The sequence below is a fragment of the Mesorhizobium sp. M0894 genome, assembly GCF_040319725.1.
In the GTDB taxonomy this organism is placed as follows: Bacteria; Pseudomonadota; Alphaproteobacteria; order Rhizobiales; family Rhizobiaceae; genus Mesorhizobium.
The window spans coordinates 111048-167765 of record NZ_JAMYOG010000002.1; the positions used below are offsets into that span (position 1 = coordinate 111048).

Annotated in this window: 55 protein-coding genes and 1 pseudogene (2 of these 56 running past the window's edge); 11 read left to right on the plus strand and 45 right to left on the minus strand. The window is 62.7% G+C overall.

Annotated features, from left to right (window positions below; all coding sequences use genetic code 11):
- On the minus strand, positions 1-632 hold the 5' portion of the coding sequence (locus tag NKH91_RS03840) for a LysR family transcriptional regulator (protein ID WP_352883431.1). The gene continues 316 nt to the left of window position 1, outside the view; 632 of the gene's 948 nt are visible here — the first part of the coding sequence; it begins with the start codon at positions 630-632; its stop codon lies off the left edge, out of view.
- A 270-nt stretch (positions 633-902) separates the two neighbouring features.
- Here NKH91_RS03840 and NKH91_RS03845 point away from each other — a divergent pair, with 270 nt between their 5' ends.
- The 4 genes from NKH91_RS03845 (at position 903) to NKH91_RS03860 (ending at position 4554) form a co-directional block, all read left to right on the plus strand.
- The gene (locus NKH91_RS03845; RefSeq protein ID WP_352677227.1) at positions 903-1562 is read left to right on the plus strand and encodes an ABC transporter permease; all 660 of its coding nucleotides are present in this window, start codon (positions 903-905) and stop codon (positions 1560-1562) included.
- A gap of 13 nt (positions 1563-1575) precedes the next feature.
- Positions 1576-2325 (plus strand): ABC transporter permease, encoded by a 750-nt coding sequence (locus NKH91_RS03850; protein WP_352950955.1) that lies wholly within the window; start codon positions 1576-1578, stop codon positions 2323-2325.
- Positions 2326-2377: 52 nt separating this feature from the next.
- A complete protein-coding gene (locus tag NKH91_RS03855) occupies positions 2378-3226 on the plus strand; it encodes a transporter substrate-binding domain-containing protein (protein WP_352677225.1) in 849 nt (282 codons plus the stop codon).
- 74 nt (positions 3227-3300) lie between these two features.
- Positions 3301-4554: a CapA family protein gene (locus NKH91_RS03860; RefSeq protein ID WP_352677224.1), complete on the plus strand. Its 1254-nt coding sequence runs from the start codon at positions 3301-3303 to the stop codon at positions 4552-4554.
- A gap of 21 nt (positions 4555-4575) precedes the next feature.
- On the opposite strand, the gene NKH91_RS03865 is transcribed toward NKH91_RS03860, so the two are convergent.
- Complete coding sequence (locus NKH91_RS03865) at positions 4576-5085, minus strand: helix-turn-helix domain-containing protein (protein ID WP_352689267.1); 510 nt, start codon at positions 5083-5085, stop codon at positions 4576-4578.
- Positions 5086-5254: 169 nt separating this feature from the next.
- On the opposite strand from NKH91_RS03865, the gene NKH91_RS03870 reads away from it, so the two are divergent.
- The 4 genes from NKH91_RS03870 (at position 5255) to NKH91_RS03885 (ending at position 7438) form a co-directional block, all read left to right on the plus strand.
- A complete protein-coding gene (locus NKH91_RS03870) occupies positions 5255-5491 on the plus strand; it encodes a helix-turn-helix domain-containing protein (protein WP_352504313.1) in 237 nt (78 codons plus the stop codon).
- Between the two features lie 247 nt (positions 5492-5738).
- Positions 5739-5978 carry a helix-turn-helix transcriptional regulator gene (locus NKH91_RS03875; protein WP_352677222.1) on the plus strand — a complete coding sequence of 80 codons (240 nt, stop codon included), beginning with the start codon at positions 5739-5741 and terminating at the stop codon, positions 5976-5978.
- A gap of 35 nt (positions 5979-6013) precedes the next feature.
- Complete coding sequence (locus NKH91_RS03880; RefSeq protein ID WP_352677221.1) at positions 6014-6331, plus strand: hypothetical protein; 318 nt, start codon at positions 6014-6016, stop codon at positions 6329-6331.
- A 21-nt stretch (positions 6332-6352) separates the two neighbouring features.
- Positions 6353-7438, plus strand: coding sequence for a hypothetical protein (locus NKH91_RS03885; protein WP_352677220.1), 1086 nt, complete (start codon positions 6353-6355; stop codon positions 7436-7438).
- Between the two features lie 227 nt (positions 7439-7665).
- On the opposite strand, the gene NKH91_RS03890 is transcribed toward NKH91_RS03885, so the two are convergent.
- From NKH91_RS03890 to NKH91_RS03925, 8 genes are all read right to left on the minus strand, one after another.
- Positions 7666-13194 carry a DEAD/DEAH box helicase gene (locus NKH91_RS03890; protein WP_352677219.1) on the minus strand — a complete coding sequence of 1843 codons (5529 nt, stop codon included), beginning with the start codon at positions 13192-13194 and terminating at the stop codon, positions 7666-7668.
- The gene (gene druD, locus NKH91_RS03895) at positions 13191-14210 is read right to left on the minus strand and encodes a Druantia-type antiviral defence protein DruD (protein ID WP_352883436.1); all 1020 of its coding nucleotides are present in this window, start codon (positions 14208-14210) and stop codon (positions 13191-13193) included. The genes NKH91_RS03890 and druD overlap by 4 nt, the downstream gene beginning before the upstream one ends.
- A gap of 7 nt (positions 14211-14217) precedes the next feature.
- Positions 14218-16119, minus strand: coding sequence for a hypothetical protein (locus tag NKH91_RS03900; RefSeq protein ID WP_352677217.1), 1902 nt, complete (start codon positions 16117-16119; stop codon positions 14218-14220).
- Complete coding sequence (locus NKH91_RS03905; protein ID WP_352883438.1) at positions 16116-17249, minus strand: hypothetical protein; 1134 nt, start codon at positions 17247-17249, stop codon at positions 16116-16118. Before NKH91_RS03905 ends, NKH91_RS03900 begins: the two co-directional genes overlap by 4 nt.
- 490 nt (positions 17250-17739) lie before the next feature.
- Positions 17740-18963: a Druantia anti-phage system protein DruA gene (locus NKH91_RS03910; protein ID WP_352677215.1), complete on the minus strand. Its 1224-nt coding sequence runs from the start codon at positions 18961-18963 to the stop codon at positions 17740-17742.
- Positions 18964-19433: 470 nt separating this feature from the next.
- Positions 19434-20846, minus strand: a complete 1413-nt coding sequence (locus NKH91_RS03915) for a hypothetical protein (RefSeq protein WP_352883441.1) — start codon at positions 20844-20846, stop codon at positions 19434-19436.
- The gene (locus NKH91_RS03920; protein WP_352883443.1) at positions 20836-22041 is read right to left on the minus strand and encodes an MFS transporter; all 1206 of its coding nucleotides are present in this window, start codon (positions 22039-22041) and stop codon (positions 20836-20838) included. The genes NKH91_RS03915 and NKH91_RS03920 overlap by 11 nt, the downstream gene beginning before the upstream one ends.
- A 108-nt stretch (positions 22042-22149) precedes the next feature.
- Positions 22150-22875: a helix-turn-helix transcriptional regulator gene (locus tag NKH91_RS03925; protein WP_352883445.1), complete on the minus strand. Its 726-nt coding sequence runs from the start codon at positions 22873-22875 to the stop codon at positions 22150-22152.
- 439 nt (positions 22876-23314) lie between these two features.
- On the opposite strand from NKH91_RS03925, the gene NKH91_RS03930 reads away from it, so the two are divergent.
- A complete protein-coding gene (locus tag NKH91_RS03930) occupies positions 23315-24310 on the plus strand; it encodes a class I SAM-dependent methyltransferase (RefSeq protein ID WP_352883447.1) in 996 nt (331 codons plus the stop codon).
- Between the two features lie 11 nt (positions 24311-24321).
- Complete coding sequence (locus tag NKH91_RS03935) at positions 24322-25281, plus strand: LysR family transcriptional regulator (protein WP_352883449.1); 960 nt, start codon at positions 24322-24324, stop codon at positions 25279-25281.
- 44 nt (positions 25282-25325) lie between these two features.
- Here the strand turns inward: NKH91_RS03935 and NKH91_RS03940 are convergent, their stop codons facing one another.
- From NKH91_RS03940 to trbB, 11 genes are read right to left on the minus strand one after another with little or no spacing between them, the layout of a single operon-like run.
- Complete coding sequence (locus tag NKH91_RS03940; protein ID WP_352883451.1) at positions 25326-25550, minus strand: DUF2274 domain-containing protein; 225 nt, start codon at positions 25548-25550, stop codon at positions 25326-25328.
- A gap of 1 nt (position 25551) precedes the next feature.
- Entirely contained in the window at positions 25552-26805 is a 1254-nt protein-coding gene (locus NKH91_RS03945) for a TraB/TrbI/VirB10 family type IV secretion system protein (protein WP_352883454.1), read from the minus strand.
- On the minus strand, positions 26802-27947 hold the full coding sequence (gene trbG / locus NKH91_RS03950; protein ID WP_352883456.1) for a P-type conjugative transfer protein TrbG: 1146 nt from the start codon (positions 27945-27947) through the stop codon (positions 26802-26804). The genes NKH91_RS03945 and trbG overlap by 4 nt, the downstream gene beginning before the upstream one ends.
- The gene (gene trbF, locus NKH91_RS03955; protein WP_352883458.1) at positions 27944-28627 is read right to left on the minus strand and encodes a conjugal transfer protein TrbF; all 684 of its coding nucleotides are present in this window, start codon (positions 28625-28627) and stop codon (positions 27944-27946) included. The genes trbG and trbF overlap by 4 nt, the downstream gene beginning before the upstream one ends.
- A 2-nt stretch (positions 28628-28629) precedes the next feature.
- A complete protein-coding gene (gene trbL, locus NKH91_RS03960) occupies positions 28630-29991 on the minus strand; it encodes a P-type conjugative transfer protein TrbL (protein ID WP_352883460.1) in 1362 nt (453 codons plus the stop codon).
- A 1-nt stretch (position 29992) separates the two neighbouring features.
- Positions 29993-30412 (minus strand): putative entry exclusion protein TrbK-alt, encoded by a 420-nt coding sequence (gene trbK-alt / locus NKH91_RS03965; protein WP_352883462.1) that lies wholly within the window; start codon positions 30410-30412, stop codon positions 29993-29995.
- Complete coding sequence (trbJ, locus tag NKH91_RS03970) at positions 30399-31157, minus strand: P-type conjugative transfer protein TrbJ (protein WP_352883464.1); 759 nt, start codon at positions 31155-31157, stop codon at positions 30399-30401. Before trbJ ends, trbK-alt begins: the two co-directional genes overlap by 14 nt.
- Positions 31154-33607, minus strand: coding sequence for a conjugal transfer protein TrbE (gene trbE / locus NKH91_RS03975; protein WP_352883467.1), 2454 nt, complete (start codon positions 33605-33607; stop codon positions 31154-31156). Before trbE ends, trbJ begins: the two co-directional genes overlap by 4 nt.
- 12 nt (positions 33608-33619) lie before the next feature.
- The gene (locus tag NKH91_RS03980) at positions 33620-33916 is read right to left on the minus strand and encodes a VirB3 family type IV secretion system protein (RefSeq protein WP_352883469.1); all 297 of its coding nucleotides are present in this window, start codon (positions 33914-33916) and stop codon (positions 33620-33622) included.
- Positions 33916-34209: a TrbC/VirB2 family type IV secretion system protein gene (locus NKH91_RS03985; protein WP_352815276.1), complete on the minus strand. Its 294-nt coding sequence runs from the start codon at positions 34207-34209 to the stop codon at positions 33916-33918. Before NKH91_RS03985 ends, NKH91_RS03980 begins: the two co-directional genes overlap by 1 nt.
- Before the next feature lie 35 nt (positions 34210-34244).
- Positions 34245-35261: a P-type conjugative transfer ATPase TrbB gene (trbB, locus tag NKH91_RS03990; RefSeq protein WP_352883471.1), complete on the minus strand. Its 1017-nt coding sequence runs from the start codon at positions 35259-35261 to the stop codon at positions 34245-34247.
- Positions 35262-35528: 267 nt separating this feature from the next.
- On the opposite strand from trbB, the gene NKH91_RS03995 reads away from it, so the two are divergent.
- Complete coding sequence (locus NKH91_RS03995; protein WP_023694925.1) at positions 35529-35657, plus strand: hypothetical protein; 129 nt, start codon at positions 35529-35531, stop codon at positions 35655-35657.
- Between the two features lie 229 nt (positions 35658-35886).
- Here NKH91_RS03995 and NKH91_RS04000 read toward each other — a convergent pair whose 3' ends face one another.
- From NKH91_RS04000 to NKH91_RS04115, 24 genes and pseudogenes are all read right to left on the minus strand, one after another.
- On the minus strand, positions 35887-36204 hold the full coding sequence (locus NKH91_RS04000) for a helix-turn-helix domain-containing protein (RefSeq protein ID WP_023685975.1): 318 nt from the start codon (positions 36202-36204) through the stop codon (positions 35887-35889).
- Entirely contained in the window at positions 36201-36575 is a 375-nt protein-coding gene (locus tag NKH91_RS04005; protein ID WP_502898967.1) for a type II toxin-antitoxin system RelE/ParE family toxin, read from the minus strand. The genes NKH91_RS04000 and NKH91_RS04005 overlap by 4 nt, the downstream gene beginning before the upstream one ends.
- An 85-nt stretch (positions 36576-36660) precedes the next feature.
- Complete coding sequence (locus NKH91_RS04010) at positions 36661-37116, minus strand: CopG family transcriptional regulator (RefSeq protein ID WP_352883474.1); 456 nt, start codon at positions 37114-37116, stop codon at positions 36661-36663.
- A gap of 7 nt (positions 37117-37123) precedes the next feature.
- On the minus strand, positions 37124-39112 hold the full coding sequence (locus tag NKH91_RS04015; protein WP_352883476.1) for a conjugal transfer protein TraG: 1989 nt from the start codon (positions 39110-39112) through the stop codon (positions 37124-37126).
- 27 nt (positions 39113-39139) lie between these two features.
- Positions 39140-40879 carry a relaxase/mobilization nuclease domain-containing protein gene (locus NKH91_RS04020; protein ID WP_352883479.1) on the minus strand — a complete coding sequence of 580 codons (1740 nt, stop codon included), beginning with the start codon at positions 40877-40879 and terminating at the stop codon, positions 39140-39142.
- A 252-nt stretch (positions 40880-41131) separates the two neighbouring features.
- Positions 41132-41905 (minus strand): lytic transglycosylase domain-containing protein, encoded by a 774-nt coding sequence (locus NKH91_RS04025; RefSeq protein ID WP_352883481.1) that lies wholly within the window; start codon positions 41903-41905, stop codon positions 41132-41134.
- A 3-nt stretch (positions 41906-41908) separates the two neighbouring features.
- Positions 41909-42244, minus strand: a complete 336-nt coding sequence (locus tag NKH91_RS04030; RefSeq protein WP_352883483.1) for a DUF736 domain-containing protein — start codon at positions 42242-42244, stop codon at positions 41909-41911.
- 70 nt (positions 42245-42314) lie between these two features.
- Positions 42315-42860, minus strand: coding sequence for a S26 family signal peptidase (locus tag NKH91_RS04035; RefSeq protein WP_352883485.1), 546 nt, complete (start codon positions 42858-42860; stop codon positions 42315-42317).
- Positions 42857-43378: a DUF2840 domain-containing protein gene (locus NKH91_RS04040; RefSeq protein ID WP_352883487.1), complete on the minus strand. Its 522-nt coding sequence runs from the start codon at positions 43376-43378 to the stop codon at positions 42857-42859. Before NKH91_RS04040 ends, NKH91_RS04035 begins: the two co-directional genes overlap by 4 nt.
- Complete coding sequence (locus NKH91_RS04045; protein ID WP_352883490.1) at positions 43375-43617, minus strand: hypothetical protein; 243 nt, start codon at positions 43615-43617, stop codon at positions 43375-43377. Before NKH91_RS04045 ends, NKH91_RS04040 begins: the two co-directional genes overlap by 4 nt.
- The gene (locus tag NKH91_RS04050; RefSeq protein ID WP_352883493.1) at positions 43614-44774 is read right to left on the minus strand and encodes a replication initiator protein A; all 1161 of its coding nucleotides are present in this window, start codon (positions 44772-44774) and stop codon (positions 43614-43616) included. Before NKH91_RS04050 ends, NKH91_RS04045 begins: the two co-directional genes overlap by 4 nt.
- 17 nt (positions 44775-44791) lie before the next feature.
- Positions 44792-45073 carry a helix-turn-helix transcriptional regulator gene (locus NKH91_RS04055; protein WP_352677189.1) on the minus strand — a complete coding sequence of 94 codons (282 nt, stop codon included), beginning with the start codon at positions 45071-45073 and terminating at the stop codon, positions 44792-44794.
- Between the two features lie 140 nt (positions 45074-45213).
- Positions 45214-45759 (minus strand): DUF2285 domain-containing protein, encoded by a 546-nt coding sequence (locus NKH91_RS04060; protein ID WP_352677188.1) that lies wholly within the window; start codon positions 45757-45759, stop codon positions 45214-45216.
- Entirely contained in the window at positions 45731-45979 is a 249-nt protein-coding gene (locus NKH91_RS04065; RefSeq protein ID WP_352883497.1) for a transcriptional regulator domain-containing protein, read from the minus strand. Before NKH91_RS04065 ends, NKH91_RS04060 begins: the two co-directional genes overlap by 29 nt.
- A gap of 134 nt (positions 45980-46113) precedes the next feature.
- A complete protein-coding gene (locus NKH91_RS04070; RefSeq protein WP_023715497.1) occupies positions 46114-46374 on the minus strand; it encodes a DNA -binding domain-containing protein in 261 nt (86 codons plus the stop codon).
- A 175-nt stretch (positions 46375-46549) separates the two neighbouring features.
- Positions 46550-46876, minus strand: a complete 327-nt coding sequence (locus tag NKH91_RS04075) for a DUF736 domain-containing protein (RefSeq protein ID WP_352677186.1) — start codon at positions 46874-46876, stop codon at positions 46550-46552.
- Positions 46877-47495: 619 nt separating this feature from the next.
- Positions 47496-47936, minus strand: coding sequence for a hypothetical protein (locus tag NKH91_RS04080; protein WP_352677185.1), 441 nt, complete (start codon positions 47934-47936; stop codon positions 47496-47498).
- A 135-nt stretch (positions 47937-48071) separates the two neighbouring features.
- Positions 48072-48239 (minus strand): hypothetical protein, encoded by a 168-nt coding sequence (locus NKH91_RS04085; protein ID WP_352677184.1) that lies wholly within the window; start codon positions 48237-48239, stop codon positions 48072-48074.
- A gap of 199 nt (positions 48240-48438) precedes the next feature.
- The gene (locus NKH91_RS04090) at positions 48439-48900 is read right to left on the minus strand and encodes a hypothetical protein (RefSeq protein WP_352883500.1); all 462 of its coding nucleotides are present in this window, start codon (positions 48898-48900) and stop codon (positions 48439-48441) included.
- 57 nt (positions 48901-48957) lie between these two features.
- The gene (locus tag NKH91_RS04095) at positions 48958-49884 is read right to left on the minus strand and encodes a DUF2493 domain-containing protein (RefSeq protein WP_352883502.1); all 927 of its coding nucleotides are present in this window, start codon (positions 49882-49884) and stop codon (positions 48958-48960) included.
- A 342-nt stretch (positions 49885-50226) separates the two neighbouring features.
- On the minus strand, positions 50227-51261 hold the full coding sequence (locus NKH91_RS04100) for a DUF7146 domain-containing protein (protein ID WP_502898974.1): 1035 nt from the start codon (positions 51259-51261) through the stop codon (positions 50227-50229).
- On the minus strand, positions 51261-55589 hold the full coding sequence (locus tag NKH91_RS04105) for a strawberry notch-like NTP hydrolase domain-containing protein (RefSeq protein WP_352883508.1): 4329 nt from the start codon (positions 55587-55589) through the stop codon (positions 51261-51263). Before NKH91_RS04105 ends, NKH91_RS04100 begins: the two co-directional genes overlap by 1 nt.
- Before the next feature lie 197 nt (positions 55590-55786).
- Positions 55787-56022: pseudogene (locus NKH91_RS04110) on the minus strand (DUF6117 family protein); the annotation flags it as partial.
- Positions 56023-56083: 61 nt separating this feature from the next.
- Positions 56084-56718, minus strand: partial view of a ParB/RepB/Spo0J family partition protein gene (locus NKH91_RS04115; RefSeq protein WP_352677180.1) — the 3' portion only. Its footprint extends 1495 nt past the window's final position; the window shows 635 of its 2130 coding nt (coding positions 1496-2130); its start codon lies off the right edge, out of view; it ends in the stop codon at positions 56084-56086.

Consider the following 56718-nt stretch of genomic DNA (forward strand, 5'->3'; position numbering starts at 1 on the left):
AAGTTCATTTGGTGGGCGGCGAACTGGGGATCGATATCGACGATCGTTTCGCCTGCCAGGTCTTGAGCCTCGATACAGGTCTGTTTTGAAAAGCGGTGGTCGGGATGAAATATGCATACGTTTCGTGCCGATCCAAGTGGCGCCCACTCAAACAGGCGTGGATCCAAGGGCAATCTCGAGATTCCGAGATCCGCCCGCCCGGCCAGGATGTGCTCGCCGATCTGCTCGTAGCTTCCCGAAATCGACCTGACATTCGAAGCGGTCTTTGAGCGGATAATCGCCACGACCTTGGGCAAGGTCACGAAACCGAAAACAGAAGGCGCGGCAATCCCAATCCGTTGCTTTTCCTCGTTCTTTATAGCGAAGATCGACGCTTCAAGCCGATCCAGGGACGTCAGGGCAAGTTCCACGTTTCGCAGGAGTTCCCAGGCTTCCTGCAAGGGAACGATGCGGTTGGCTGATCTCTTGAAGAGTGTGATGCCGAGCGTGGTCTCGAGTTGCTTCACATGTTGACTGACGGCCGGCTGGCTTATCCCGAGCGCAACCGCTGCTCGCCGTGTCGAACCGGCCCGCAACACTTCTCGGAAGACCTTCAACTGACGGAGCTTCAGGTCGCTCTGCAGCAACTCCATTCCCTGCGCGCCTTTCCCTGATAACCACCCGGGAAGCAGAAATCGCCATCCTGAGGAGCACCGAACCACCTCAGTATATAACGGCGCGTTATAGATAAAATAATAAAAATTATAGATTGAGTGTGTAATTTCATGCGCTAGAATTAGCGAATATGTCAAATTAACTCCAAATTACAAATATAACAATTCACAACCTTGGGTTATACGGCTTGGTCTGAGTGACAAAGGCCGGCGTATCCTTCGGTAATTGCGAGTCGAGGAAAGCGCCCCATGGGTGGTTTTACTACTCAGTTTGTTGTCGCACTCAGCGTGACCATCAGCCTGGCCCTTGTCAGCGGCTGCCTTGGTACGGCATTTGGGTTGTTTTTGGCGATTTCGAAGGGTACGGCAAAACCGCGCCTCAACGCGGTCGTGACCGCCTACACCACAGTCGTCCGTGGTGTACCAGAACTTCTCGTTATCCTGCTCATCTACTTCGGCGGAACCACGCTCGCCAGCAAGATCGCCGGCCGGTATGTCGAGGTGAACGCATTCACCGCAGGCGTTATCGCGCTCTCGGTCGTCTTCAGCGGTTATGCGACAGAAGTGTTTCGCGGCGCGATTGCGGCGGTGCCAGCGGGTCAAACCGAAGCGGCAAAGTCGCTTGGGCTGAACGCCTGGCAGCGCTGGATGTTCGTCATCGGACCGCAGATGCTGCGGCTTGCGCTGCCTGCCTATGGCAATCTCTGGATTTCGCTTTTCAAGGATACCGCGCTGGTTTCGATCGTCGGCCTGACCGACATCATGCGCGTTGCGTATGTGGGGGCCGGGTCCTTGCGCGCACCCTTAACTTTCTACCTTTCGGCCTCCGTTCTCTATCTCTCGCTGACCACCGTCACGCTGCTGTCGATCCGGCTGGCTGAGCGGCGCTATCCGGCACTCGGCCGGTAGGAGGGAGCGACCCATGAACCTCGGCTTGATGTTTGACGCAATATTGGTCCTGCCTTCGGGCGTTGGTCTCACATTGACCCTGACGGTCTTGTCGCTGACGGCCGGATTTCTTCTGTCCGTGCCGCTGGCCTTCATGCGCGCGTTTGGACGTCCTGGCCTCTCGCTCGCGGTACTCGCATACACCTATGTGATCCGCGGGACGCCGATGCTCGTTCAGCTCTTCCTGCTCTATTACGGCCTCGCTCAGATCGAGGCGGTGCGGGCCAGCATCTTCTGGGTGATCCTGCGCGACCCCTTCTGGTGCGCCCTTCTGACATTTTCGCTGAACAGCGCGGCACACACCACCGAGATCCTGTGCCGCGGTCTCCTGTCCGTGCCTAAGGGTGTCACCGAGGCGGCCACGTCTCTCGGCTTGAAACGCTTCCAGATCGCTCGCCTGGTCACCTTCCCGATCGCTTTCAGGATATCGCTCCCGGCCTACGGCAACGAGATCGTCGGGATGATCAAGGGCTCTTCGCTCGCGAGCACCGTGACGCTGCTCGAGATCACCGGCATGGCGAGACAGATGGTGTCGACCACGTTCGCGCCGTACGAGATCTTCATCGTCGCCGGAGCGATCTACCTATCGCTCACCTCGATCGCGGTGAAAGCGATCCAGTTGCTGGAGCGATGGCTTTCGACCGACGGCCATTCGGCGCGTCGACGAAAGGCGCGATTGCGCCCCGCCCTACCTGACCCAGAGATCACGACGCCCCTGCCCTGACGCCGCAGGTTCTGGGCTCCCCTTTCCATCCAAACCAACGAAGAGGTGCATCATGCGCATACCCCTGGCTATTGCTGTTTCTATCGCCTCCCTGATGTCGGCATTCCCCGCCGGCGCCGAAAGCGGGCGCGTCATATCGATTGCCACTGAAGGTGCCTCGCCGCCCTGGGACAGCACCGACGCGAACGGTCAACTCTACGGCTACGATATCGATGTTGGGCAGGAGCTGTGCCGTCGCATCGAGATCAAATGTACCTTCGTTCCGCAGGATTGGGACGGGATCATCCCGGCGCTGCTTGTCGGCAAGTTCGACGTCATCATGTCCGGGATGGCGATCACGGAAAAACGCAAGCAGTCGATCGCGTTCTCGATCCCTTATGCCACCGGCTTCAACCAGTTCGTCGTGCGCAAGGACCTGGGTCTCGACGCCGGCGACACCAAGGAAAAGGTCAACCTTTCGACCATCGGCGACAAGGAAAAGGCAACCATTGAACGCCTCAGATCGACACTCGCCGGCAAGGCGATCGGGGCCCTGCGCTCGTCGAATTCGGAAGCCGTCGTGATGGAAATCCTGGGCGATGTCGTGACCATTCGCAGTTATGACAGCCTGGACAATCTGAAGCTCGATCTTGCCGCGGGTCGCATCGACGGCGGCCTCGCCGACTATTTCACCTGGCGGGATTTTCTGGAGACGCCTTCCGGCTCGGACGTGGTGTTTTTCGGGCCGGAACTGAAGGGCGGGCTCTGGGGGCCGGGCGTCGGCGCCGGCATGCGCATGGATGATACCGAGTTGCTCGCCAAGTTCAACGCGGCCATCGACGCGGCTACCAAGGATGGGACGATCAAGGCGCTGAGCCTGAAATGGTTCAAGAGCGATATCTCGCCGGCCATCTCGCAATAGGCGGCAACCGACTTCGACATTGACGTGGCACCAGCGTGAACGCCGGCGCCCTCCCCTCCTTCAAGGCGAGCTCCATGAAAGACCAGTTCTGCGCGGTCGTTACCGGCCAATCCCTGATCAAGCACGACATCCGTGACGTCAAAGACGAACGCTTCATCGCGGTTACGGACTTCCTGCGCCAAGGCGACGTCGTCTTCACCAACTTCGAGTCGACGATCCTGGGCAAGCACGGCGGGTGGCCGACCAAGGGCAAATACTTTGGATATTCCAGTGCTGAAGTGCTCGACGCACTGCAGGCCATCGGTTTCAACGCGCTTGCGCTCGCGAACAACCACGCCTTCGATCTCGGAGCTGGCGGCATCCTTTCGACGCTGGAGGAGGTGGAAGCGCGGGGTTTCCTCCATGCCGGCATCGGGGCCGACGAGACGGAAGCGAGGAAACCGGGCCGCCACCGGCTGGGCGCGCGCGAGGTCGCGCTTCTTGCGATGGATGCAGGCCCCGGCCCGACCAACATGTATGCCGAGGACCGCACCGCCTTCCGGCCGGCTCGGCCCGGCGTCAATCATCTGAACACCGTTCGCAAGATGGGGGTGCCGGACGGCCATTTCCGCAGATTGGCAAGGCTGGGCACTCATTTGCAAAGCTCCCCCTTTGAACTGGCGAACTATGCGCAACCGGAGGACCCGGTAGAGGTGATGGCCGGCAAGGAGATCAATTTCTACGGCACCGTATTCGCGCAGGCCGCCGATTTTGGCCGCCTCATCGAAGTCGATCAGCGGAGTGCGAGTGTCCATCTGGCCGCCATCCGGCACGCCGCGGCTCAAGGTGATTTCGTCATTGCCTATCTGCACCACCATCATTGGGAACCAGGTTGGCAGGATGTGCCGCGCTGGGTGCAAGCCTTTGCCAGGATGTGCATCGACGCCGGCGCGAGCCTGTTCGTCAGCCACGGCGCGCCGGTGCTGCAGGCCGTGGAGATCTACAACGGCTCGCCGATCTTCTATGGCCTCGGAAACTTCCTCTTCCACGTCCACCCAGACGAAAACGAATGGGATCCTCCGGAAGTCTGGCAAAGCATCGTCGCCGCGTGCCGCTATGATGCGGGCGGACACCTCGCAAAAATAGACCTCCTGCCCGTCGTGATCGTCGCGGACCCTCCGTCTCTTCGATCAGCAACAGGCGGAGTGGTTCCCGTCGGCGCGACAGGAAGTGCGGCGCGAGACATCCTCGAGGGATTTGCCACCCGATCGCGGGCGTTCGGCGTCGAAATCGAAGTGTCCTCGACTTGCGGCCGCATCGCCCTGCCCGCTGCACGAAAATTCGGCTGACGCTGACGGCCCCACCGGCCGTCAGACGGTCTTGCATTCGGCCGGCGGGGATTCGCCGGCCGTCTCGCTATCCGCCTTTGTGTCTAGGAGGGTCAGTTCTTCTCCTAACGCTGCGATCAGGGACGAGACGCGACCGCGCACACGCGGCGGAAGATTCACTAGCCCCTCGATCAGACGCCGCCCCTCTGCGCTGGCGATGAAATCCAGGCGCTCATCGACCGGCAGGGGCCGCGCCTCGACGCGGGTCTCATCGTTTCCCGGCAGGCCTTCGAAGAAGCGGCCGACAGGAACGTCGAGCGAGTTGGCGATCTCGTAGAGCATCGACGCGCTCACGCGGTTCCTCGCGTTCTCGTATTTCTGAAGTTGCTGGAAACTGATGCCTATGGATCGGGCAAGCTGGGCTTGCGAGACGTCCGATTGGACGCGAACCATTGCAATCTGCCTGCCGACATGCTGATCGGCGGGATGAGGGTCACTGTCGATCTTTGGCTTCGGCCCCGTCCGAAGGAGGACGGTGCGTTGCGGTTTCAACAAGGCCTTTCGAACCTCCACTAGTCAGCCGGATGGAGAGTCTCTCGCGTACGCTCAGGGCCCTTCGCGCCGATGTCATCTGCAGGTCGATTCGCCATTTAATATACCTTATAGGGTGCAAAATGACCCTATAGGTGGCGAAGAAAATCTGCCTGCCGATTGTGGACTCATGGTCAGTCCACGACAGATTCGAGCCGCACGGGCTTTGCTTGGTTGGTCGCAGCAGGAGCTTGCTGACAAGGCAATTGTGTCGCTGAATGCGCTGACCCGGTTGGAAAACGGCAAGGTAGATTCCCGTATCAGCACTTTGCAGGCCATTGAGGCGGCTCTCACAAAAGCAGGTGTCGAATTTCTGTCCGCTGGTCAAAAGGGTGAGGGTGTACGGCTCTTAGATCCTCATGCTTGAATGCCCCGTTGGCTGAAAGCCAGGTTCTCGCAATTGCAATTGCCACAAGTGCCCTCCTGCGGGTGACGAGAGACAAAGTCATGGTATTGTCGAATCACCCATGGATTCGAGCTCGCTTAAACTTGGTCGTGGCTAGGGTGGGCGCATGCTGCACTATCCGCCCATCAACTAGGTCGCAAATTGTCTAACGTTGGACATTTAAGCTGACATTCGACCCGTAGTCAAACAAAAAGACTGATTTTAGCTAATGAGCCAAATTTCGGTGGAGCAATGCAGAGGCGCCAGAGCGATGCTCGGCTGGAGCCAAGCCGAACTGGCGGAAGCTGCAAGTGTTTCGCGCGCTACGGTTGTGGATTTCGAACGAGGCTTGCGCGTCCCACATCGCAACAACCTCGGTGCCATTCGTGATGCACTCGAAGCTGCCGGTATAGAATTTATTCCGGAGAACGGCGGTGGTGCTGGCGTGCGCTTGGTCAAACGGCGTTAGCGGCGCCGAAAGCACAGCTTCAGGCGCGCCTGAGAATGAAGCTGCGCGTGAAGCCAAATCACTGTATGAAATTTGGAATAGAGACAGGGAACCTCATCATGGCCTCTGCGACAGCGTCGGAATTCAAGAACGAAAGCGATCTCGTTTTCAGCGATATCTCCAGCGAAGCGTGGCGGGAATACCATTTTGAATCGGGTGCAAAGGTCCGGATCGATAGTCCGCAGAGGCTCAACGTCAGCGACAGCGGCGGCCATCGCATCTTCGACAGTAACGGCTTATCCCACTACATTCCTAAGGGTTGGATCCACCTTATTTGGGAAACGAAGCCGGGCCAGCCCAATTTCGTGCGTTAGTCAGGCCAAAAGGCGGGCTCTATGATCGTGTTCCTGTCTTCGTCGGCCCGAGCCCGCTATGCTGATGATATTATCCGCATGCTGGCGCTTCCACGTGGCGGCCAGATGCAGTTCCGCTACGACGGTAAGTGGCTTGCTGGCGATGTTCGTAGCAGAGTCCCCCGCGAGCAACTCGCCGACGAGTACGCCTTGGTGTGTTTTGTAGCCGGCAGCAGTGATCCAATCCCCTATGAACTCATACCCATTCGCATTGCTCGCGTTATTCGGGCTGAGAGCGTCGGAACGTCTTACATTTTTACTCTTGCTGCCGATGCTTATGTCAGTGAAGCGACAACTGGTGAATTGCGCGCAGCAATCAGTCCTGCCTGTCGCGAGCGCTTGCCTAGCGCAGCCCAAGGGCCGAGTGAGATCTATTGCTTCTCCCTCGACTTTGAGTTGCGACCGCACCAGCGTTTGACATTCGAAGCCTTTGAGGAGACTGCAAAGCAGTTGAGCCGTCATAAATCGTTCGCGGCCGAGCAAAGCGCGTTCTTCGCTGTACGTCAGATCAGCAAGATCTCGGGCCGAAGCTGGTTTGGAACTTGGCCTCGGTCGAGTGCTGTCGAGCAGGGCGCGTTTCGAGTTTCGACTGGCAAGCGCTACGAATGCGAGGTGTACTGCCTTAGGTTGTTCGAGCACCCCATCGACGCAGATGGTGCCCGGTCGACGCCAAAGGAACTTGCCTTGGTCGCCGAGGCAAATGACGATTCGATCCAGTTTGCATCCGCCAAACGCAGCGTCATCGATTCACGTTATGACTTGAAGCGCTACGTTTTTGCAGCCGAACCGGAGGTGATGAGGCGCGTTAGCGGTATCAGATTATTCCTTTCGGCAGAGGGCGACGGAGAAGATCGTGTACGCCAAGACATCTCTCTCCAGATGATCTTCGGTGGCTCGCTTGTCCTAGCTTCTATTCGTGCTGTTGCGATCGGTATCGCGACTGCCGGCCCAGGAATGATTGCCGCAAATGCCGCCGGGAAGCTTAGCTCCGGAGCCGCGGTCCTGATGATCGCGCTGGGCGCTCTTGCTGGCATATCCGCAATTTTTCCCTCCTTTCGAAAGCCCTGATCGAAAGTCTTGGTGTTGGGGCCTTAGACGAAAATGGCGCTGGCTCCCTCAGGGAACCCAGATCCGTCGAGATGCCGTAGTCAAACGGCGTGCACCATCGGCCCGATGCCCTGCCAGGACGTTCGGCCACGTGCACGTCCCGAGTTCCGCGGGCTCGAAGGGCTGCAGAGACGGCAATCGCCTTCCTCCGACCAACTTCCAGCCGCCCGCGAGCTCAGCGATCACTTCTATTTCTCATAGAGGACTGTGTTGCGCACCATCTGATGTTCATCTGGCAGATTACGGCCCAGGACGAATTCGTTCAGCACGACTGAGGCCGTTGTTGGGGGTAGATTACTGAATGAGTGCCCTTGCCATTCCGGCGTAAGCAAAGCAGGGCGAAGCCCAACAGCGACTTGCTGGTTGGAGCTTGCAACGCCAAGTGGGACAGTGACTCCTTGTATTTCGACAGGCCCCGTACACGCAAAACCCTCCAGTTCGAGCAGCCGTTGGAGATTTCGCAGCAAATTGGCCTGCGCGGCGGGTGACTTCTCCTTGGGCAGCGTGCCATCGAGCGCATAGCGGAGCAGCTCGGCTCCGAGGTTTCGGTCAAGACGTTCCTTGAGGTACTGGTTATGATAGTGCCGCAGGCAACTCTCGCATGACTGCTCGCAGTGGGCGGGGCATTCCTCCAATAGCTTGAGGGTCTGCTGGAGGATTTCCTCGATGTTCCGCGCCGCGAGATCGGCGTAGCCGGCCCCACCGGACAAAGTATCGTATAGGTAGACGTCGAGCAGCAGCGTGTCGTCTTCCGGGTTCGGGACGACACGGAACCCGGCACCGAACTCAGAAGGATCGAGGTCGATTTGTGGATGCCGGCTGGCTGCCAGGCGCAACCCTTCGGCAACCGAGTACAGGGAGTCTTCGAGTATCCTCAATTGCAAGGGGTCGCCCGTCTCGGTGACAAGCGGCTGCCTTAGGTTGATACGCAACAACAGCAAATCGGTGGAGAAGACGTGGCCTAGGAACACGTTTTCATAGGTACCAGGACACTGATGCCCCGGCCTCGGCTTCCGGTACGAGAACTCAATCTTGTAGGGTCGGCTGTGGGACACCTGTGGCTGCTCGTCGACCGAGGCGCGTCCGCACTGGTTGCAGATCCAGAATCCGCTGCGACCGTCCGACGTCTCCTGTCCCTTGTTGACGGTCACCAACTGGCGGTCGGTGGTGACCACGTACATGAGGTTGCGGCCGACGGGTCGCAGGCTGGGCAGATCATCCTTGCCCACTGGGACGGGAAACTGCGCGGCCGTCGCGTAGGTAATGTCCTGATCGCGATCATCGTCCTTGAGCGCCCTGCCTTCCTCCGGCAGGAAGACTTGCGGCGCCACCATGTGCGTGTGTTTCAGGTCGCTTTCGCACACCGGGCAACGCGCGCCGCCCTGTGTCACGTCATTCAAATCCGCGACAAAGCTGCAGTTCTCGCAGTGCACCAACGTGTGGCGTTCCTCAAAGATCGCCTCTGCGCGATTCTCGACGTCGGGCAATGTGTTCGCGACCACCCCGCCGGAGCGATAGGTTTCCTTGTTGATGACAATCAGACGGCCGGGCGCATATTCGCTCAGTGCCTTGCCAATGGACTGCTGCGGCCGTTCGACGACCTCCATCTTCCACTCGTTGTTGCGCTGAACCAGGCGCTCCACAAGGAAACTCGATAGGTCCGTGGGGAAAGCATAGCTGGGCAGCAAACCCTTGGCGAATAGGAACTCCAGCAGCTCTTGATCAGCGATGGCCTCGCGCTCGGAACGCCGATCCTCCTCCTCCTCGCCGCCTGCGGCAACCTCACCTTCGCCTGCGGCGGTTGCTGCTACCAGTTCAGCCCGGAAACGGGCGAGAGTCGCCAGCAAGGCTTCGGCCTCATCGCCGATCCAGGCGTCGATCGTCCGGGGGGCGACGCGGAGGTTGTCCGGCAGCCAGTTGCGAATGAGAGGGCGCAGATGGCCGGTTGGCGTAAGAAGCTCCTTTCGCACCCACATGTCGAAGCTTGCAATATCGAGCCCCGACATGGGCTCACCGAGGAAAAAGTCCGTAGCCTTGCCAAGTGCCCGGAACAGCGCAGACGATCCCGCCCCGACAGACACATCGTGATGGTCCATGTGGTTGTGGAAAAACGTTTGGAAGAGGTAGGCGACGATGTGGCGCCGCGCGATCTTTGGGTTGTCGACCTTAACGTCGGGGTTGCGGGGATCGCCCGCGACGATCTGTTCTGGGTTGTTGTAGTAGTAGCCGTCGTGAGGGCCATTCTGCGCGTAGGTCAGCACAGTTGAAAGCGACGAGCCGCGGCGTCCCGCCCGGCCGGCTCGCTGCTGGTAGTTCTCCCGCTGCGGCGGCACGTTCCGCAGGCCTACCGCAACAAGGGAGCCGATATCGACACCCACTTCCATGGTCGTGGTGCAGCTCAGCACGTCAATAGGCTTGTCGGACTTCGCGATACGGACATCCTTGAAACGCAGTTCAAATTGTTCAGTGGTCGCGTGCACCCGTGCATTGTCGCGGTTTGACAACTGGGCGGTATGTTCCTCGACCGAAATGCTGCGTAGTTGCGCACCGCCGGTCAGCACACGTTCCACCGGGGCACGCCAAAAGCCCTTGCGCGCCCTGATATACTCGCTCTGGGAAGGCGTGACCGACTCCAAGGATCCTGAACCACAAGCCGCGCAATGACCATGAACGGTCATCGGCAATAGCGCGGTACAGTCGTCGCAGTGATGCCAAGTCATGTCCAGGTCGATGTGAACGATGACCTTGGCGGGATCGATGAAGATCGCGCCGGTGGAGTCAGCCAGCCCCAGTTCGTTCGCGAGTTCCTTCTCGACCAAACCGAGGGTAGTCAGGTCGATCTGCAGGGCGGCGGCCAGCGCGGGCCGGATTGCCTTCGGAAAATTGCCATTGCTGCCCCACGCGTTCCTCCAGCGGCCTGCCGCCGACCCACGGACGTTGCCTTCGATGGTATGGTCAAAGGCGTAGCCGTCCGCCACATGCATCAGCCACGCGGCGGCCAGGCCGGCCATGTCTGCGGCGGGAAGCGCCGGCATCAAAGGGGCGGCCACACTAACAAGCTTGGCCAGCGCGCGCCGGGCCGGAAAGAGGCAACCGACAGTCGTGCCGGCCAGCGAGTAATATCGGCCGCACAGTTGCCTGAGGAGAGCCATCCTGTAGCGGCTGGGCGGCGGTCCGGGGTCGAAATCGGCCAGCAATTCCTCGATAGGTTGGTCTGCATGGTCCTTTTGGAGGCGCCTCACCTGGTCCTCGATTGTTTGCGCGTCCTCCCGGTCAAAGATTGGCAAATTGCTGTCGCTCAGAACCTTGAGCACCGCGATGTAAAGACTACGGTCAGGCCGCGGTTCGCGACCCGCCTGGAGCAGCGCCCGTGTGGCCAGCGACAACACTTGCCGGAAAATGTCTTGCTCTACCTCCCGCGGAATATCGCGAGCCAACCGGGCCGCCTTCTGCCGGCCGTCCGAAAAGAGAAGGACCTTGCGACCACCGTTGGGGTACTCTCGGGTTTCGGTCCGCGAAGCCGGTTGGCTGTCCAATTGCGTCTTCACTAAGTTGGCGAACGGCGCTTCGCCCTTGGTGGCGTGGTCCATGATCGTGGATGTCTCACTGCGCAGAGTTGGTTCGCCGCAGACACAGCAATTGCCAAACCTTACGCCGTTCTTGACCCAGTCTTGGTTCTGGGTGGGCAGATAGACGCGGGTAAAGCCTTCTGCCGGCCGCTCGGCGCTGTAATTAAGACGGCCGCTCCGGATGTCGAGCCAGGCGGAAACGCAGTCGAGAAAGCTCGGGTTGGGCGGTTCCATCAGCACTTCCACTTCAACCAGCGGCGGCTGGCGGCCTTCACGGAACGGCCCGGACGGTGTGCTCCAAAGGAAATCAGGTTGCGGTCCATCGGCGTAACCCCGCAAGTAGGCGGTACCGCACTCACGGTGCGTAAGGAGTTCGAAGACCCGCCCGCCGCACTGGCACTGCCGGCGGTGGTGGGTATGGAGCCTGCCGAGAATCCGGCCAGGTCCCTGATGGCGTGCATGGGCACAGTTCGGATCGACGCAGGCGAATAGCCCCGGCAGGCCGCGAAAGAACATGTGCAGGCGGGTAGGCAACAGTACGCGGTCGTCCGCTTTGCGGCGCGCAAAGGGGGCCAGCGCAAGCAAGGCCGCTAGAGCGCGAGTACCATCGGGATGGCGCTCAAACAGTTGCTCCTGCAGGGCGTCCAGCGCCAGAGCCTTGCCGGATACAAGCTCGATGAGCCTTTCGAGCACAGGAAAGCCAGTAAGGTTGGCAAACACGTAGTCGGGCAGGTCTTCGGCTGACGTCGGTTCTGACCAGCCCATCCCAGCAGCCAATGCGGCCACCGCGTCTCGCGCAGTCTCTGGATGGGTGGCGTATTGTTCGAAAGCTGCCAAATCAAAAACCGCGAGCACATCGGTCACGCGGTCGCTAGGCGGGCCGCTGCCGTGGCGCTGTTCACGCGTACCCGTGATAACCGCGAACCCACGCCGGGATTGGCGCGGTAATCCAGTGAGATTGCGCGCGAACTCGTCGATCGCTGCCTCGGCGGCTGTACCCTGCCCCAAGCTGGCGCTGGTCAGAATGAACCGCACGCGTTCACGCGGCACGTCAAGACGTGCGAGCAGGCGTCTGATCAGCAGAGCAACCTCCGCACCACCAGCGCCCCGATACATGTGCGCCTCGTCGAGCACCAGAATCAGCTCATTGGCGCTGTCGGCGTGCAGCCACTCCTTCGTCTGCTGGAAGATGGACCGCTCGATTGGCCGCATCAGCATGTATTCAAGCATAGAGTAGTTGGTGATAAGGATATCCGGGCATGCCCGCTGGGTTTCATCGCGAGTCATCATCTCGCGGTCGCCAGGCTGGGTGATGAGGCGGCGGTCCCAATGACGATAGCGCCGTGGTGCACCGCCTTTTGGATTGGGCTTCAGTTCCTCGTGTTGCTTGCCATAGAACGCGGTCAGGTCCTTTGAAGGCCATTGCCCAATCTTGGTAAGGCCTGACACTGTCTCGGGTGTTGCCATCAAGGGCAGGTAAAAGCTCTCGAACAGCGGCTCGATACGCTCGCCGTCGCGCTTGGCCGAGCGGAGTCCTGGATAGGGCGATCGGCCGGTATAACTGCCAAAGCGCACCGGCCGGGCGCGACCCGCCGAAACAATGGCCGATGCAACCTCGTCGCCGAACAGGCGGCGAATGCGGCCCAGTTGATCATTGACCAGAGCGTTCATCGGATAGAGCAGCAAGGCACGGCAGCCCGGTAGCGCCGCCGTGGCTGGCCGGTCGCGTGCCTCTTGGGTCAGTTGGCCGATGATCGGCATCAGGAAGCTCTCGGTCTTTCCCGAGCCGGTACCCGTGGCAACGATCAGATCGGAGCCCGCAAAATACCTCTCAAGGGCTTGTGCCTGATGGACGTAGGGCCGGGGAAACAAGCCGACTTTTGCCGCTGAAAGCTCCGCCAACACCCTTGCCACCGCTGGGGGCAGATCAAGTTGGTCATAGGGAGCCCCTAGTTCATAGACCGGAGTAGACTCAACAAATGGAGCCTGCGCGACCGCGCCGTCCTCCTGCAGTAGCAGCCGCCGCTCTTGGATGAGTGCCTGGTTGCGCACGTGGTACTGCGCCTCAATGTAGCCGCGCAGGCTTGAGCCCAGCCGCCCAACCGTGGCGTGTACGCCGTGCTCGCTCTGCTCAACCCCGTTGCTCACAGCGCTCCCCCTCTCAGTTTTATCCCAAGCCGCCCAAGCGCGTGTGTCACGAACGGCATGGCGCGAACCGGGAAGGCCATGGAACGGACTGACCGGGGAGTTGTGTCGTCATATTCCCAGCCAATCGCGAGAACGCGGGCCTCCTCCATGGGCAGATCCTTGGCCAGCGTAACCTGCACCAGATCATTGTCCCGCCTCACATTTAATGTGCGTGTAGCGCGAAGCGCGTCGTCGTAGGCAAAGCGGAACCGACGCGCGTGTCCATGGTCGACCGTTGCTGCACGCCGCAGTAGTAGCCCATTGGCTGTAGGCTCGAACTCTCCGAGATAGTACGGTCGGTTGTAGAGTGACGTTGGCTTTGCCTGCGCGCGGCACAGCCGCAAAGAGACACCGGTGAGTTCAACCTCACGGGCATTTATCCAGCGTGATCGCGACTGCTGCACAGCTTGGTCCGGAGCGTATACTTCGAGGTGGTCGGCTGGCATTGTCGCCTGCTGGAGACGTGGGCGATAGATCTTAAGCGCCTTGCCCATCCAGATGCCGATGGGTTCGGTGCGACCGAGCCAATCATCAAAGCTCTGCACGACCATCTGCGTGACGCCGGCATTCGCATAGCGCATGACCCCTGCCGCGACAAAGCCGCCTGGCGGGAGAGCGCCAAGCAAGAAGGACACGCTATCCGATAGTGCAACTGAGCGCGGAGGCGTTGACTTCCAGTAGCCTCCAGGTGACCGCCAAAGATCGCCCGTTTCCTCGAGCGCCTCCAGCACCTTGTTAGCCAGCGGACGCGCCTCGGCAGGCGCGAGCAAGCCTCCAAGATTTTTTTCGATCATGTCGGTTAGGCGCCCTGTGAACACGCCGTGACCATCCCGCGCTCCGTCTGCATCGCACGCAGCGTGCAGATGCGCAGCAATCAACGCGCGCCGAACCGCATCCGGGGGGCCTTGGACCGACAAGCCGATCGTCACGCTCGCCAGCGCCTCGGAGGCGGAAAGGACACGCAGTGACAGGGCCATCTCGGTGCTACTCCCTCCTGATACCAGCTAGGTCGAGCAGGAGTTGGAGCCGTGTGTCTACATGGTCCTCGCTATCGATCCGCCCGCCATCGAGTTCGTCCTCGATGTCCTCCGGTGCCAAGCCCGTCATGCGCCAAAACGGCCACAACCAGCCATAGGAGGTGGATTGGAGCGAGGTAGGCGCATTTGAAGTACGGAAACTCTCAAGCGTGGACATGAAGGCTGTTGCAGTCCGCTCGATGCGCGGGTTGCGCAACGAACGATCCTTCCGCAAAAGCCTCAGCAATTCTTCCGTTTGGGCTTTGCCTTTGGAGAGTTGCATCGATAAGGCCTTGGGATCGAGCGACGCCAGTGCCCCTGCCGAGACAACGGCGTTTGCCTTGGGGAAAATGCTCCAGTCCAGCACATCCGCGTCGAACACCGGTCCCAGTTGGAGATAGAGCGGCTGCTCTGGAAACGTCGAAACTCCGTCTGCCAGTGTTGCCACGACCACGACGCTTGCGTCCCGGACCAGATCCGCGATCGCATCGGCCAGCAGCTCGAACGGCGCATTGTTGACCCGCTCGAGCACCACCGCCCCGATCATGCCATCCCGGTTGCCAAATGCCGCCACCACATCGGTGTCGAGCGTCGCTGCATCGACAAAACCGACCGGCACTCGCGCCCGCACCAGATGCTTTCCGGCGAGCGCCATTGCCGTCGCACGGGCCAGCTCTGTCGAGAATGATCCCTTGAGAAACAGCACCCTGCCAGTGACCACAGCGGCGAGCACTTCCTCGGCAAAGACTGCGGCGCCCGGAGACTTGAGGCCAAGCGCAGCGTAGTTCGATGTCAGCAGGGCCGCAGCCTCTGTACCCGTCGCCAGGGCCTTGATCGGATCCGGTCGTTGCTCCAGGGGCACAACCCGTAGCGATGGGGTGGAGGCCACGGATGGTGCCTCGGTCTGCACCGGAGCCGGGCTGGCGTTCTGCCCCAGTTGCCCAACCCTCTCGGCGATGTCGGCAAGCTGTTCTTGCAGTTCCGCGGTGTGCTTTCCTGCCTGGTCCTCGGTGTCGCTCCAGAGCGCCTCGAGATCGGTCACGCTACGTTCAACGGCCTTCAGGCGCCCGTCTGCCGCGTCGCTGACGCACGCAACGGCCTGACCATGGGTTTCGAACTCCTTCCGCACAGCCGCCAGTTCGGCAATCACGGTTTCTAGTGCGCGCGTAGAGGCGCCCTCTTCGACCACCGGGGCTGGCCGGGCCGCGAGACCGGTCACGGTCTCCGCCAATCGCGCTACCTCGCCTGCCAACCCCTCAACGTCGCCCTGCAGGCTTTTCAACAGTTCCTCATAGCCTTGCATACGCTTCGGAAGAATGGACAACTCCCGGTCTCTCTCTACCGCCATCAGCGGTTTGGCGCTGCTTGCCAGCCGCTCAAGCGTATCGGTGGTTTCGAAGGGGCTAAATTGGAGAAGCCGAGTGATCGTCTCTGCAGCACAATTGTTGAGAAAGGACTGTCCATGCAGACTGCGGAACAGCGTTTCTATCTCCGCTTGCGGCTGGTCCGCGACCACCTGCGGATGGTCTTTTGCTGTTGCATTCTCGATCGCGTCGAGCAACGCGGCGAGACCCTCGACATCCTTCAGGTGCTGTGCCGCCCACGCCCGCCACAGATAGTAGTAGGCGTTGTCTGCACGCTCCTTGGCCTTGGGAGCGCCGCCCTTCTTGAGAAAGTGATGGAGAAGCGCCTGCTTGCGCTTCGGAAGGCTAGCGGCACTATCCTTGCGAAAGCCGTCAACACTAGGCAGCACACTCATCAGTTCCCGGCTGGTCTTGCTGGTTATTTCGTTGATGAAGGCCAGCAGTTCGCGATCACCAAGCGCGCGTAGCCGCTTGACAGCCTGCGGTGTGGGCGACGGCTGGGTCATGTTGCGTCCCTGTTTCCGCGAATACGGGTCAAGGCAAGACGGTGGTGAGCCTCAAGCCAACGCGGCGCAATCATGGCGCGCAATGCGGTCGAAAGTGCCTCGTCGGATTGCGACCTTGAAGCAATGCCCGCCTGCCCAGCGGCGGCGAGAAGCCAACGGGCATGCGCACGCGTGGCTGGTGGCAGGTGCCGGGTCGGCCCAGCCGTGGCCACCCGCATATCGAACCACCACGCGCCGAACGGACCCAAGTCCAATACCACGTCGCGTTTGGTGTCACGCAGGGCGTCTTGGAGTTCAGCGAGGGCTTCCGTCGTCACTGTCTCGGCTGCCGAATGGAGATCTGCGGCGGTGGTCGCGAAGACGTGCTGGGCCCAATCGACAGCCCCCGCCGACCGTGACCGAAGGCTTGGAACAAGTCCGCGGGGAACATTGAGGCCAGAAAGGTCGAGCGAGCCGGCCCGCACCTGCTCAAGTAGGGGCCGTGCATCGGCCGAGCTCGCCGAAACTGAGCGTGAACCAAAGGTCAGAAGAGCTCCCCTTGCAGCTCGCACAACAGGTCTGACCAGTACCTCTGGCAATAGCCACCCCTCTGCCTCCAGAACAGGCGGCTCGGCCGCCGGAAAGCCGCTGATTCGTATGAATTGCCATTGTCCCCGTGCAAGGGGTACGGACGCGCTGTCATCACCGCTGCGTGCGAGGAGGCTTGCCTCACCGTGGCCATCGCCTGGATGGATCGCCAAGGTGAGTTCGCCCCTGGTGTCCAGGACAAGGCGGGCCGATGTGTCGATGAAGTGCATGGGCGGTGACACGACGCCCCACCGACGTTTGGCCTGCTGCACCGCCAAACCGGTAGCCCGCCTGATCCACTCTGCCAGCCCTTCGTCGGCCACCTGCGGAAGCGTGACCAGCAGGCAGCTCCACTGCTTCAGGTCGGCCAGACGGGTGACTGCGAGTTGCGGCGGCACACTCGTAACAAGCTCGGCACGCTGCACGAAATAATAGGTAGCGCCCGAGTCCAGGCCGCTTGCCAACGCCTGTCGGCTGCCTCTGCCGGCCGAAAAGACTGTGCTCCGCACGGAATCCAAACCGGGTATGCGCTCCTGTACGGCGATGCCAAAGGCGTTGTCCACGTCTCCGCTGACCCAAGCCACGCGAAACGTCGAGGAGTCAGGGTTAACCGCGTAGGCCTGGGCTCCAACGTGCAGCCGGGCACAGGCTACCTCGACCCGGAACCCGTCGCCACCACCGTCGAAGGTCAACCTACCTCTCGGGGTAGGCGCACGCGGAATCTGCACCTCAAGGCCCCAACGGGCCGATACCCTGCCCACCGGCGGCTGCACATGCAGAGTAAGGGCAAGGGGCAACTGAGGTGTAGCTGGCTCTGGCCGCGCCTGCACGGCCGGCTCCGCCCCTGGCCCCTGCCATCCCTCGGACGCATGATAAAGGTAGCACTCCGGCCGCGCGGCACCCGAGACGTGGGCAAAGTACGCATCGCGGTAGGTGCCTTGCCGGGGGCTAACCCGCGCATCGCACACAGGACAGGAGTAGCGGCGGTACCGCTGCGCCAGTGGGGCCTCTACCTGCTGTCCGCTCGCAACGTCGATGGCGAAATACATCCCCTCAGCCCGTGCGACTGGCGGGTTGCGCAGACTGTTCCTTCAACTCGGCAAGGCTACCGGCAATGGTGCCGTTCACCAACAGCGGCACGCGGTCTTTGCGCCAATTGCGATAAGCCGGCTCGCGGATGCCGCGCGGGGCCATCCAGCGGCTTACGGCCAGCGCCGATACGTCGGCGACGCTCAAAAGGTTGCTGTAGTCAGGATCGGCCCCGCTTCCGCCGAGGATGTCGACCGCGTTAGCTGCCAGGCTGCACAGGAACACTTGCCGCTGAATGCCGTGTTTTAGCAATGAGTCTTTGAAGCCCAGCCGCGTCAGCGCCGCCTTGATGGTGCGCAGCCGCCAGTTCGGTCCCTTGCCATACTCATGGTGGTCGGCATAGTCGTGGCTGAGCTCCCGGAGATAGGCCCGAAGTTTCTCGAACAGGGCGTCTGTAATATGGAAGTGCCCCCATCCGATGGTATAGCCCACCGGCTGGAAGTACCGCGTGCCGCCAAGGGCCAATCGATTATAGACCGACGAACGGCCCATCGATGAGCTGGTTGTGACCATCAGCAGGCTGGCGTGCTTGGCGGCTCCCGAAATGATGCCGATGGACTCACCGTAGGTGTCCTTGAAGTCCCGCACTACTTCCTGGGTTCGCACCAGTGCAGCCACAGCCTTGCCGCCGAGCAGGAACGAGTACGGCGGCACCGCACCCAGCACATAAGCGTCCAGCAGGTGCACCAGCCGCAACGAACGGTCAGCCGAGTTCCAGCCGACCAACTTGTCGCGTACCGACAGATTGAAAACAGGGTCGCCCAAAGCGACAATCCCCGCCAGTCGGTCGTGACCCTCGTCCCACACCAGGTAGCGCAGGCGGCGGCCAAACCCTGCCGATACAGGTACGGACCAGGTTAGCGTGGCCAGTCGGAATAGGTCGGCATCCTTGGTATCGCTGCGCACTCGCCGAAGCGCCAACCTGACGTTGGCAGGTTCAATCTCGTCGCCGTCCGCAAAATGCGGCAGGAGTTCCTCTGCACATCGGGCAAGGAAGACTGTGTTCGCCTCGAGTTTGTCCCTGCGTTGCTCGCCATGGAGCTGACGCACCGCCTGCTTGTCTTGCCCTGGCGGCAACAGCAAGCCGTTCTTACCCTTTTTGAACCCAAGGCGCTTGAGATGCTGGCGGACCGCGCGTTTCAGTTGCACTTCCGGCGTCGGAAACTTAACTAGTATGCCCCTGCCCATCGGCGCTTTTCCCCCAATCCCTCTGGTTTTTCCAGATTATTGTTTGCATTCTTACAATCAATCAACAGTCAAAGCGTAACGGATGCCTAGAAGGTAAACCACAACTTGGTACCCGCAAAAAGCTGAGATTCGCCAGCTCTGTCGATCCTTCTATCCTAATGGCCCACGACAATAGCCCGGATTCTTCGAGGACGGTCCTGCCCCCCTTGATGCTGAGGACGTGTTGGGCGGCGGTGATGGACGAACCAGCCGCATTGGCGTGGAAATGCTACCCGCTATACCTCACCGCCACTCGTGGCGTCGGGGAGACTGCTTCAGTGCTAAAGTCCCTTCACAATATCGGACATTTCGAATGGACGGTGACGTCTGCTTTTCGGAACCTGCATAGCAGTCCGCAATGACCGATTTGGCGCGAAGGAGCCATTCGCAACCGGCGTACACATGCCAGTGCTGGAAGCGCATGAAACATTTCAGGAAAAGGCCCATTCCTCGTCGGCCGGCGTGACTAACCCCTGCCGCAGCCGTCTATGAAGTTCAAGCCACGACGGGTCCGTCACGAAGCCTTTCATGCTTCCACATGACTTGGCGAAGGAAATGTCGCCCAAACGGTCGATAAGATCACTCATCGCGCCGTTCCTGCCATTTAGGAATAGCTCGAGCGGATCATCATCACACTCAATTACCCGATGTCCCCACGCACCCGGTACGTCGTCGGTTGCGAGAGTCTGCCGAAGATCTTCATCCAAGCCTGCGGCCTCGAGCGCCCGGGAGACGACATAGCGCATCAGGGGGTAGTAGATCGGCTGATAGCTGCCTCCAAGCGCGCGCACGCCTGGCAGGATCGACAACACCAGAAACATCAGCAGGAGATTCGGGATAAGGCTGCGGTTTGCCAGCCGCTCGAGGATGTCGGGGGCTGTGAAGCACGCCACCTTCATACCGGTCGCAGGATCGATGAGTTCTCCGGCGATCAGACGCAGCGGAAGGCGTTTGCCATTTTCATAGAGCCAGAAGAAATCAGTCCCGCGCGCGAGCCAGCCACTCCAGGGGCCGTACGCGAGCCCGTCGAGGCCGGCAAGAATGTTGGAGGCGAACCTCGGGTCGTCCAGCAGTCTCATGCGTAGCCAGGAATTTTCGTCCGACAGATGGTCGGCCACCAGGTCGGCGATATCCTCGTCATCGATCTGCAGGAAGGCAAAGTGGTCTCCGAACATTTTTGGCCAAAGGATGAGATTGGCTGCCTTGATGGCATGCGCCGGCCGGTCGAATTGCGTTTTCGGCAGAAGGCTACGAAGCAGCGTGAGCGCGTCTCCCCCAGTGTTTGGCTCCGTAGGCAACAACTCGAACCTATAGGGTCCTGGCCCGGCTAGCAGGCTGTATCCGATCATCCGGCTTCGGCTCAGGCCGAAGACGTTGACCGGCTTCCCGTCAACGGTGAGCCAGCCTGGTCCCTTGCGTGGCTTTTCGACGAGATTCACAGTCGAAACGGCGTAGGAAACGTAGGTCGAACAGCCATGGGCCGAGAGACCAAGGAGGCTGAAGATATGCGTGTAATAGGCTTCCGGCTCCATGAGGAGAAACAAATGAGGGCCTGTCTGCAACACGCGGCGCCTTTCGAAATCCCTGCAGATTTCCGAGGCGGTATCGGCAGACAACCCGTTTCGTGTCGCTGCCTTCCTGATGATGTCGAGTAGTTTGGTGAAGGCGCGAAAGCGGATTTCTGGCACGGACCTGGTAGCTGGCGCCTCGAACAGGCGAAACGCATAATCGCGGATCGGCCAGGAATGGTATGGGCTCATCCAGGGGTAGAGTGCCGTCAGCGACCCCAGGACTGCCTGTTTCGCATCTGCGCCTGCTGTTAGCTCTTCCACCTCACGATTCACCTTTTTCTTGTGTCTGAATTACACCGACGCTCAAACACGAAATACTGATGAGGAGCACCACTCCGAAGCTGAAGAAAATCGTCGAAGGAAATGCTCGATCTCCTACAGCGGCGGCGATGCCGAAGACGAGTAATCCGAGCGCCACGGCCACACTGTGCATAATGCCTTTTGCCCGGCCCAACAGATAGACCGACACTCGCGACTGCAATGTGACTTCAACGCTGACGCGTCCAAGATTGTACAGAAATCCGAGCGCGGCAAAAAGGATCACTGTCCAGGGCGTGCGCACAGATGTCAGCGCCATGAGGACCAGCGCCGTTAAGCCCAAAAGCATGAGATGCCGCGGGTGGGTACTCATCGCTCTTTCAATCCGGAATAGAGAGACCGCACCGATCAGTGAGCCCGCCGACCATGCAGCCTCGAGGTAGCCGAAATCCACGGCGGTACCCTTCTGCTCCTGGAAGACGAAGCTCGATCCCATGACGCTGACAAGCACCGCGCTTGTATAGAGAAGCGCGTAGACGACAATGAGACGACGCAGGCTTGGATCGAATTGTGCTGCCGAGATTTTGGCGATGCGGACATCGCGCGAAACCGGTTCCAGCCGCATCAAGGCCAGGCAGCCGGCTGAAAACAGGAAGAAGGCAGCAAGAACGGTGAATGGCAGGGCTGGGGAGCGCTCATGCAGCAAAGGCCCTGCAAGCAGAGCTGCGCCGAGATTGCCGACCTGCATGACGAAGAAGGCGGCGGAATTCGAGGCTACAGGATCCCGGCCGTCAGCGATCACGGGGATCATTGATTGAGAGCTCGTTAGCGCGACACGGTCGCAAAACGAAAACAGGGCCGCTGACAGGCAGATGATCAGAAACACGTCCATGTAGAGGAGCGCGCAAGCGGTAGCCAGCATAACGACGAAGCGGCTGAGGTCTGCCGCAACGTTCAGGCATCGCCTGTCAAATCGATCCGCCGCTACGCCGGCCAGAGGGCTCGCGATGAATTCGGCAATGCTTGCGATCGCAAGGAACGTCGCCACGCCGGCGGTTCCGTACCCTCGCTCGACGAGAATCCAGGCGGATGCGATGTAGTAGCCGTTTCGGGCAACAGCCGCCGATAGCGTGCTGGCCAGGAATCCGAGGCAGGGATTGGACCGGCCGGCCCGTCCTTTGCCATGATGAATTCGAACCAGGTTTGACATGAGCGGCGTATCCCGGGCTGACCGCCGATGGATACCTTCTTCCGCCAAGCCTGCTTTACTGTGATGTTGGGGATTTCCGATACTTGCTGAGAACCGACAGGCGGCGACCTAGATTCTGCACTTACGACGAAATTCCGTCGGGCCCGCACCGAAAGCCCGCTTAAAGGCGGTCGCGAAATGGCTCGAGCTGCCGAAACCACATTCCATCGCGATTTCCGTCGCCGACAGATTGGTCGATCGCAGCATGTCCGCGGACTGCTCCAACCGTCGCTGCGCAATGAATGCGTGCGGCGTCATGCCTGTCGACTGCTTGAAGGCCCTCCAGAAATGGAACCGGCTAACCCCAATTTCTTTTGCCAGATCGGCGAGCGTAGGTCTGCCGTCCGACAACGTCTCGATCATGTCCACCGCCCGCTTGAGATCGAACGATGACAAACCGCCTTTTGCCGGCTCCTGATGGAAGCCGTTCAACCTTAACATTTGCCCGAGCAATTGCGTGGCCTGGCACTCCACCATCGTTGCGCTGATGGGGTCAGGCTGCTTGAGCTCCAAGGCAATCCTCTGCAACGCCAACTCTGCAGTGCCGTCCCGAAATCCGATCGAAGGCGGCAGCACTGCCGGGCGATGGCGAGCCATTCCCGCAAACACCTCGTCGGCGAACCCTTTTTCAATTGAGACCAGGAGGTAGGAAGCGGTCGCGTCCCCCTCGTCCCACCCATTCCAATCACTGCCCGCGGGCATGAAGATGATCGAACCGGCCCGGCGCGGCAAAAAGGCAATCCGGCGCCCATCCACAATGTCTTCTCCGCGGGACGCCGTGCCCTTCAGGTTCATCAAGAACACATGGCTTGGCTGGAGGAGTCTTGTCTCCTGACGCTCAAGCCCGGTTCTTTTGACTACGTCCGCCCGCACGCTCCCCCAACTCTCATACTTGTGGGCAAGGGATTGGTGCCGTGAACGGCGATTCTCGGTCGGGTCTAGGACAAGAGTATTCACGTATCGACAGCCTCCTTACTGGCGAATGGCCAGTCGTCGCATGATGTGGCGAACCACGGGTTGCTGAACAACACGCAAATAACTCTGGATTGGTAGAAGATGTGACTTTAGCGAAAAAATGGCAAACGAGTGAAAGCCGCCTGTATCCGGCAGGCCTACCAGTTGGCTCAGCCAATACTTGAGCCCGGCGAAATATTAGACCCCACTTATCTTAGTGGAATTTCCCCATCGACGTATCGGCATCTCACCGACGGAACGGTGCTGGAGGCATACTGCGATGCGTGGACTCGACGACTTTCTGGCTGAGTGCGACCATGGCCCACGGATCAACGGACTAGCCGGCTTTTTCGCCGCGACCGCCGCTGGCAAGAGCGGGATGCCAATCCGCAAGCCCGTCGCCGACGCCCGCCTGCTGCCGAGCGATAAACTGCTGCGCGACCTGGTCAGCCTGCATGCGGCACGACAAGGTTTTTTCGACCAGCACTATCACGGCAGCATTCCTTACAGATTGGAGGAAGAGTGCCGGATGGCCCACGCAGTGCTGAAATACGCCCGGCATCGTGGCGCTCCGCTTTCGCTATACAGCCTTGGAACAGCGGAAGGCACGATGGCAAGAACACTGTCCGAACTGTCGGAGGGACAGATACGCACACTGTCCTGCAGCCCGAACGCGGAGAATTACAAATGCTTCAAGGCTTATGGCGAACCGCCGCATGCAGACTTTTTCGTCGGCCCCTTTCACCATTTGACGAAGGACGTCCTGCGTTCAGACCCGCGACTGGCAAATTTCGCCCACGGGTTCGACATTATTCTCGAAGATACGACCTTCCAGATGTACTCGCCCAATCGATCGGGACAGATCGAGTTCGTGACCCAGCACCTCAAGCAGGACGGAATCTTCGTCTTCGTCGAGAAGTTTCGGGCAACCGAGGAGCCGGACTACAGGCGTCGCGAATACCAGAAGGATTTCGGCTTCAAGGCGCGCTATTTTCCCCCAGACGAAATCGAGAAGAAGCAAACCCTCGTTCTGGACACGATGTTCGGCAATGAGGTGACTTTGGCAGAGATGGCTGACGTAATACGCGCGCATTTTAGCTACTGCTCTCTGACGTGGAACAGCGGAAATTTCTGTAGCCTCGCGGCGAGCAACAGCGAGGAAAACCTAAACCGGTACCTCTCCCAGATGGCCACTCCGGCCATTCCGCACGAGTACGTCTACGAAACGAGCTTGTGTCCGCCCCTGCCCGTTAGCGTCCCCGCCGCGCAGGAATAGGCTCCTGCGCTTTGGGACAGGTCGACAACACGTTGCGCCGTTTGGACCATGTCTTCGCAGCTGTCGATCATGGTAGCCTCAGGCAGGCCGCAAGAGTTCTCAGGGTGAGGGAGTCCTGTGTCAGCCGCAATATCGTTGCTCTCGAGCAATTGCTGGACATGCAGTTATTTGACCGCGACGTCCATGGCGTTCGGCTGACCGAGGCAGGCCGGGCCTGGGTCGATCTTGTCCGGGCCCATTATGAAGGCTTGCAGGATGCATTGGCTGCAGGTAGTCGCGGTCACCAGGATGCCAAGACGATCAGAATAGGGTTATGCGCCCAGATGGGGCGCACGTTCGTGGCACGTCTCATCGATCGTTTTGGCCATTTGCATCCGGACGTGTGCGTCGTGATCGAAGACGTTCCACTCGAACAGTGCCTGGCGGCTATACGCCGCCGGCGCCTCGACATCGTCTTCACGCACGGGCTTGAGAACGCCGCTTTATGCCGTAGCGAGATATTTGCGCACGAGCGCTTGTTCGTTCTCCTGCCCTGCCGCCATCCGCTTGCTGAAAAAGCTGCGGTTACATGGGCAGATCTTGCAGATACGTGTCTACTGGTTTCAGGCGGATCCTCCCGGGATCTGCGTTTGCTGCAGCATATCGCTGCGAATGGTGGCCCCACTGTCCAGATATGTCGCGCCAGCGAAGCAACGGTCATACTCAAGGTGCAACTCGGTCAAGGCGTGGCTCTGGCGGGCGAGGGTTTTGCCAGGACAGTCGCCATCGACGCCACGGTGTGGAAACCGATCAGTGGCCGGAGCAGCATCAGTTCGATCAAGGCAGTGTGGCTGGAATCGAACCCAAAGCGTGCGCTTCTGCGGCTGGTAGGGACCGCAAGAAACATGGTGGCAGCAACGCGATCCGGGCCTACCCCTGTCAATGCAGGAAGTTCGGAGCGCCGCGGCGCGATTTCTGAAGCCACGCCATGACTCTGAGGCGCAACTAACGCGGTTCGACTTCGGTCGCCCGGCCCTTAGCCGCTTTCCGAACGCTTTGCCCTCGCAAAGCCCCGATCCGTCGCAATGAACCGCTCCAACATCGCGACGATGAGGCGCGGCGCATCGGCTGGCCGTTGCCCCGCTTCGCGGCCGAGGATCTCGGCATAAGCGGTCAGATTGCGGTGCAGTGCCGCAGGGAGTTCCACCACGACCTTGACGGGTTTGTCGTCAGCAATTGGCCCCAGTTTCAGCTTGGCCATTTCAGCCCCCATAAGGTTCGAGTACGAGATCGCGTGTGACGATCACCCGCACCGGGAATCCCGGTCGGATGGTGAGCGTCGGCGCTATGTTGAGCTGCCGCTGGACGATCTGCTGGCCTGTCTGGCTGATGCTGTCGGAAGCACCCTGGCGAAGAGCGCGCATGATGTCGCTCTCCTGGCCCGATGAGCCTGCTTGCGCCCCGATGCTCAGAACCGTGGAAAGTGCTGCAGCCTTGAACAGCTCGCCCCAGTGATAGTCGACGCCGTCCTCGAGACCAGCATAGCCCTCAGCGTCCGCGCCAGGCTCACGTTCCAGAACGATGGAGCGGCCGTCAGGAAAAATCAGCCTGGTCCATACCAGCAACACGCGACGCTGGCCGAAGCCGACACCATTGTCATACTGGCCGATTAGGCGCGTCCCCTGCGGAATGAGACGGATGTGTCCGGTGGGGCTGTCATAGACATTCTCCGTTACCTGTGCGGTAATCTGACCGGGCAGGTCTGAGCGAATGCCAGTGATGAGGGCAGCTGCGATGACGGCGCCCGCCTGCAGGACGTTTTTCGACGCCGGCGCCGCAACACGATCCGACGAGACGGTGCGCTTGTCAGGCGGCTGGTCGAGGAACGCAAGTTGCCGGTCTTGCGCCGAGGGCGTCGCTGGCTGCGGCGCGAGGCCAAGGTTGGCGAGATCGGTTTGTGGCATGGTGTCTGTCGTGGCTCGAGTGACAGTCGCGTCACTAGCGGGCCGCGTTTGCGTGGACGCGAACAGACGCGCGGTCCTCGCCGCCTCCAGTTCCTGCTCCCGGCGCTGTTCCTCTGGATCCGGTCCGACCGAGCCCGACGACGGCGCTCCGGTCGCCGGGCCGCCATTCTGCGCGTTGAGGATCGGGCGGCCGAGATCGCCGGGAAGCGGTGGGCCAAGCTTTGGAACGCCGGCATAGTCCTTTGGCAGACCGGCGAGCCCATCGGGCGTCGAACGATTATCGGTTGAATAGAGCTCCTGACCCTGGCCGTGTTGACGGTTCTGAAGCGCGTAAATCAGCGCACCGCCGACACCGAGGCTAGCGGCGAGCCCCAATCCGGCCAGCGCCTTGCGCGACAGACGCGTCACGCGCGGCGGCTCGGCGCGCAGCCGCATGGCCGCGGCCGGCTTACCTGTCAACGGCCGGGCGTCATCCTCGACCGGTGCCTCCGGCCCGGCGTCATTCACCGGCCCCCGGCCTTCTTCCTTCCCGGGATCGAATTTGTTGCTCACGATGCCGGCCCTCCGCTGTCTCTTCGGACGTTCGTCGCTTGCGAAGCCTCACCAGGGCTTCGCATCCATGACAATGGACTGCTCTTCACCCCATCGGTTCGGGAAACGCGGACGCGCTTCTGGTTCTTGCCGGCGCCGAAGCGCAACTCGGCGGCGGCAAACAGACGATCGACGATGATGTAGTTGCCGCGCACGCGATAGTTGACCAGCTCGGACGTGTCGCCTTCCGGCCCGACCACGAAGAGTGGCGGCATCTCGCCCTGGCTGATGCCTCGCGGGAACTCGATGAACACCTGCTTGCCATCGTCGAAGGCGCGCAACGGGCGCCAGGGTGCGCGATCGCCTGTCACCTGGTAGCGGAAATTGACACGAGCGAGATCGATGCCCGTCGAGACCGGCTGCGCAGCCTCAGCCTGCTGGTTCTGCCTGCGCAAGGCGATGAGTTGGTCCTGGGGGTATTGCCAGGAAACCGATGCCATATAGGTCGACGGCGTCGAGCGCAGTTCCATGTGATAGGTACGCCGATCGGTATTGATGACGAGATTGGTGAGAAGGTCGGCGCGCGTCGGCTTGACGAGGATGTGGACCTGCTTGGCCCCGCCGGTACCGCTTTCGGTATCGCCGATGATCCAGCGCACGGTGTCGCCGGCGGCGACGGGACCGGAGCCGACGAGCTGCTCGCCGGACTGGAGCGCGATGTCGGTGATCTGCCCCGGCGATGCATAGACCTGATAGAGCGCGCCATCGACGAACGGATAGATCTGCATCGAGTTGATGAAGCCGTTGCGCACAGGCTGGACGCGCGCGGCCGCGTTTGCCAAGTTCACGCGCGCGGCCGGATCGGTCGGTTCCGGCTCCGGCTTTGCGGCCTTGCCGACCGGCTTCAACTGGCCGGGAAGCGGCAGCGGCCTAGACAGCTCCACCACCTTGACGGGCGGGGGCGGATCGAAGGCCTGCACGGCCGCAATCGGTTCGTCATAGGAGATCTCCGGCGGTCTCTGCTTGCTGGCACAGCCGGCGAACACCGAAGTGCTGAGCAGGAATGCCGGGAACGCGGTTTTGCGCAAAACCGGCATCGCGCGGATGAGGATTGCCGGGCACCCTGCACGCCAGGGTACGGCTTTGTAGAGTGTGGGCGTCATTGTCCAAGCTCCTTCGACCAGTTGATCGCGTTGATGTAGATGCCAAGCGGGTTCTTCCGCAGCGTGTCGGCGTCGCGCGGGGGCTGCACGACGATGGTGAGAATGGCGGACCAGCGCTCCGTTGATGCGAGCGAGCCGTCCTGATAACGGCGTTCGGCCCAGGCGATCCGGAAGCTCGCGGTAGAGGCGCGGATGACCGACGACACGTCGATAGCGACCTGTTGTTTGCCGACTTTGGTGAATGGGTCGTTGGCGCGCGCATAGTCGTTGAGAACAAGCGCCCCGCCCTGCGTCGTGAAGTCATAAGCGCGCAGCCAGTTCTGCCGCACGATGACCGGATCGGCGGGGATCGACCTCACCTGTTCGATGAAGTGCGCCAGGTAGAAGGCAATCTGCGGATCGTTCGGCTGATAGTCGCCGGCCGCAGGGGCGACAGCCTGCGCTTGGCCGAGACGATCGACCTGCACCACCCAGGGCACGATCGAGCCCTTGGCGGATTGCCAGACGAGCGCGGCGGAGAAGCCGGCGGCGAGCGCCAGGCAACCGAAGGCCATGGTGCGCCAATTGCGCGCCTGCACGCGAGCCGAACCGATGCGCTCGTCCCAGACCTGGGCAGCGCGTTGGTAGGGCGTCTCGGGTTTTGGGGATTTGCCGTAGTGCGTGGACGGTCGTTTGAACATGCTCAGTCTCTTTCAGAGAGGTTGATCGAGGAGCCGCCGCCATGGCTGTCGCCAGTGCGAACGGCGTGGGCGGCGGCCTGAACGCCATGGGTCATCTGTTGCGAGCGCTTCATGCGCTTCGCCCAGGCGGGCTGACTTTCGGCGGCGGAGGACGCGACGGGAGTGGAGCCGGCTTCGGGGGCGTTCGCGCCGATTGTGCCAGCGGTGGATGATCCGCCCGTCGCCTCGAAGGCAGCGCGAGCGCCGGACTGGTAGCTGTGCTTCATGCTGCCGGCCGCATTATTGGCCGCGCGCTTGAGCGGTGAGATGGCACCCTGGGCACCGGCGCTGATGACACCGCCGAGCCCGGATGCAACGCTGGAAAAGCCTGACTGTCCGGCGGCGCCGAGGCCGTAGGCTGTGGATGCCCTGCCCGCGGTGGCGGCACCGCCACGGGCCGCCGCCGCCGCACCGCCGCTGACAGCCGCGCCGCCGGACACGACTGCGCCGGCAGCCGCCGCGCCCACTGCTGCCATGCCGCCGGCGGCAAGCCCGGTGCCGACCGCCGCACCGGCGCCAAGCTGCGGGCCGCCGGAGACGAGACCGTTGGCAATGCCGGGTCCAAAGATGCCGAGGCCGAGCAGCGACAGCGCGGCCAGCACGATCGCCATGGCGTCGTCGATCGACGGCGTGTTGCCGCTGAAGCCCGCGGTGAACTCGGAAAAGAGCGTCGAGCCGATGCCGATGATGACGGCGAGCACCAGCACCTTGATGCCGGACGAGATGACGTTGCCGAGCACCCGCTCGGCCATGAACGCGGATTTGCCGAACAGACCGAAGGGTATGAGCACGAAACCGGCGAGCGTCGTCAGCTTGAACTCGATCAGCGTGACGAAGAGCTGGATTGCCAGGATGAAGAAGGCCAGCAGCACCAGCGCCCAGGCGAAGAACATGCAAGCGATCTGGATGAAGTTCTCGAAGAAGGACCAATAGCCCATCAGGTTCGAGATCGAGTCCAGCAACGGCCGGCCGGCATCGAGCCCGGTCTGCGCCACCTTGCCCGGGCGCATGAGATCGTTGACGGTAAAACCCGTACCCGAGGCCTTCAGGCCAAGCCCGGCGAAGCTTTCAAAGACGATGCGGGCGAGATTGTTCCAGTTGGAGATGAGATAGGCGAAGACGCCGACGAACAGGGTCTTCTTGACGAGGCGCGCCATGATGTCGTCGTCCGCACCCCAGGACCAGAAGAGCGCAGCCAACGTCACGTCGATGACGATCAGGGTCGTGGCGATGAAGCCGACCTCGCCGCCGAGCAGGCCGAAGCCGCTGTCGATGTAGCGCGTGAAGACTTCGAGGAAATGGTCGATGACGCCCATGCCGCCCATATCAGCGGATCTCCGGCCGACGCGGCTCGACCTGCATCGCGGGAGCGGTCACATCCATCCGCGTCCTTTCTTTCCGGTCGGCTGACGCCGGCACATCAGGGAATAACGTTTTCGGGGCAACGGCAGCAGGCGCCGTTGCCGAGTCACGTTGACGGAGAAACCGGCGCCGGCTGTCTGCCCACGCTTTCAGACAACCGGGATCGCGAGGACCGGCCTCGCCGATCCCGGAACAGCGGCGCAATTCGGCCGCGAGTGGGTCTTGTGACGCGATGGAACGGTCCCGCGTCGCAAGGGCGTCAGGCTCATCGTCTTTGCTGCTCATCTCGATTGCGGTCACTGTCAAAGCGACCGCGATGAAGATGACCGCGCTGATGCGAGCGAAGATCTTTCCATCCATCGCGCCGGCCTCAGTTTTTGCCATAGAACATCTGCGCACTGCCGGGTTGGTAGCCCGAGCCCTGCGTCAGGAAGCGGCGGCGCTGCTCCCGGCCCTGGTCGGCAGCGGTGGCCTGTTCGGCCGATTGCAACGCTTGCGCCCGACCGTTCGCGGCGACGACAGCGGTGAGATCGGCAAGCTGCTGCGCCTGAAGCGCGAGGAGCTGGTTGCCGGCCTGTGTTGCCTGAAGCGCTCCGGTCGCACCCTGGCTCTGGCCGACCAGCGCCGACATCTGCGTTCGATTGGTGTCGATGTTGCCGACGACTCCCGCCTGCACACGCATGGCATCCTGAAGGCCACCAACCGTGTTGCCCCATCGCGAGCGCGCGTCGGCGACGAGTTGCTGATCCGAAGCCGACAGCGAGACGTTGCCATATTTCTGCTGGAAGGCCTGATTGACCTGCTGGACGTCGTAGGCGACGTTCTGCGCTTGACCGAGCAGTTGCTGCGTACGCTGCACGGACTGCTGGAGCTGTTGCAGCGAGGAGAACGGCAGGCTAGCGAGATTGCGGGCCTGGTTGATGAGCATCTGCGCCTGGTTTTGCAGCGAGGTGATCTGGTTGGTGATCTGCTCGAGTGAGCGCGCCGCCGTCAGGACGTTTTGCGAATAGTTCGACGGATCGAAAACGATCAAGGCGTGTGCCGGCGTCGCCAGCATTGGCGCGACGGCGGCGGGAGCGACAAGCAGGGCGGCGGCTAGCCGCATGCCAAGGGATCGGCGCATTTTCATGGGGACTTCTCCTTGTTGGTGAGGGCGGGACTGGTTAGGGCAGGAACGAGTTCAGCGGCCCAGCCGACGCCACGGTGGCTAAGCCAGGCAGCGAGGAACCCGTTGCGGCCATGCTCGGCGGCGATGCGGGCGATCGCGGCCTGGTCGGTCTTCGCGGATACGGCGCAAAGCGCGAGCGCCACATCCGACAGACCGAGTTCGAACAGCCGATTGCCGCGACGGGACTGGCAGTAATAGTCGCGCTTCGGCATCGCCCGGGCGATGATCTCGATCTGCCGATCGTTGAGGCCGAAGCGGCGATAGATCGCGGTGATCTGCGGCTCGATGGCGCGCTCGTTCGGCAGCAGAAGCCGGGTCTGGCAGCTCTCGATGATCGCGGGCGCGATTGCCGAACCATCGATATCGCTGAGGGACTGCGTGGCGAAGATGACGCTGGCGTTCTTCTTGCGCAGCGTCTTCAGCCATTCGCGGAGCTGGCCGGCAAAACCGTCATCGTCCAGCGCAAGCCAGCCTTCGTCGATGATGAGAAGGGTTGGCGAGCCATCGAGCCGGTCCTCGATGCGATGGAAGAGATAGGATAGCACCGCGGGCGCAGCACCCGTTCCGATCAGCCCTTCGGTTTCGAATGCCTGGACCGACGCCGATCCGAGATGCTCGCGCTCGGCATCGAGCAGGCGGCCATAAGGACCTCCGACGCAATAGGGGCGCAATGCCTGCTTGAGATCGTTTGATTGCAGCAGCACGACCAGACCGGTGATGGTGCGCTCCTCGACAGGCGCTGAGGCCAGAGAGCTCAACGCCGTCCAGATATGCTCCTTGACCTCTGGGGTGATCGTCACATTCTCGCGCGTCAGGATCGCCACGATCCAGTCGGCGGCCCAAGCGCGCTCGGGGACATCATGAATGCGGGCGAACGGCTGAAGGCTGACGCTGTCGATTGCCCCATCGCTGAGATCGCCGCCGAGATCATGCCAGTCGCCGCCCATGGCGAGTGCCGCGGCGCGGATCGAGCCGCCGAAATCAAAGGCGAATACCTGTGACCCTGCGTAGCGGCGGAACTGCAGCGCCATCAGTGCCAAGAACACGGACTTGCCGGCGCCGGTCGGGCCGACGATCAGTGTATGGCCGACGTCACCGACATGAAGCGAAAGCCGGAACGGAGTCGAGCCTTCGGTCTTGCCGAAGAGCAGAGGGGGCGCTGCAAAATGCTCGTCCCGTTCCGGCCCCGCCCACACCGCGGAAAGCGGAATGATGTGGGCGAGATTAAGCGTGGAGATGGGAGGTTGACGGACGTTGGCGTAAACGTGACCCGGCAGGCTGCCAAGCCAGGCGTCGACGGCGTTGATGGTTTCGATGATCGCCGAGAAATCGCGCCCCTGGATGACCTTTTCGACCAGGCGCAGTTTTTCGTCGGCGATGCCGGGATCATCGTCCCACACCGTCACCGTCGCGGTGACATAGGCCATGCCCGCATAGTCGGCGCCGAGCTCCTGCAGCGCCATGTCGGCATCGGCGGCCTTGTTTGCGGCGTCGGTGTCGACGAGGACGGACGCCTCATTGGTCATCACCTCCTTGAGGATCGCGGCGACCGATTTGCGCTTGGCGAACCATTGACGCCGGATCTTTGTCAGCAGCCTGGTCGCATCGGTCTTGTCGAGCAGGATCGCGCGTGTCGACCAGCGATACGGAAACGCCAGCCGGTTCAATTCGTCGAGCAGACCCGGCGTGGTCGCGGTCGGGAACCCCGTGACCGTGAGAATGCGCAGATGCGACGCGCCAAGCCGCGGCTCAAGCCCGCCGGTGAGCGGCTGGTCGGCCAACATGGCATCGAGATACATCGGCGTTTCAGGAACGCGGACACGGTGGCGATTGGTCGAGACGCAGCCATGCAGATAGGTCAGCGTCTCAGCATCATCGAGCCAGCGGCACTCCGGCATGAAGGCTTCGACAAGGCGCAGGACGCGGTCGCTGCGGTCAGCGAACCCGGTCAGCACCGCGTTGGGGTCGAGGCCCTTCTTCTCGCGCCCTTCGTAGAGCCAGCTTTCCGCTCGCGCGGTGTCCTCGGCGGGCGCAAGATAGGCGAGCGTCAGGAAGTAGCTGGACTCGAAATGCGCGCCGGCCTCCTCGAAGCCCGCCTTTCGTTCCGCATCGACCAGCGTGGAGGCCGCATCCGGAAAGCTGCTGTCGGGATAGCGGGTCGAGGCATGACGCTGCGCCTCGACGAAGATCGCCCAGCCGGAGCCAAGCCGGCGAAAGGCATTGTTGAGCCGGCCGGCGACGGCGACCAGTTCTGCCGGCACGGCGCTGTCGAGATCGGGTCCGCGAAAGCGCGCGGTGCGCTGGAAGCTGCCGTCCTTGTTGAGGACGACGCCGGCGCCGACCAATGCCACCCAGGGCAGGAAGTCGGCGAGCCGGCTGCTACGATTGCGATATTCGGCAAGATTCATCATCCGATGGCCCCCTCAGACCGTGAGATGCGCCGGGATGCGCAGATGCCGGCGAACGACGTCGACGAAAAGCGGATCGCGCTTGGCGGCCCAGACAGCGGCAACATGGCCGATCGCCCAGATGGCAATGCCGACGAGCCAGAGACGCAGCCCCAACCCCACGGCGCCGGCGAGCGTCCCGTTCATGATGGCAATGGCGCGCGGGGCGCCGCCGAGCAGGATCGGCTCGGTCAGCGCGCGGTGCACGAGGACCGTATAGCCCGGCACTGGATAATCCGGCATTGGGCCGCCCTGTTCGACAGCGCCCGCCATCAGACCAGCGCTCCGCCGCCGAACGAGAAGAACGACAGGAAGAAGCTTGACGCCGCGAAAGCGATGGACAGGCCGAACACGATCTGGATGAGCCGGCGGAACCCGCCGGACGTGTCGCCGAAGGCGAGCGTCAGGCCGGTGACGATGATGATGATCACCGCCATGATCTTGGCAACCGGACCCTCGATCGACTGGAGGATCTGTTGCAGCGGCTGTTCCCACGGCATCGACGAGCCGGACGCATGGGCGGGCGCAGCCATCACCAGGAAAAGCGTGGCAACGGAAACGGTCATGGCGAGACGATGGCGCGCGAGGCGCAGGCGTTGGATCACGGATTTTCTCCTTCAGGGCTTTGGATGAGCAAGGTCGGGCTGTCGTCGCCGTCGAGGACGGCTGACGCGACCTGGTAATCACCGTCCGGGCGCAAGCCATCGAAACGGGCGAGTTCGGACAGACGGCGCGCGGAGCCGCGGCCGGAAAGGACGGCGACCAGGTCGATCGTTTCGGCGATCAGCGCGCGCGGGACCGTGACGACGGCTTCCTGGATGAGCTGTTCCATGCGGCGGAGCGCGCCAATGGCGCTGCCGGCGTGGATCGTGCCGAGGCCGCCGGGGTGGCCGGTGCCCCAGGCCTTGAGCAACTCGAGCGCCTCGGCCCCGCGCACCTCGCCGACCGGAATGCGGTCGGGGCGCAGGCGCAGCGATGAGCGAACGAGATCAGATAGAGACGCGACGCCGTCTTTCGTGCGCATTGCCACGAGATTTGGCGCGGCGCATTGCAGTTCGCGCGTATCCTCGATGATGACGACGCGATCGGCGGTCTTGGCCACTTCAGCGAGCAGCGCGTTGATCAGCGTGGTCTTGCCCGTGGATGTGCCGCCTGCAACGAGAATGTTCGCGCGGTTGGCAACGCCCTGGCGCAGCGTGTCCGCCTGCTGCGCCGACATGATCCCGGCCGCGACATAGTCCTCAAGGGTGAAGATGGCGACGGCGGGCTTGCGGATCGCGAAGGCGGGCGCCGCGACGACGGGAGGAAGAAGCCCCTCGAACCTCTCCCCCGTCTCGGGCAGCTCGGCCGAGACACGTGGGGCGCCGGCATGGACTTCGGCACCGACATGATGAGCGACGAGGCGAACGATGCGTTCGCCGTCCGCCGCCGACAGGCGCTCTCCCGTGTCGGATAGGCCCTCGGACAGGCGATCGATCCACAAACGCCCATCGGGGTTGAGCATCACCTCGACGATGCCGGCATCGTCGAGATAGCGCGCGATCGCGGGCCCGAGCGCCGTGCGCAACATGCGTGCACCGCGCGCCAGACCTTCTGAATTGTGTGGTGAAGCTGCCATCCTGTCCCCGTTTCGATCCGGGGGAACATGGACGGCCCCTGGACGGGGATGATTAAGAGAGCCGCATCTCGAGTGGTTTCAACATCTATATCGAGGCGTAGTGGCGTAGCGTGCAAATACAGGAGATTGGCGGTGCCGACGTAAACGGCCGTATTAGACTGCGCATATCACGCCGTACAAAGGCGAATCCGTTGCGACAGCTAGGAGGGTTGCCCAGCGTCTCTTGATTTTGTACCAACCCCATGATCGAAAACATGGAGGCTGATTATGGACGACTACGACAACGAAAAAGGCGCAAAGCCTGAAGACGTGCGCGCCTCGTTGAAGGGATGGGCTTGGTTTATTGCTCTGACGCTCGGGATCTTTGGTGCCGCCTACGCTTGGATTGAGGTCTAAGCGCGCGCCTTAGGTACGGGGCTTAGAGAGCCGACGCTGGCGCGCTGCAACACCGTCGATAGCCTCGAAGTCGCTGCGAAGCCCAGCTGCGAAATTGTCGCCGTAGGTCTGACGAAGGGTGTCCACCTTCGTGTTCCCGTGCTTTTCGCTAATCCTACCGTCCTGGTTGCGGTGGCGCCCATCCAAACCTTGGATAATCAATTGTCCGCTCGCCGGCAAAGCCGTCTGATCAAGCGGCTTCAGCACGAGTTGACCGTCGAGTCTTGTGGCGAACCACCACGTCGACCTTGTAGTCGAGCCGGTCCAGACAGCGAACCAGCCTGTCTATTGAAAACTTACCCGTGCGCCCGGTGGCGATCGCGGAGACGTCGGGCTGTTTCATACCGAGCAGTTCAGCCGACTTCGCCTGGGTCAGGCGCCGGCGCTTGATAATGGCGCGGATCTCGCGGGCCAGCTTGGCCTTGAGCAATTCCTCTTCGGGATTGTCAAAGCCGAGGTCCGCAAACACGTTGCCGCTGCTCACTTCGGCGGTGATGTCTTCCGTCATGACTTTGTTCCTTTTCCATAGTTTTCGCGGTAGTGGGTCTCGGCCGCCTTCAATCGCACTGTAACCAGATCGATTTCGTGCTTGGGTGTCTCCCTGCCCTTCTTCGACTTTTTCTGGAAGCAATGAAGGACGTAGATCACCCCGGCAAAGCGCACGGCATAGACGGCCCGATAGGTATCTCCGTCGAAGTCGTCGACCACCTCGAGGATGCTGCGGCCCCCAAACCCTTTCAGGGCTTTGACAGCCGGGTGCTCCTCACCATTCTGGGCGTCGTTGATTGCGACACCCATCAACCGGCGAACATCGAGCGGAAACTCGCGCAGGTCGCCCTTCGATGATCCCATCCATACCGTGGGCTTTTGGTCTTTCATTCTCCCTTGCCTTATAGCATAGAGACTATAATTTTCAACCAAGAATCCTGACCGAGGCTTGCAAAATCTCAGTCCTCCCGTCCATTTAGCCCACGGGCCTACCGGGCTGGTGTGTGTCCAGGCCGCCATCGATATCCTCGGAGATCTCCTGCCGCAGCTTTGGACCTCTCGCCAGGCGCCGGCCGAGCGCGGTGACGAAGGCATCATAGCGCTCGCCAGCCTTGGCGTGGGCAGCCTGCGCCGCGGGCTCGGGCAAACCCGGTGTTGTCGCTAGCCAGAAGCGGACAAAAACAGCGAGCGTCTCCACGGCAATCGCGACATCGCGCTCCTGGCGTGTCATACGGCGATCGAGCTGGTCGAGCCGCTTGGTGATCGCCGCCTCCTGTCGCTCGGCGGCATCGGGTGAGAGGAACGATTCGATGGCCGCTTCCGCGACGAGCGACCGCGAAAAATCTCGTCGCGCCGCATGCTCGGCCAGCCTGCTCATGACCTTCGGATCGAGATAGACTGACAGGCGTTGTTTGCGGGGTGCCTTTATCATCGGAGCCTCACATATCAACGCCGTCGCCCGGGTCGAGCGACGCCTGCCGCGCAATGCCCTGCATCAGGCGCGTCAATCGACGATTGCGGGCAACATTGTGTTGGTCGGCGTCGTCGAGGTGATCGATCTCGAACTCGTTCTCGGTCGAAGGCTTCACGACCTGCTCGACGCGACTGAGTTCAGGTTGTCGACGACGCTCGGAATCAGTCGTGTCGTCATCCGTGGCCGACGGCTCCAACGTGGCTTCGGCAATCAGCGGACGGGAAGGCAGAGGCAGTTTCGTCCAGTCGTCGGGCCTCCCCTCCTCCGCCGCCGCCGTCAGCACCGGCGGCGGCAAGATACGCTCCCGGAAGCGAGCATCCTCATGATAGCGCGCCTTTTTGGCGCGGATCGGCGGCGCACCCGAGACCATGACGATCTCGTCGGTGGCCGGCAGTTGCATCACTTCGCCCGGCGTGAGCAGCGGGCGAGCCGTCTCGGAACGGGAGACCATGAGATGACCGAGCCACGGCGACAGCCGGTGGCCGGCATAGTTCCTCATGGCCCTCATCTCGGTCGCTGTTCCCAGCGCATCGGACACCCGCTTGGCGGTGCGCTCATCGTTGGTGGCAAAGCTTACCCGGACGTGGCAGTTATCGAGGATCGAGTTGTTGGCGCCGTACGCCCTCTCGATCTGATTGAGGGATTGAGCGATCAGGAAGCTTTTCAGCCCGTAGCCGGCCATGAAGGCGAGCGCAGACTCGAAGAAATCGAGGCGGCCAAGCGCCGGGAACTCGTCGAGCATCAGGAGCAGCCGGTGCCCTTGCGCCCTCACCTGCAGATCTTCGGTCAAGCGGCGACCGATCTGATTGAGGATCAGGCGAATAAGCGGCTTGGTCCGGTTGATGTCGGACGGCGGCACGACGAGGTAGAGCGTCGTCGGATGCTTGTCGTCGACAAGGTCGCTGATGCGCCAGTCGCAGCGGCGCGTGACCTCGGCCACGACAGGATCGCGATAGAGGCCAAGGAACGACATGGCGGTTGACAGCACGCCGGAGCGCTCGTTGTCGGATTTGTTCAAGAGCTCCCGCGCGGCGCTGGCGATGACCGGGTGCGGACCGCCCTCACCCAGATGCGCCGTTTTCATCATCGCGGACAGCGTCGATTCGATCGGACGCTTTGGATCGGAGAGGAACCCGGCGACGCCGGCAAGCGTCTTGTCCATCTCGGCGTAAAGGACGTGCAAGATCGCGCCGACCAGCAGGGCATGGCTGGTTTTCTCCCAATGGTTTCGCCTCTCAAGCGAGCCTTCTGGATCAACCAGGATGTCAGCGATGTTTTGCACGTCGCGGACTTCCCATTCGCCGCGGCGCACCTCGAGCAGCGGGTTGTAGGATGAGGATTTCGGATTGGTTGGATCGAACAGCAGGACACGGCCATGCCTGGCGCGGAAGCCCGCGGTGAGTTGCCAATTCTCGCCCTTGATATCGTGAACGACCGCTGAGCTCGGCCAGGTCAGCAGTGACGGGACGACGAGGCCGACACCCTTGCCCGAACGTGTGGGCGCAAAGCACAGCACATGCTCAGGTCCGTCGTGGCGAAGATAGGCGCCATCATGTCGCCCAAGCACCACGCCGTCGGAGCCGAGAAGCCCCGTTGCCTTGATCTCCTGCTTGTCGGCCCAGCGGGCGGAGCCGTAGGTCTCGACCTTCTTGGCCTCGCGAGCCCTCCAGACCGACATACCGATGGCGACAGCGACGCAGGCGAAACCGCCGGAAGCCGCTATAAAGGCTCCCTCCACGAAGATCGAGGGAGCGTAGGCATCGAAGCCATACCACCACCAGAAGAATGACGGCGGAAGGTAAAACGGAAAGCCCAGGACACGGAACCATGGCCTGCCGAGCTCGGGCTGGAATGCCAGGCGCCAAGCCACCCACTCCGTCGCGCCCCAAGTCGTGAACAGTACGATCGCCAACACGGCGAGGATCTGGCCCCAGAGAATCTTGGTGGCGGACATGGCTGTGGTCCTTTCTTCAAATTCAGTTTAGAGGCCGAGGCCTCGCTTGCGGCCAAAACTCCAGTCGATGCCGCCGTCAATGCGAACGACGCCAGAGACGTGGCGGCCAAGATGTTTTTCCAGGGACGGCGTCCAGGGCACCAGTTGGAAACCGAGGCCGTCATCGATCATGGCGAAGCGGCCGGACGCGAGCGTGAAACGTTGCCGGTAGGAACCGGCCACAAACTCACAACTGCGAACGCGGTTGAACGGCTGGCCGGTTTCGGCCGAGAGCTTTTCGCCGAGCGTCTCCAACTCGCGGCGACGCAGCGTGTCGATCAGGTTGCGGGTGAAGGTTGTGCGTTGGCCATGCCGCTCGCCGAGGCCCTGTTCGACGAGGTGGTCGGCGCGGCGCTGCATCGCCTGCCGCACCTCGGCGCCGAAGCCGCCTTCGGATAGCGCAATCGGTTCGCGGGCGATATTCTGGCGGTCAAGCCAGGTTGCGCCGGCGGCGATAACCTGCTGCTCAATGTTGAGATCGGAACGGACAGCGAGTGCTGCGCGTCCATGTCCCTGCGCGTCATGGAACCTGCGCAGCTCGACGATCGAACCCGGAGCGCTGTCGCCGGCGGCGTCGAGGTCGAACAGCTTGATGTGATGTGTGCGGCCGTCGGTGCCATCGACCACGGCGTAGGCGCTGCCCTTCAGTTCATCATCGAGACCGCGGTCGACCAGCCGACCCACGATCGGCGTGTCTAGGCGCTCCGCCGCCAGCACATAGGTCGCCGATCCGCGCTCGATGCCCTGTTCTGTCAAGGCGCGGTGCATCCGCTTGATGATGTCGCCGCGTTCGCCAAGCTCGCGCAGCGTCGCCTCGGCCTTTTCGTCGATCATCCATTGGCCTGGGCCGACCTGTTCGGCAAGGCCAAGGGTTTCGAGCATGCGCACCCGCCCGACCTTCAGCACGTGATACTCGTCGGGCTGAGCGTTCGCCGGGGACGCAAGATCGACAACGCCGGTGTCGCGGCCATCGCGAACAAGCTGCCGGTCAAGCTGGGTCCAACGTTCGGCCTCGACCTGACGCTGCAGATTGCGGCGGATGTCGAGATCGGTGCGCGGGCCAAGCTCCTGGGTGACGAGGTCGGCGGCGCGGGCGCGCATCCCCTCCTTGATGTAATCGCGGGAGATCACAAGATCCTGCCCGTCATCAGTCTGGCCGCGCAGGATGATGTGAAGGTGCGGATTGTCGGTGTTCCAGTGATCGACGCCGGCCCAATCGAGTTTTGTGCCGAGGTCCTTTTCCATCTGCCCCATCAGATCGCGGGCGAAGGATTTGAGGTCCGCCATGTGGACGGCATCTTCCGGCGAGACGATGAAGCGGAAGTGGTGCCGATCATCGCCACACCGCGCGGCGAAGGCACCGCCATCCACCTCCCCGGCCTCCGGCCCAAACAGCCTTGCCTTCTCCCCGTCACGGGTGACGCCCTCGCGGCGCAGATAGCTGAGATGGGCGGCAAGCGGCGCGCCGCGCGCGTGATGGCGCACCAGCCGTGTCTTGATGATCACGGTGCGCGAGCGGCTGGTGAGGAGACGATTGGCGCGCACGCTCGCCGAGCGGCCACGCCCGAACGTCGAGCGATTGCCCGGACTGATCCGGCCGGAGCGAGAGATGCGGGCGCCGGCCTTTTGCGCGGCGGCAAGCGCCTGCGCGATGAAGGGCCTGGCGCGCTGGGTGCCTGACGAGCGGATGCGGCCGGGGCGGATTCGAAGATCGTCCTCGCCAGTCATCTAAAGAGATCCGCACATCGTGCCAAGGCACGGAAATCACGGGAAAATCGGTGTTCTGGCGCGGTGCGCCGCCGGCTAGCACCTCGCGGAAATGCTGCATAACCTATTGAAACAACACGACCGACCGCCGCCGCACCTCGCGGCCTTTTATCTCGCCATCTTCCGGTTGTTCGGTTGTTCTGCACACCTTCCGCCTCCATCCACGCCACGGTGCGCTGGTGCTCGCGGTTGCGCGAAGACGCCCAGGCGCGCTCATGGCTGGATCCCTTCGCCCGCTCGCGCCACGAAGAGGCCTTCGGACAGCGGCACGATGGCGGAGACATCGCGCACGGTGGGTGCGGAGCTCGCGTCATTTGGTGGCCGTTCGGTCGGCACGAGAGCGACAGCTTGCATGCGATCCGGCTGACCGACGAAGAGCGAGCCGTGCTTCCACGGAATGGCCTCGACAGACGTAACGGCGAAAGGGCGCATACCCCCGCTTTCACCGATCAGGGGGGCTAGTGCTGCGACATAGGCGCGGGTCTCGGCCGGTAACGGACGCCCAGTGAGGTAGGCTTGGTAGCGTGCAGGTCCCGCGTTGTACGCGGCCAGAAATCCTGGCGAGCCGAAGCGTTCGTGCAGTTCGCGCAGATACGCCGTTCCGGCCAGGATGTTGTCCCGGGGATCGAATGGATCGCGGCCAAGCGACCAGCGGGCGCGCAGATCATCCCATGTGCCGGGCATGATCTGCATCAGGCCGCGGGCGCCTGCGCTGGACACGGCGCGCACATCGCCCGCACTCTCCTTGCGCATGATGGCGCGTATCAACGCGGTCGGAACGCCAAAGCGGTGCGAGGCTTCTGCGATATGCGCGCCGAACGGATCGCGTTGGGACGACCGTGGGACGGCCAGGTCCTGCGCCACTGTCGCCGCCGGCATGACGGTCGCGACGGACAGGCCGCAAAGGAGGAGCAGAGCCATGCGCCGGGCAGCACGGAACGGCCCGGGCGCATCGCGATGGCTCGTCGACGGACGGCGAGCGCGCATCGTTCAATCCTTCTCGCTGCGGTCGCGCGGCCGCGCCCAGTGCAGCGACCAGGAGGTTTTGTCGTCGCCATTGCGAAAGAGGTTCGCGCGTATCGGCTGCGCGAAGGTCGGGTCGTCGAGCTGGATCGAGACATAGTCTCCGGCCTTTTCGCTGAAGCGTTTCCAACCGGCGCCAATCTCGGGGCCGTCCTCGTTTCCGGCGTGAATGCGGTAGTCAGGCGCATTCTCCGTTTCGCTCGCCTCTGCCGCCAGCACGGCGATATCCAGGTTGAGACTGAGCGTGTGGATGCGCCCGCTATAGCCAGTCTTCTGGCGCGTGAACTCTCCAATCTGTTGCATATCAGGCTCCTGTTTTTCAGTGGTGCGGTGATGAAGGCTAGCGCCACGACGCGCGCCGCCGGTCGCGCGCTCACCGCGTTGGCGCGCGCCATTCGAAGCGTCCGTTGCCGCCCTCGTCCGTCCACAGCGGGACGGCGCGGCCGATGATCTGGCTAGTGGAGAGGAGGCCGAAGTAACGTCCGTCGAGGCTGTCGCGGACCTGCCAGTTCATCAGGAAGACTTCCCCGGTCGAGACGCGGCGGCAGCCCTTCCAGACCGGCAGGTCTCGGCCGGCCCGATCACGCTCGAGCGCCGCGCCCGCCTCGATACCATCGACAGTGATGGTGAGGTTCGAGCGACAGACACGTTGCCCGGAAACGCCACGGATGCGCTTCAGGAGTGGCACGCCCCTCGGCAGATAGCCGCGATCGGCGAGGAACGCGGCGAGTGGCTCAGGCGCGTCGACGGCCACAAGATCGGTGACCTCGAACGGTCCGTGGAAGTCGATCGTGTACAAGCCGATCGGTGCGCTAGCTGACGCATTCCAGATCAGCGTCGTGGGCATCGAAGTGAGGCCGGGATAGCCGACGCCGATGGATGCGAGAACGCTAGCGAGGATGATCCCGGCGCGCGTCACGGCTCGGTCCTCTTGCGCAGCAGGAAGGCGCGATGTTGGTCGAGTGTGTAGCTGCGCGGCGTGTGGCCGGCGGTTATCCGGTTGTGGATGTGCCGCCAATGATCGGGCGACACCAACTCCGGCTCGATGTCGAGGCGCTGGATGGCGTCGATCGCCTGCAGCACGCGCTCGACCTTGGGCCAGCTCTCGACCTTCAGAAGGATGTCGCCGCCGGGGCGCACGAAGGGCAGTGTCTGATAGGCTTCGCCACGTGCGACCGCACGCACGATGTCGATGCGTGAGATGATCGTTCCGAAGTCGTTCGCGGCCCAGCGAACGAACGCGAAGACCGTACCGGGGCGATAAGACAGGATGCGTCGGCGACGATCAACGATCTGTTCGTGGGCGTGGGTGCCGAACCGTATCCAGTTCTCTTGTCTCTTCTCGACCCAGGTCAGTTCGACATGGACGAGATTGTCGGAGGGGTGGTGCGTGGCCGGGAACGCGCCGCGCATGCGGGGAGCCGCGATGCCAGTCATTTCGGTTCTCCTGATGTGGTGGGAAATTCGCGCGCGAGGCTCGCGCGCAGCATGTCGGCGACGGTGACGTTGTGCTGGAAAGCGGCGATGCGGTCGCGCACCTGCGGCGTCATATCGGTGGTCGGGCGCACGACGAACGTCGCGAACTGATTTCCCTTGCAGATCAATTCACCGGCGAGAAGCAGGGTCAAAGTTGCCTTGCCGACACGGCTCTTTCGATTGAGGAGTGCGGCGATCATCGGGTGGCTCCCGAGCGCGGATCAAGAGGCGGATTCGGGGCTTCGGAGACGCTGGTTGCCGTGTTGCGACCGCCAGAAACCGTCGACGTGTTCGGGGTCTTGTTGGTGGTTACGCTGAGTGCGTCGCTGGCTCGCCGGACGAGCCTCTGCACATCGCGCGTACGCACTTCAAGGTTAGATTCTGGGTTAGAGTCTAAGTTAAGGGCGCGATTTCGGCTTTGCTTTCCTAGGGTTAGGCCCCGTTTGGGTTCCCGATAGCACGAGCCCGCGGTTCCCGATGGCACGATAGGTCCGGTTCCCGATAGCACGATGCCGTCCACAGGCTCTCCACAGGAGGTGATCCGCTCGAAAGCGAGCAGCGTCCGGCCGCCCATCTCCACTTCGAGGAAGAGCGTGTAGCCGGGCAGCGGCTGGCGGCGGATGATGTCGCGCAACTCGAAGGCAAAGCGCTTGTAGGGCGACAGGCTGCCGGATTTCTGGTGAAGGTGGCGGAAGTCGAAGCGCCAGCCATCGCGCTGGCGTCCGCCATGCTTGCGTACAAGCCGATAGAGCCAGCGATCCAGCCCGCCAGTGAGGTCGAAATAGGCGCGATCAATCGTCAGCACGAGCGCATCATCGAGGACCGCCTGGTAGAACCAGTCGGGGACGATCAACTCGATCCCCGCGGGTTTGCCATGGCGGTCGATGCGCTCCTGCCACTCATTGATCCATGAGAAGCGGTGACGCCGGCCCTCGGCGGGCTGACGAATTGTCGTCGAGACGGTGGTCGACTGCAGCCGATCAAGCGCCGCCTTCAGGCGCTGATAGTCGCGCAGGCTCTTGCCTCGGCCGACGAAGGTGAGAATCTCATAGGGCGTGGCGGCCATCAGCCGCGAGGTGCGAAGCCCGGTGTCACGCGCCTCGACGATCTGGCTGGCGGCCCAGATCAGGATGTCGGCGTCCCAGATGGTCGCCATGCCGTGATCGGGTACGGCCTCGACCCGGATCGTGACGTTGCCGGCCGCAAAATCGATCGGGGCGATGCGATGCGTCTTGGAAAGGGAGAAGAACGGATAGGCCATGAGATCCTGCGCGTCTCGTGGGGCGAAGTCGCCAGGCAGCGCTCGGAACAGGTTGAGCTGCCCGCGCTCCGAAAGGGATTGGTTTCGCGCCACCATTGGAAATCCGCGCGCGGTCAGCGTGCGTATCGTCCGCCATGCGCCGGCGGCGTCGGTGTGTGACGCTTGGCGGGCAGGACCAACCCACGCGGATCGGATGTAGAGGTGACAGCGCCGCGTTCGGCCCAAGCCTGAAGATCGTCGACGGCATAGACGACACGGCCGCCGAGCTTGCGGTAGGAAGGACCAGTGCCATAGGTCCGGTGCTTTTCGAGCGTACGGGCGGACAGGCTGAGGAAATCCGCGGCTTCCTTGGTGCGCAGGAAGCGCGGCGGCAAAACGGCGATATCGGGTCGCATGGGTCGGACCTCCGTGGGGTTTTGGGCAGCCGCTGGCGTTCAGCGGTGGACGGCGACCACGGTGGCGGAGAATGGGTTTCGCAAGGGATGGGGAAGTTGAGGGGGGCTAAAATCCCACCCCCTCTCCCGTGTCGCAACCGCTACGATCGGCGGCGATGACGCAGGATCTGCAAATAGCCGCCGCCAATCATGGCGGTGGCGCCTTCGACGAGGCCGATCACCGCGTCGCGCAGCGCGGAGGTTTTCCAAGGATCGGCAGCGACGCGCTTAGACCCGTAAAGCGCGACGGCAATGTCGCGGTAGCTCGCGCCATTCGAGTGGCCGTCAGCGGCTTGTATCATCAGTCGAAAGCGGCGGCGCTGCTGCGGGGTCATCCGCGTGTCCGAAGGTGTGGGGCGCCCCTGCAAGGAACGCCAGAAGCGGGTGAGTGCTTCGATCCGTCCCAACGTCTCTGCATCCAATGGGATCAGCGCCGCCAGGTGGCCGTGCGGGTCACTGCCGGGCAGAAGGAGAAGTTGGGTCGCGACACCTGCACTGTGGACAATGTGACGTCCTTCGGGGCTGTCGTGGACCACGCCCAGGCCGGTCAAAGGCGCCGATCGCAAGGAAGACAAGAATTCCGGCGCCGGCACGAGAGAAACCACAGCTGGATCGACGTCAGGCGACCAGAAAACGTCTTGCGCCAAGGCGGACAAATCCGGCCTGGCAGGGAAATCGTAACCCCCACAGCCGCTGTGTCTCAGGGTGGAAGGGTGCTTTTTCGGCTCTTGTGGTCAGGAGCGCTTGGTAGTGCCGTTGATAGGGTTCGTGACGCCGCAGACATTCCCAGGCGAGCCCTTCGACGGGTAATGTATCGAAATAATCATAGCTGGCATTGTCTCGCCAGTGCGACGTATCCGGCCTCATCCAAGAGCTCCTCGCAAACAACGCGTAGACCCCGCCTCCAAACGATTCCGGGTTGTAGCGATTGGCGGAAGACCCTTGCCGGGCATCGGGTGATGCCACTTCGGCATCACCCGCGAACCACAGGCGCTGTGGTGCTAGTTGCCGGGTCGACGCAAGAGATGACGGTAGCCTGCACGCGCCATCCAGCGCGCTCGCGCCAGATGGCTGTCGTGGATGCGCCGGGCGCGTTGTGGCTCCTTCGTCAGATCAATGCCGAAGAGGATTTCGACCACCTCGCGCCAGTCCGCGCCGTCGTCGGCGGCGTCAAGCAGGCGCATATAGAGCTTGACGTGTTCCCGATCGTATTCGGTGAGTTCGTCACTGGTCGGCGCGGTTTCGTCAAACGGCTCGATCATCGCTTGCCTCGTCTTCACAGAGTGAGCCTGCATTTTATAGAAGCAATTTTGCCAGCGGAGGATGGTTGATCAGCATCGGGCGATACGGTTTCGGCATCGCTCTCGGCTTGGGAGAACCGAACCGGACGGCCGCGGAAGAAGGCCCCGGCCTTCCGGCCGGGGCCTGCGCGGGTCCTCAGTCACCCCGCCGCGCGTTCGGGCGGGACCAGATGAGCGAGAAACCCTCACCTTCCTCGTCGTCGAAGAGGTTGGCGTAGATCGGGGCGTTGAAGCTCGGATCGTCGAGCTTGAGGCCCAGGTAGTCGCGGCCCTCGTTGGAGGTCTTCGACCATGCGGCGCCGATCTCGGCGCGGCCGACCAGCACCCGGTGGCTGGGAGCGTTCTCGCCAGTGGCGCGTGTGTCTGGGACGATGCGCACGTTCTTGGCCTGGACGCTGAGGGTGACGATTTCGCCGGTGAACTCGTTCGAGGCGGTCTTCTTGAAGGTGCCGATGGTAGCCATTGTAAGTCTCCGTTTTCTGTTCCCGAGCCCGCACCATGCGGCCTCGATGGCGATCGGTTGGCCGGATGGCGACCGACGACGCATCGCCTGCGACCGGAGCAACGCGGAGGACGGCGCAAGAACGACTTTCTTGTCTCGCGAGGAATGGCGGCGCTCGGGGTCCCCATGCGCTTGCCGCATGGGGTGGGAGCCGGCAGGGGAAGAAAGTCGAGATGCGTCGTTGCGGCTCAGGCGGTCGAGGCTTCAGCCGTCCTTCGGGCAGATCAGCCCATTGAAGAGGCCGTTTGGAGCGCTCTTGGGACGGATTGGCAACAGAGACGTTGGCGTCCAACGCGCCGCCAGCGGATCGCTACGAGCTTCATTGGCATCGCCCACGCATTCCAGGCACCAGATCCGGTGCACCTGCAACGCAGCCGCCACCGGCCGCGCTGCCGTCCTGCCACCGACTGGTCGGACCTGCCTTGCAGCATCGACCGAAGAGAGTCCAAGGCCACAAACGTGGCCGCACCGGGATTGCCCAATCCTTCGATCCTTGGCACGTAGCCCGATTGCTCCAACCACCGATAATAAGGAGGCTAGGCCTTCGTCGGTCTGGTCCATCCGCCGCGCCCGCGCGGGTCTAGGCTCGAACCACGTCCCTGCCGGATTGGTCGGCGGCTGTCATGCCCACGACCCGCAGATATGCCGTGACGCCGACGGCGGTCGCGCCAATGACGGAAAAGACGATCTGCCAGGTTTCCGAAGGCATCATGTGCTTCGCGATGCCATGGGTGGCATGGTAGCCGGCAACGATCGCGGGAGCGACGAAGACCAGCGCGATCGCCAGCTTCGCCCACATGACGCTGATAACGCCGAGGAGAATTTGGCCGACGCCGAGCGTCAGCCCGGCTGCGAGGATGCCGACAAGGATCGCGCCAAGCCAGCCGGCGCCGGTATTGAATGCCCAAGTGCTTGCGCTAACGCCGACGAACAACGGGAGGGCGACGATAGCAAGCGTTAAGAGCAACCAGCACATGATACCGATGGCCGCGATGCAAAGGAGAATGCCGAGGATGATCATGGGGATGTCTCCGAGAGAATAGCTCTGGCGATTGCGCCTTCCACCACCACCTGGCGCAGTGCACAGCGTAGCAAAGGAAAAGCGCGGGCGAAACCCGCCGGTGTTCTTGCATCGCCAGGCGCGATGTCCGCCCCATCATGGGGCGAACGGGTCGATTTCGCTGATGATGGCGGTTTCATCGCCGTCATACTCACTCGCCGGGACGACCGAGAGAGTGCCATCGCCGGCACGAAAGATGACGATGGCGACCATGAGGGTGGCGGCGAGGCTGAAGGCGAAGGCATGCGCGTCGGCGAAGGACATCGACCCGGCTCCTGTTTGAAGCGGAGGACCATCCCCCGCTGACAGGCGCCCGATGCGTCCGGCTGATGGCCGCAATCACCGCGAAGGCGAAGCCGGAGCGGCGGCACGCTTCGCGTAGTCCGACCCCTTGCGGGTTGATGGCTTCAGGCCGTCGGTCGGACCAAGGATCAGCGCAATGGATCGCGGGGTGTGGTCATCTTCAAGTCAGGAGCGGGCGGGAGTCGTTGGCGCGACGCTGATGTTCCATGAGAGTGTGAGCGAGTTGCCGCGCGATGTGGCGGGTGTCGAGCGAGAACCCGGACGGCCATGATCGCGATGGGTCCCGTTGGAAGCCGCCACGCTGAAAATGAGGATGGAGCTGGGCGATGACGCTGTGCAGTCGCGGTGGCAGGCCCAATCCAGTTCTCTCGGCGTAAAGAGCCGCCTTGCCGAGATCGTGCCCGATATGGCGGCGGTTCCAGGGATCGTCGGTCACGACTCTGAGAAGATGCGACTTCAGGAGCAATTCAATGGCGATGGCGATGGCGTGAAGGGCCGCATTGTGCCTGCCTAGATCCGCCGCCCGGTCGGCGCCATCGAGGTGGGCGGCGGCATTGCGCAAGAAGGTGTCGGCGAGCGCGATGTCCGGCGTGAAGCTTTCGGGAAAGGATTCGAACGACACGGCTTGAAGAATGCCGTGCCTCCCCTGCTATTTATAGGGGGTAGGTTCCGACGGCGCTTACGCGCCGCCGTTTCCGAGCCGATAGACCGGGATGCCGACCTTGCGAGCCTTGTCCGCGAGGTTCTCCTGAATGCCGGTGCCCGGAAAGATGATGACGCCGATCGGCATGACCGCCAACATCTGGTCGTTGCGCTTGAAGGGAGCGGCCTTGGCATGTTTGCTCCAGTCGGGCTTGAAGGCGACCTGCGGAACCTTGCGATGATCGGCCCAGCGGGCGGCGATCTTTTCGGCGCCTTTCGGTGATCCGCCGTGCATCAGCACCATGTCGGGGTGCTTGGCGCGGATTTGGTCGAGCTTTGCCCAGATCAGCTCGTGATCGGCGGTATCGCCGCCGGAGAAGGCGATCTTGGGGCCAGCCGGCAACATGACTTCGGTTTCCGCGCGCCGCCGGGCCGCGAGGAAGTCGCGGCTATCGATCATTGCGGCGGTGAGATGGTGGTGGTTGACCATCGACCCCGTGCGCGGTCGCCAGGCCGAGCCGGTGTACTGATCGTAGTGGTCGGCAGCCTGGTCACGCATGAGTTCGAAGGCGTCGCGCCGTTCGATCATGGTCTGGCCCAGGGCGGTGAGTGTCTCGAGTTCGACCGCCTTGATCTCGCTGCCGTCCTGTTCGCGCTGCAGGCGGCGCTGGGCCTGCTCGTTGTCGTCCAGTTGCCGCTCGATTCGCAGCACGGCGCGGTGGAAGACATTGGTGACGGACCAGAGGAGGTCATCGAGGTCGGGTTCGAGGCGCGTGTCGGCCAGGGTGGCGATGAGGGCGTCAAAGATGTCGACCACGGCTCCGGCCACCTGGTCGCCACCGGGGAGCGGTCTCGGATCGGGCTCGTCCGCATAGGGGCGCCAACCGTAAAGCTGGAGTTCGGTGAGGATGTGATCGGTCGGAGAAGCGGCGTGGTGCGGTTCGGTGTCGTCGTGCTCGCTCATGGGATGCTCCCGTCGGTTTGACCGCGACCCTCGCGGCCTTCATGGCGACGAGAGTCCACGGGCGGGACGGTCCGGCACCCGCAGCGAAGCGGAGGGCCGGAGCGCAGCGGAGGATGGCGGCGGCCGACTATTTTGCCTCGCGATGGAAAGGCGTCGCGCCCAATCGCTGCCATTCGCGAGCAGTCGCGCGCCGCCGGAAAATAGTCGGCGGCCGCCATTGCCTGGCCGGCCAGTTTGTGGGCCCGATCGCCCTCTTGAAGGCCGGGTCGCGGTTCTCTGCCGGCGGGCCACGCATCCATGCGGCGCAGCCGGCACGGTGCGCTGGGCGCTTCCCCTCACGGCTCATGCCGCCTGTGTCAGATAGCGGGTGCGATCTTTGCGCATGAGCTGGTCCGCAATCGAGGCGCGGAAGGCGGCCAGTCCGAAATGGCGGAGATCTTCGTTGAAGTCCTCCATCGCCGGCGACAGCACGATTGCCTCGATTCCGGCGTCGGTCGCGCGCTCCATCAGGCTGTCGCGTGCACCGTCACCGGCCGGGTCGTTGTCGCGGATGACATAGAGCCGCTGCAGGTTCGGCGGGAACAGGATGGCGGCGAGATGGGCTGCCGAGAGTGCTGCCGCCATCGCCATGTCGGGCAAGGCGCATCGGAGCGAGAGCGTCGTCTCGATGCCTTCGCCTGCCGCCATAACGCTGCCGGGCATGCCGAAGCGGACGGCATGACCGAGGAGGTCACCCATTGCCCTACGCGGTGTGTCGACGGGTGCCTTGCCGGCGCCGTCCGGTGCGAGCCAGGTGCGGTGCGCGCCGGTCAGATGCCCATCCAGATCGGTAACGGTGGCAATCATCGCCGGCCAGGTCTCGGTCGGTCCATGATCGTCGGGCCGGTAGTAGCAGCGCGGATGGAACTGCAAGGCTGCGGTTCCGTGCAAAGTCGTAATGGCACGTCCACGCAAATACGTTTCCACGAGGGTGCCGATAATGGGCTTCGACATGGCGACCAGTCGGCGAGCCGCTTCCGGAGATCCAATGGGGACCTGCGTGATCGGCGCGGTCGGCCGGGGTGGCATTGCATCTGGCATAGCGAGAAACACGCGCGCCTCGTCGGCGACGTCCCGAAAATTGATCAGTCCGAGGGATTCGCGGATGACATCGAGCAGGTCGCCATGCTCACCGGTAGCGGCGTCGGTCCATTTGCCTGGCGGTCCCTTCGCGGATGGCCGCAGACGCACGAACATCGACCGGCCCGGCGCATTGCGGACGTCGCCGACGGTCCAATAGTTGCCCTGGCGACGGCCATTGGAGAGGTAGTGGCGGCACACCGCCTCGGCATGTTCGCCGAGGCGATGTGCGAGGTCGGATGCAGCGTGACGCGGAATCATGCAGCCTCCCGCTCACTGACCCGCTCGATTGGGAAGCGGTCGAGCACGCGCTCCAGCACGGCGAGCCCGTTGGCGTCGATCGGCACGAACATCCTGAGCTTCCACGAAATGATCTCGTGGAACAGACCGTAGGCGGTGAGGCGCTCGCGCATCGTGTCGGTGAAGCCGGACAATTCGATGCGCCATGCGCCCATGACGCGGCTGCGGCGAAGCTGGAGATCCTCGGCGAGATCGAGGATCGTCCGCCCGTCCATCAGAGCCGCAAACGCCTGTTCCGGCGACAGCGCAACCACGTTCGTCGCAGAGGCGTTGGCGGCCCATGCCGGCGAGACGCGGCGGCCGATGAGGCACTCGCCCTCGTCGGTCTGAAGTCGATAAACGCGGGTCGACTCGTTGGGCAGGCGCTTCCAGATTGGGAGCAGCAGGCCGGTGACCATGTGCAAGACCGAGTCCGAAAACTCCGGCACCCCGGCGATTTCGGCGGTCCAGGCAGTTGTGAACGCCTCGCGGTGGGCCTCGACCCAGCGTGTTTCGCCCATAGCCTTGAGCGGCATGTTCTGGCTTTCCATCGGCCGGATCAGGCGGACACGGCGCTCGACCTCGCCATCGTCGAGCATGACGCTGGGGGTCGGGATCTGTACCGCGGCGCGGCCCGATTGCTTGTTGATGAGCAGTAAGGCACGCGGATCGCGGAGATGATCGAGCGCCGCATTGAGCGTGACGGGCCGATTGCGCTTGCGTTCGGTGATCGTGAGCAGGCGGCTTTCGGCGCCTGTGCGCGGATGGGTGTAGATCACCTGCCGATCGGTGATGACGAAGTTTTCGGCCTGCAGCGTCTCCAGCCCGGCGTCGTAGTTGCCGGAGGTGATGGCACCCTCGATCCGAGCGGCCAGAAGCTGCTCGAACGCGCCGAACAGCACGCCCTGCAGCTCGATGGTCAGCGCCAGCAGTCTGTTCAGGAAGGTGGTGATCGGCGGCAACTCGTCCTTGATGCCATTGGCATCCATCAGGTTGAGACCCGTCGCCGCCTCGAAACGCTCGAGCGAGCAGCCCTCGACCTTGCCGCGAACGATCAGCAGATAGAGTTGCCGTAGCGCATCGCGGGCATAGTGGCTTTCCAGATTGTCCTCTGGCCGGAACAGGCCCTGGCCACCGGTCTGGCGCTGGCCGCGCGTGATCGCGCCCAACGTGTCGAGACGGCGGGCGATCGTCGAGAGGAAGCGCTTTTCCGCCTTCACATTGGTCGAGATCGGCCGGAAGAGCGGCGGCTGCGCCTGATTGGTGCGATGCGTGCGGCCGAGGCCCTGGATTGCGGTATCCGCCTTCCAGCCGGCCTCGAGCAGGTAGTGGACGCGCAGCCGCGTGTTCCGGGCCGACAGTTCGGCGTGGTAGCTCCTCCCCGTTCCGCCCGCGTCCGAAAAAACCAGAACGCGCTTCTGGTCATCCATGAAGGCCTGCGTCTCGGCGAGGTTTGCCGACCCGGCACGGTTTTCAACGACAAGGCGCTCGCCCTTGCGGACAATGCGGCGCGAGCGACCGGTGACCTCGGCCACGATGTCCACCCCGAAATGCTGGACGATCTGGTCGAGCGCGCCGGGGACAGGCGTCAAGCTGGCGAGTTTGGCGATCATCTCGTCGCGCCGGGCGACCGCCTCGCGGCTCTCGACGGGCTGGCCATCGCGGTAGACCGGGCGCGACGACAGATTGCCCTCGCTGTCGGTGAACGGCTCGTAGAGCTGCACCGGGAAGGAATGGGCCAGGTAGTCAAGGACATATTCGCGGGGCGTGATGTCGACGCGAAGGTCGTTCCATTCCTCGGTCGGCAGTTCGGCCAGCCGCCGTTCCATGAGCGCCTCGCCCGTCGAGACGATCTGGACAACGGCCGCATGGCCCTCCTCCAGATCGCGGGTGATGGAGCGGATCAGGGTCGGTGTCTTCATGCTGGTCAACAAATGGCCGAAGAAGCGTTGCTTGGCGCTTTCAAAGGCGCTGCGCGCAGCCGACTTGGCCTGGGCATTGAGCGTGCCGGTGCTGCCGGTGATGTTGGCCGCCTGCATCGCCGCCTCGAGATTGTTATGGATAACGCCGAAGGCCCCAGCGTACGCGTCATAGATGCAGGCCTGTTCGGGCGTCATCTCATGCTCGAGCAGTTCGTATTCGACGCCGGAGAATGACAAAGACCGCGCCGTATAGAGACCGAGCGCCCTGAGGTCGCGCGCCAGCACTTCCATCGCCGCGACGCCACCGGCCTCGATCGCCTCGACGAATTCGGCCCGCGTCGAGAACGGAAAAAGCTCGCCGCCCCAGAGGCCTAGCCGCTGGGCATAGGCGAGATTGTGGACGGTGGTGGCGCCGGTGGCCGAGGCATAAACGATGCGGGCATTCGGCAGCGCGTGCTGCAGCCGCAGGCCGGCACGGCCCTGCTGGGAGGGAGCGGCATCGCCCCGTTCGCTCTTGCCGCCGGCGGCATTCTGCATGGCGTGGGCTTCGTCGAAGATGATCGCTCCATCGAAATCCGGACCCAACCATTCGACGATTTGTTTGACCCGCGAAACCTTCTCGCCGCGATCGTCGGAGCGCAGCGTGGCATAGGTGGTGAATAGGATGCCTTCCGCCAGCGTGACCGGCCTGCCCTGCGGGAAGCGGGAGAGCGGGGTGACCAGCAAGCGCTCCATGCCGAGCGCGGACCAGTCGCGCCGCGCATCCTCGATGAGCTTGTCGGACTTGGAGATCCAGACGGCCTTACGACGGCCCTGCATCCAATTGTCTAGGATTACGGCGGCGGATTCCCGGCCTTTGCCCACCCCAGTGCCGTCGCCGATCATGAAGCCTTGCCGGAAGCGCACGGCGCCTTTGGCGTCCTCGCGAGCGGCGCTCACGACATCGAACGTGTCGTCGAGCGTCCAGGCGCCGGCGAGATACTCGGCATGAGCCTCGCCCGCATAGATGACGGTCTCGAGCTGCGCGTCCGAGAGCAGGTCAACGACGTTCTTCGGTAGGCGCGGCCGGTAGCCCGGCTTGGGTGGCGCTACCGAGGCCATGGCCGCCGATTGAACGAGCTTGGTGGGGTGAGCCCGCGAGCCGGGAATGCGGATCGCCTGAAGCCCGTAGGCCTCATAGATGGCGTCGCTGATCTGGCCGTTCTCGGCCGCCTGCCAGTCGACAGCCTCATAGGCGAGGTCGATGGCTTCCGGTTCGGCGATCGACATGCGTGGCGTGGTACTCGCCGAGCGTGTGAGATAGCCGTGCACTTTGCGGGCCGCGGCGACCGCCGATGTCGCGCTGGGAAGGGCGGCCATCACGACCGGCGGCCGCGCGGGAAGGCGCTCCTCAATCCACGCGAGGAGCGTTGCCGCATCCGGAGCGATGCCGGGAGCATCCGGGAAGAGCGAGGGATCGTCCGCCGGCACCCTGTCGATGACGGTGAGGCGCGTCGGGAAGGTCGTGCCGTGCTTGGCATAGACCGAGCCATCGATGGCGGCGGAGAAGACCACGCGACCACGCTCCTGCAGGCGAGTGAAGGCGGCGGTCCAGGTCGGATCGTCGGGCGCGAAGTTCGCACCGGTGATCGTCACCAGCCGCCCGCCGGGCGCAAGGCGCGACAGCGCCGAGGCGATGTGCCGCCATGCCGCGTCGGCCATGCGGCCCTCGACATTGGCCATGACCGAAAAGGGCGGGTTCATCAGCACCACGCTCGGCACGGCGCCGGGATCGAGATGGTCGTCGATTTGGGCGGCGTCGAAGCGGCTGGCGGAGACGCCCGGAAAGAGACACGAGAGAAGTGCCGCGCGCGTCTCGGCAAGCTCGTTGAGGATGAGCGAGGCGCCGGCTATCTCGGCCAGGATGGCGAGCAGCCCGGTGCCGGCGGAAGGCTCCAGCACACGGTCGCCGGGCGTGATGGCGGCGGCCGTTGCGGCGACCAGGCCGAGCGGAATCGGCGTCGAGAACTGCTGGAAGGTCTGTGCTTCTTCGGACCGGCGCGTATGCGTCGGCATCAGCACTGCGATCTTCGACAAAGCGGACAGCCGTGCAGCCGGAGATTCGGCTTTGCGGAACAGCGCCTTTCCGTATTTGCGGAGGAAGAGGACCGTCGCGACCTCGCAGGCATCGTAGGCCGTCTTCCAGTCCCACGCGCCGGCGGCGTCGGAGACACCGAATGCGGCTTCCATCGCTGCCCGCAGCTTTGACCCGTCGATGCGTTCACCGTTCTCGATATGGGGAAGCAGGAGGCCGGCGGCAGCGAAGATAGCGGCGGCACCATCGGTTTCGGCGAGCGGCAACGATACGACGCCGGGAGCCGCTGCGGCGGGCGAGATCATGTACATGGTGTGAACCTCCGGAGAGCGGGGACAGGATCGAGCCGGGCGGCGCTCTCTCTGGACCGCGCGGATTCAAACCCATCCCGGCTCGCCTCTCCCTCTCAGGTCCTCGCCGAAGCCAAAGTGAAACAAGCGCCCCGCCGTGAGGTGGAGCGCTTGCCGGTATCAACCGATCTCGACCATATTCCGCCGTCAGGCTCCGACTTCTGTAGGAAATCTTTGGCGTCGTCGGGATCGGGCGGCAGGTAGGCATCATAGGGATTGCCGTCGGCAAGATGGCCGAACGGCGTGAACACGTAGTCCGCGCCGTCCCGCCCGATCGCGCAGATTATATAACGCCGCTGCCCGGTCGCTGCATCGGCGCTTCCATGAGCGCGAGGTTGCCGTCGCCGGCACAAAGCAGCGTCTGGAAGTTGCTGCGCGAAAATGGCCCGGCGATACACCGGGCGGTGAGGTGAAGGAGAAAAGGCCGGGCGACCCGGGCCGCCCCGCCAACGGTGCTATTCGGCGGCTACCACGTGCGCCGCAGTCTCATCGGCGGCCGAACCGTCCTCGTCGTCACCGGCGAGGAATTCGGGAAGGTCGGCTTCCTCGCCCTCATCCGGCTGCGCGGCCGGCGCGTCATCGCCGCTTAGGCGGAGCGGTTCGGGCAGCCAGCCACTATCGGCCAGGAGGCGCTCGGCCTCCTTGGCCATGTCGACCTTCTTGAGATGGTCGATAAGCTGGGCGGGCTGGTCGCCGGCGCCTTCGCGCACGGCTTCGAGAATGCGGGACTTGGTGACGCGGCCGAGATAGTTATCCACGGTCGGCCGCCAGCCGGCATCTACCATGTCAAGCCCGGTCGCACGGGACAACCGATCGGCTTCACGCAGGCGCTGATCGAGCCCATGCTGGGAAACGCCGCTGCCGTAGGGATTGGGTCGTTCGAACAGGGCGTTGATCCCATAGCTGACGCAATGCGCCAGCAGCTTCTGCCGGCTGGCTTCATCGAGCCCGTCGAGCCAAGCCCATAGGGTGTCGTCGTCATCCAGTGGAATGACGCTCTTCCAGGCCTCATGGCGCTCATCGACAGCCTTGGCCGCAGGGCTGTCCTTGAGACCGACGTCCTGCCACGGCAGGTGGACGTGCCGGACGA

Bases quoted from the DNA above. Each gene is read 5' to 3' on its own strand.
- NKH91_RS04030 (WP_352883483.1), bottom strand. From the start codon at position 42,244: ATGCAACAGATTGGAGAGTTCACGCGCCAGAAGACTGGCTATAGCGGG.
- NKH91_RS04000 (WP_023685975.1), bottom strand. From the start codon at position 36,204: ATGACGGAAGACATCACCGCCGAAGTGAGCAGCGGCAACGTGTTTGCG.
- NKH91_RS03860 (WP_352677224.1), top strand. From the start codon at position 3,301: ATGAAAGACCAGTTCTGCGCGGTCGTTACCGGCCAATCCCTGATCAAG.
- NKH91_RS04095 (WP_352883502.1), bottom strand. From the start codon at position 49,884: ATGAGCGAGCACGACGACACCGAACCGCACCACGCCGCTTCTCCGACC.
- NKH91_RS03855 (WP_352677225.1), top strand. From the start codon at position 2,378: ATGCGCATACCCCTGGCTATTGCTGTTTCTATCGCCTCCCTGATGTCG.
- NKH91_RS03845 (WP_352677227.1), top strand. From the start codon at position 903: ATGGGTGGTTTTACTACTCAGTTTGTTGTCGCACTCAGCGTGACCATC.
- NKH91_RS04105 (WP_352883508.1), bottom strand. From the start codon at position 55,589: ATGTACATGATCTCGCCCGCCGCAGCGGCTCCCGGCGTCGTATCGTTG.
- trbE (WP_352883467.1), bottom strand. From the start codon at position 33,607: ATGATGAATCTTGCCGAATATCGCAATCGTAGCAGCCGGCTCGCCGAC.
- NKH91_RS04085 (WP_352677184.1), bottom strand. From the start codon at position 48,239: ATGTCCTTCGCCGACGCGCATGCCTTCGCCTTCAGCCTCGCCGCCACC.
- NKH91_RS03880 (WP_352677221.1), top strand. From the start codon at position 6,014: ATGAAGCTGCGCGTGAAGCCAAATCACTGTATGAAATTTGGAATAGAG.
- druD (WP_352883436.1), bottom strand. From the start codon at position 14,210: ATGGCCCTGTCACTGCGTGTCCTTTCCGCCTCCGAGGCGCTGGCGAGC.
- NKH91_RS03940 (WP_352883451.1), bottom strand. From the start codon at position 25,550: ATGGCCAAGCTGAAACTGGGGCCAATTGCTGACGACAAACCCGTCAAG.
- NKH91_RS04005 (WP_502898967.1), bottom strand. From the start codon at position 36,575: ATGAAAGACCAAAAGCCCACGGTATGGATGGGATCATCGAAGGGCGAC.
- NKH91_RS03875 (WP_352677222.1), top strand. From the start codon at position 5,739: ATGAGCCAAATTTCGGTGGAGCAATGCAGAGGCGCCAGAGCGATGCTC.
- NKH91_RS04080 (WP_352677185.1), bottom strand. From the start codon at position 47,936: ATGATCATCCTCGGCATTCTCCTTTGCATCGCGGCCATCGGTATCATG.
- NKH91_RS04070 (WP_023715497.1), bottom strand. From the start codon at position 46,374: ATGATCGAGCCGTTTGACGAAACCGCGCCGACCAGTGACGAACTCACC.
- NKH91_RS03900 (WP_352677217.1), bottom strand. From the start codon at position 16,119: ATGACCCAGCCGTCGCCCACACCGCAGGCTGTCAAGCGGCTACGCGCG.
- NKH91_RS04020 (WP_352883479.1), bottom strand. From the start codon at position 40,879: ATGACTGGCGAGGACGATCTTCGAATCCGCCCCGGCCGCATCCGCTCG.
- NKH91_RS03930 (WP_352883447.1), top strand. From the start codon at position 23,315: ATGCGTGGACTCGACGACTTTCTGGCTGAGTGCGACCATGGCCCACGG.
- NKH91_RS04045 (WP_352883490.1), bottom strand. From the start codon at position 43,617: ATGATCGCCGCACTCCTCAATCGAAAGAGCCGTGTCGGCAAGGCAACT.
- NKH91_RS04050 (WP_352883493.1), bottom strand. From the start codon at position 44,774: ATGGTGGCGCGAAACCAATCCCTTTCGGAGCGCGGGCAGCTCAACCTG.
- NKH91_RS04010 (WP_352883474.1), bottom strand. From the start codon at position 37,116: ATGATAAAGGCACCCCGCAAACAACGCCTGTCAGTCTATCTCGATCCG.
- NKH91_RS04040 (WP_352883487.1), bottom strand. From the start codon at position 43,378: ATGACTGGCATCGCGGCTCCCCGCATGCGCGGCGCGTTCCCGGCCACG.
- NKH91_RS03885 (WP_352677220.1), top strand. From the start codon at position 6,353: ATGATCGTGTTCCTGTCTTCGTCGGCCCGAGCCCGCTATGCTGATGAT.
- NKH91_RS03920 (WP_352883443.1), bottom strand. From the start codon at position 22,041: ATGTCAAACCTGGTTCGAATTCATCATGGCAAAGGACGGGCCGGCCGG.
- NKH91_RS03980 (WP_352883469.1), bottom strand. From the start codon at position 33,916: ATGGCGGGCGCTGTCGAACAGGGCGGCCCAATGCCGGATTATCCAGTG.
- NKH91_RS03925 (WP_352883445.1), bottom strand. From the start codon at position 22,875: ATGAACCTGAAGGGCACGGCGTCCCGCGGAGAAGACATTGTGGATGGG.
- NKH91_RS04055 (WP_352677189.1), bottom strand. From the start codon at position 45,073: ATGCGACCCGATATCGCCGTTTTGCCGCCGCGCTTCCTGCGCACCAAG.
- trbG (WP_352883456.1), bottom strand. From the start codon at position 27,947: ATGACGCCCACACTCTACAAAGCCGTACCCTGGCGTGCAGGGTGCCCG.
- NKH91_RS04015 (WP_352883476.1), bottom strand. From the start codon at position 39,112: ATGTCCGCCACCAAGATTCTCTGGGGCCAGATCCTCGCCGTGTTGGCG.
- NKH91_RS03985 (WP_352815276.1), bottom strand. From the start codon at position 34,209: ATGACCGTTTCCGTTGCCACGCTTTTCCTGGTGATGGCTGCGCCCGCC.
- trbK-alt (WP_352883462.1), bottom strand. From the start codon at position 30,412: ATGGCAAAAACTGAGGCCGGCGCGATGGATGGAAAGATCTTCGCTCGC.
- trbJ (WP_352883464.1), bottom strand. From the start codon at position 31,157: ATGAAAATGCGCCGATCCCTTGGCATGCGGCTAGCCGCCGCCCTGCTT.
- NKH91_RS04065 (WP_352883497.1), bottom strand. From the start codon at position 45,979: ATGAGGCCGGATACGTCGCACTGGCGAGACAATGCCAGCTATGATTAT.
- trbF (WP_352883458.1), bottom strand. From the start codon at position 28,627: ATGTTCAAACGACCGTCCACGCACTACGGCAAATCCCCAAAACCCGAG.
- NKH91_RS03910 (WP_352677215.1), bottom strand. From the start codon at position 18,963: ATGGGCAGGGGCATACTAGTTAAGTTTCCGACGCCGGAAGTGCAACTG.
- NKH91_RS03850 (WP_352950955.1), top strand. From the start codon at position 1,576: ATGAACCTCGGCTTGATGTTTGACGCAATATTGGTCCTGCCTTCGGGC.
- NKH91_RS04025 (WP_352883481.1), bottom strand. From the start codon at position 41,905: ATGCGCGCTCGCCGTCCGTCGACGAGCCATCGCGATGCGCCCGGGCCG.
- NKH91_RS03870 (WP_352504313.1), top strand. From the start codon at position 5,255: ATGGTCAGTCCACGACAGATTCGAGCCGCACGGGCTTTGCTTGGTTGG.
- NKH91_RS03995 (WP_023694925.1), top strand. From the start codon at position 35,529: ATGGACGACTACGACAACGAAAAAGGCGCAAAGCCTGAAGACGTGCGC.
- NKH91_RS04075 (WP_352677186.1), bottom strand. From the start codon at position 46,876: ATGGCTACCATCGGCACCTTCAAGAAGACCGCCTCGAACGAGTTCACC.
- trbB (WP_352883471.1), bottom strand. From the start codon at position 35,261: ATGGCAGCTTCACCACACAATTCAGAAGGTCTGGCGCGCGGTGCACGC.
- trbL (WP_352883460.1), bottom strand. From the start codon at position 29,991: ATGGGCGGCATGGGCGTCATCGACCATTTCCTCGAAGTCTTCACGCGC.